At 41.3% G+C, this 45,845-nt stretch carries 49 protein-coding genes and 1 pseudogene (1 of these 50 only partly in view); 17 read left to right on the top strand and 33 right to left on the bottom strand.

The window, feature by feature from the left end:
• Window positions 1-311 carry the 3' portion of a TetR/AcrR family transcriptional regulator gene (locus tag D082_RS16810; protein WP_028946488.1) on the top strand. Its footprint begins 235 nt before the window's first position, so 311 of the gene's 546 nt are visible here — the last part of the coding sequence; its start codon lies beyond the left edge, outside the window; the stop codon is at window positions 309-311.
• Window positions 312-557: 246 nt separating this feature from the next.
• Entirely contained in the window at window positions 558-980 is a 423-nt protein-coding gene (locus tag D082_RS16815) for a hypothetical protein (protein ID WP_028946487.1), read from the top strand.
• A gap of 222 nt (window positions 981-1,202) precedes the next feature.
• On the opposite strand, the gene D082_RS16820 is transcribed toward D082_RS16815, so the two are convergent.
• The 7 genes from D082_RS16820 to D082_RS16850 all read right to left on the bottom strand — a co-directional run bounded on the left by D082_RS16820 (window position 1,203) and on the right by D082_RS16850 (window position 6,889).
• Window positions 1,203-1,718: a GNAT family N-acetyltransferase gene (locus tag D082_RS16820; protein ID WP_028946486.1), complete on the bottom strand. Its 516-nt coding sequence runs from the start codon at window positions 1,716-1,718 to the stop codon at window positions 1,203-1,205.
• Between the two features lie 222 nt (window positions 1,719-1,940).
• The gene (locus D082_RS16825; protein ID WP_040123009.1) at window positions 1,941-2,369 is read right to left on the bottom strand and encodes a salt stress protein, Slr1339 family; all 429 of its coding nucleotides are present in this window, start codon (window positions 2,367-2,369) and stop codon (window positions 1,941-1,943) included.
• A 16-nt stretch (window positions 2,370-2,385) separates the two neighbouring features.
• The gene (locus tag D082_RS16830) at window positions 2,386-2,988 is read right to left on the bottom strand and encodes a VWA domain-containing protein (protein ID WP_028946484.1); all 603 of its coding nucleotides are present in this window, start codon (window positions 2,986-2,988) and stop codon (window positions 2,386-2,388) included.
• Window positions 2,989-3,679: 691 nt separating this feature from the next.
• Complete coding sequence (locus D082_RS19235) at window positions 3,680-3,895, bottom strand: hypothetical protein (RefSeq protein WP_028946483.1); 216 nt, start codon at window positions 3,893-3,895, stop codon at window positions 3,680-3,682.
• 162 nt (window positions 3,896-4,057) lie between these two features.
• Window positions 4,058-5,572: a tetratricopeptide repeat protein gene (locus tag D082_RS16840; protein ID WP_028946482.1), complete on the bottom strand. Its 1,515-nt coding sequence runs from the start codon at window positions 5,570-5,572 to the stop codon at window positions 4,058-4,060.
• Window positions 5,573-5,665: 93 nt separating this feature from the next.
• On the bottom strand, window positions 5,666-6,406 hold the full coding sequence (locus D082_RS16845; protein WP_028946481.1) for a hypothetical protein: 741 nt from the start codon (window positions 6,404-6,406) through the stop codon (window positions 5,666-5,668).
• Window positions 6,407-6,595: 189 nt separating this feature from the next.
• Entirely contained in the window at window positions 6,596-6,889 is a 294-nt protein-coding gene (locus tag D082_RS16850; RefSeq protein ID WP_051738966.1) for a type II toxin-antitoxin system YhaV family toxin, read from the bottom strand.
• 124 nt (window positions 6,890-7,013) lie between these two features.
• Between D082_RS16850 and D082_RS16855 the strand changes: the two genes are divergently transcribed.
• Both D082_RS16855 and D082_RS16860 read left to right on the top strand, forming a co-directional pair.
• Window positions 7,014-8,525 carry a cryptochrome/photolyase family protein gene (locus tag D082_RS16855; protein ID WP_028946479.1) on the top strand — a complete coding sequence of 504 codons (1,512 nt, stop codon included), beginning with the start codon at window positions 7,014-7,016 and terminating at the stop codon, window positions 8,523-8,525.
• Window positions 8,526-8,723: 198 nt separating this feature from the next.
• On the top strand, window positions 8,724-11,549 hold the full coding sequence (locus tag D082_RS16860; RefSeq protein WP_028946478.1) for a cyclic nucleotide-binding domain-containing protein: 2,826 nt from the start codon (window positions 8,724-8,726) through the stop codon (window positions 11,547-11,549).
• A 168-nt stretch (window positions 11,550-11,717) separates the two neighbouring features.
• On the opposite strand, the gene D082_RS16865 is transcribed toward D082_RS16860, so the two are convergent.
• Together D082_RS16865 and D082_RS16870 are read right to left on the bottom strand one after the other, a co-directional pair.
• Window positions 11,718-13,142 (bottom strand): radical SAM protein, encoded by a 1,425-nt coding sequence (locus tag D082_RS16865; RefSeq protein ID WP_051738974.1) that lies wholly within the window; start codon window positions 13,140-13,142, stop codon window positions 11,718-11,720.
• Window positions 13,143-13,251: 109 nt separating this feature from the next.
• Window positions 13,252-13,749, bottom strand: a complete 498-nt coding sequence (locus tag D082_RS16870) for a dihydrofolate reductase family protein (protein WP_051738967.1) — start codon at window positions 13,747-13,749, stop codon at window positions 13,252-13,254.
• A 537-nt stretch (window positions 13,750-14,286) separates the two neighbouring features.
• Here D082_RS16870 and D082_RS16875 point away from each other — a divergent pair.
• The 3 genes from D082_RS16875 to D082_RS16885 all read left to right on the top strand — a co-directional run bounded on the left by D082_RS16875 (window position 14,287) and on the right by D082_RS16885 (window position 16,503).
• Window positions 14,287-15,525, top strand: coding sequence for a membrane protein (locus D082_RS16875; RefSeq protein ID WP_040123010.1), 1,239 nt, complete (start codon window positions 14,287-14,289; stop codon window positions 15,523-15,525).
• Window positions 15,526-15,741: 216 nt separating this feature from the next.
• Window positions 15,742-16,095 (top strand): hypothetical protein, encoded by a 354-nt coding sequence (locus D082_RS16880; protein ID WP_040123011.1) that lies wholly within the window; start codon window positions 15,742-15,744, stop codon window positions 16,093-16,095.
• A 114-nt stretch (window positions 16,096-16,209) separates the two neighbouring features.
• Window positions 16,210-16,503 carry a hypothetical protein gene (locus tag D082_RS16885; protein ID WP_040123012.1) on the top strand — a complete coding sequence of 98 codons (294 nt, stop codon included), beginning with the start codon at window positions 16,210-16,212 and terminating at the stop codon, window positions 16,501-16,503.
• A 337-nt stretch (window positions 16,504-16,840) separates the two neighbouring features.
• Here the strand turns inward: D082_RS16885 and corA are convergent, their stop codons facing one another.
• The 5 genes from corA to D082_RS16905 form a co-directional block, all read right to left on the bottom strand.
• Window positions 16,841-17,983: a magnesium/cobalt transporter CorA gene (gene corA / locus D082_RS16890; RefSeq protein ID WP_040123013.1), complete on the bottom strand. Its 1,143-nt coding sequence runs from the start codon at window positions 17,981-17,983 to the stop codon at window positions 16,841-16,843.
• 106 nt (window positions 17,984-18,089) lie between these two features.
• Entirely contained in the window at window positions 18,090-18,599 is a 510-nt protein-coding gene (locus D082_RS16895; protein ID WP_040123014.1) for a L,D-transpeptidase, read from the bottom strand.
• Between the two features lie 370 nt (window positions 18,600-18,969).
• Window positions 18,970-19,137 carry a hypothetical protein gene (locus tag D082_RS18675; RefSeq protein WP_158506530.1) on the bottom strand — a complete coding sequence of 56 codons (168 nt, stop codon included), beginning with the start codon at window positions 19,135-19,137 and terminating at the stop codon, window positions 18,970-18,972.
• Window positions 19,138-19,229: 92 nt separating this feature from the next.
• The gene (locus D082_RS16900; RefSeq protein ID WP_040123015.1) at window positions 19,230-19,865 is read right to left on the bottom strand and encodes a hypothetical protein; all 636 of its coding nucleotides are present in this window, start codon (window positions 19,863-19,865) and stop codon (window positions 19,230-19,232) included.
• Between the two features lie 177 nt (window positions 19,866-20,042).
• Window positions 20,043-20,549 carry a site-specific integrase gene (locus D082_RS16905; RefSeq protein ID WP_051738968.1) on the bottom strand — a complete coding sequence of 169 codons (507 nt, stop codon included), beginning with the start codon at window positions 20,547-20,549 and terminating at the stop codon, window positions 20,043-20,045.
• A 74-nt stretch (window positions 20,550-20,623) separates the two neighbouring features.
• Here D082_RS16905 and D082_RS16910 point away from each other — a divergent pair, with 74 nt between their 5' ends.
• Together D082_RS16910 and D082_RS16915 are read left to right on the top strand one after the other, a co-directional pair.
• A complete protein-coding gene (locus tag D082_RS16910; RefSeq protein WP_051738969.1) occupies window positions 20,624-20,911 on the top strand; it encodes a type II toxin-antitoxin system Phd/YefM family antitoxin in 288 nt (95 codons plus the stop codon).
• Window positions 20,908-21,339, top strand: coding sequence for a type II toxin-antitoxin system VapC family toxin (locus D082_RS16915; protein ID WP_040123016.1), 432 nt, complete (start codon window positions 20,908-20,910; stop codon window positions 21,337-21,339). The genes D082_RS16910 and D082_RS16915 overlap by 4 nt, the downstream gene beginning before the upstream one ends.
• Before the next feature lie 124 nt (window positions 21,340-21,463).
• Here the strand turns inward: D082_RS16915 and D082_RS16920 are convergent, their stop codons facing one another.
• Window positions 21,464-21,715 carry a hypothetical protein gene (locus tag D082_RS16920; RefSeq protein ID WP_040123017.1) on the bottom strand — a complete coding sequence of 84 codons (252 nt, stop codon included), beginning with the start codon at window positions 21,713-21,715 and terminating at the stop codon, window positions 21,464-21,466.
• A 586-nt stretch (window positions 21,716-22,301) separates the two neighbouring features.
• Here D082_RS16920 and D082_RS16925 point away from each other — a divergent pair.
• Window positions 22,302-22,532, top strand: a complete 231-nt coding sequence (locus D082_RS16925; RefSeq protein WP_028946613.1) for a hypothetical protein — start codon at window positions 22,302-22,304, stop codon at window positions 22,530-22,532.
• Here the strand turns inward: D082_RS16925 and D082_RS16930 are convergent.
• Together D082_RS16930 and D082_RS16935 are read right to left on the bottom strand one after the other, a co-directional pair.
• Window positions 22,483-22,956, bottom strand: a complete 474-nt coding sequence (locus D082_RS16930) for a type II toxin-antitoxin system YhaV family toxin (protein ID WP_369796155.1) — start codon at window positions 22,954-22,956, stop codon at window positions 22,483-22,485. The two genes, D082_RS16925 and D082_RS16930, sit on opposite strands and share 50 nt — an antisense overlap.
• A gap of 26 nt (window positions 22,957-22,982) precedes the next feature.
• Window positions 22,983-23,315 (bottom strand): type II toxin-antitoxin system PrlF family antitoxin, encoded by a 333-nt coding sequence (locus tag D082_RS16935; protein ID WP_028946611.1) that lies wholly within the window; start codon window positions 23,313-23,315, stop codon window positions 22,983-22,985.
• Between the two features lie 679 nt (window positions 23,316-23,994).
• Between D082_RS16935 and D082_RS19240 the strand changes: the two genes are divergently transcribed.
• The 3 genes from D082_RS19240 (at window position 23,995) to D082_RS16950 (ending at window position 25,699) form a co-directional block, all read left to right on the top strand.
• Window positions 23,995-24,552 carry a hypothetical protein gene (locus tag D082_RS19240; protein ID WP_238546922.1) on the top strand — a complete coding sequence of 186 codons (558 nt, stop codon included), beginning with the start codon at window positions 23,995-23,997 and terminating at the stop codon, window positions 24,550-24,552.
• 432 nt (window positions 24,553-24,984) lie between these two features.
• Window positions 24,985-25,257 (top strand): DUF4160 domain-containing protein, encoded by a 273-nt coding sequence (locus tag D082_RS16945; protein WP_028946609.1) that lies wholly within the window; start codon window positions 24,985-24,987, stop codon window positions 25,255-25,257.
• On the top strand, window positions 25,247-25,699 hold the full coding sequence (locus D082_RS16950; protein WP_028946608.1) for a DUF2442 domain-containing protein: 453 nt from the start codon (window positions 25,247-25,249) through the stop codon (window positions 25,697-25,699). Before D082_RS16945 ends, D082_RS16950 begins: the two co-directional genes overlap by 11 nt.
• A gap of 88 nt (window positions 25,700-25,787) precedes the next feature.
• On the opposite strand, the gene D082_RS16955 is transcribed toward D082_RS16950, so the two are convergent.
• The 9 genes from D082_RS16955 to D082_RS16995 form a co-directional block, all read right to left on the bottom strand.
• Entirely contained in the window at window positions 25,788-26,003 is a 216-nt protein-coding gene (locus D082_RS16955; protein ID WP_028946607.1) for a toxin-antitoxin system HicB family antitoxin, read from the bottom strand.
• A 3-nt stretch (window positions 26,004-26,006) separates the two neighbouring features.
• Complete coding sequence (locus D082_RS16960; protein WP_028946606.1) at window positions 26,007-26,429, bottom strand: putative toxin-antitoxin system toxin component, PIN family; 423 nt, start codon at window positions 26,427-26,429, stop codon at window positions 26,007-26,009.
• Between the two features lie 467 nt (window positions 26,430-26,896).
• Window positions 26,897-27,322 carry a beta-lactamase hydrolase domain-containing protein gene (locus D082_RS16965; RefSeq protein ID WP_028946605.1) on the bottom strand — a complete coding sequence of 142 codons (426 nt, stop codon included), beginning with the start codon at window positions 27,320-27,322 and terminating at the stop codon, window positions 26,897-26,899.
• A gap of 974 nt (window positions 27,323-28,296) precedes the next feature.
• Window positions 28,297-28,587 carry an MSMEG_0570 family nitrogen starvation response protein gene (locus D082_RS16970; RefSeq protein WP_028946603.1) on the bottom strand — a complete coding sequence of 97 codons (291 nt, stop codon included), beginning with the start codon at window positions 28,585-28,587 and terminating at the stop codon, window positions 28,297-28,299.
• 3 nt (window positions 28,588-28,590) lie between these two features.
• Window positions 28,591-29,559: a sll0787 family AIR synthase-like protein gene (locus D082_RS16975; RefSeq protein WP_028946602.1), complete on the bottom strand. Its 969-nt coding sequence runs from the start codon at window positions 29,557-29,559 to the stop codon at window positions 28,591-28,593.
• Between the two features lie 9 nt (window positions 29,560-29,568).
• Window positions 29,569-30,087: an MSMEG_0567/Sll0786 family nitrogen starvation N-acetyltransferase gene (locus tag D082_RS16980; protein ID WP_040123019.1), complete on the bottom strand. Its 519-nt coding sequence runs from the start codon at window positions 30,085-30,087 to the stop codon at window positions 29,569-29,571.
• 13 nt (window positions 30,088-30,100) lie between these two features.
• Window positions 30,101-31,189 carry an MSMEG_0568 family radical SAM protein gene (locus tag D082_RS16985; protein WP_028946600.1) on the bottom strand — a complete coding sequence of 363 codons (1,089 nt, stop codon included), beginning with the start codon at window positions 31,187-31,189 and terminating at the stop codon, window positions 30,101-30,103.
• A 30-nt stretch (window positions 31,190-31,219) separates the two neighbouring features.
• Window positions 31,220-32,245, bottom strand: coding sequence for a Nit6803 family nitrilase (locus D082_RS16990; protein WP_028946599.1), 1,026 nt, complete (start codon window positions 32,243-32,245; stop codon window positions 31,220-31,222).
• A 152-nt stretch (window positions 32,246-32,397) separates the two neighbouring features.
• Entirely contained in the window at window positions 32,398-32,880 is a 483-nt protein-coding gene (locus tag D082_RS16995) for an MSMEG_0572/Sll0783 family nitrogen starvation response protein (protein WP_028946598.1), read from the bottom strand.
• Window positions 32,881-33,345: 465 nt separating this feature from the next.
• Between D082_RS16995 and D082_RS17000 the strand changes: the two genes are divergently transcribed.
• On the top strand, window positions 33,346-34,596 hold the full coding sequence (locus D082_RS17000; RefSeq protein WP_028946597.1) for an MSMEG_0569 family flavin-dependent oxidoreductase: 1,251 nt from the start codon (window positions 33,346-33,348) through the stop codon (window positions 34,594-34,596).
• On the opposite strand, the gene D082_RS17005 is transcribed toward D082_RS17000, so the two are convergent.
• The 3 genes from D082_RS17005 to D082_RS17015 form a co-directional block, all read right to left on the bottom strand.
• On the bottom strand, window positions 34,569-35,678 hold the full coding sequence (locus tag D082_RS17005; protein ID WP_028946596.1) for a LuxR C-terminal-related transcriptional regulator: 1,110 nt from the start codon (window positions 35,676-35,678) through the stop codon (window positions 34,569-34,571). The genes D082_RS17000 and D082_RS17005 overlap by 28 nt on opposite strands.
• Before the next feature lie 243 nt (window positions 35,679-35,921).
• Window positions 35,922-36,389, bottom strand: a complete 468-nt coding sequence (locus D082_RS17010) for a DUF1348 family protein (protein ID WP_028946595.1) — start codon at window positions 36,387-36,389, stop codon at window positions 35,922-35,924.
• A 430-nt stretch (window positions 36,390-36,819) separates the two neighbouring features.
• A complete protein-coding gene (locus D082_RS17015) occupies window positions 36,820-37,641 on the bottom strand; it encodes a hypothetical protein (RefSeq protein ID WP_028946594.1) in 822 nt (273 codons plus the stop codon).
• Window positions 37,642-38,334: 693 nt separating this feature from the next.
• Between D082_RS17015 and D082_RS17025 the strand changes: the two genes are divergently transcribed.
• Window positions 38,335-40,095 (top strand): hypothetical protein, encoded by a 1,761-nt coding sequence (locus D082_RS17025; protein WP_028946592.1) that lies wholly within the window; start codon window positions 38,335-38,337, stop codon window positions 40,093-40,095.
• 419 nt (window positions 40,096-40,514) lie between these two features.
• On the opposite strand, the gene D082_RS18450 is transcribed toward D082_RS17025, so the two are convergent.
• On the bottom strand, window positions 40,515-40,805 hold the full coding sequence (locus tag D082_RS18450) for a hypothetical protein (protein ID WP_144428775.1): 291 nt from the start codon (window positions 40,803-40,805) through the stop codon (window positions 40,515-40,517).
• Window positions 40,806-41,272: 467 nt separating this feature from the next.
• Here D082_RS18450 and D082_RS17030 point away from each other — a divergent pair, with 467 nt between their 5' ends.
• Entirely contained in the window at window positions 41,273-41,794 is a 522-nt protein-coding gene (locus tag D082_RS17030) for a CAP domain-containing protein (protein WP_028946591.1), read from the top strand.
• A gap of 28 nt (window positions 41,795-41,822) precedes the next feature.
• Here the strand turns inward: D082_RS17030 and D082_RS19375 are convergent.
• Window positions 41,823-41,975, bottom strand: a pseudogene (locus D082_RS19375) (site-specific integrase); the annotation flags it as partial.
• A 64-nt stretch (window positions 41,976-42,039) separates the two neighbouring features.
• Between D082_RS19375 and D082_RS17035 the strand changes: the two are divergent.
• Window positions 42,040-43,581 carry a glycine betaine ABC transporter substrate-binding protein gene (locus D082_RS17035; RefSeq protein WP_028946590.1) on the top strand — a complete coding sequence of 514 codons (1,542 nt, stop codon included), beginning with the start codon at window positions 42,040-42,042 and terminating at the stop codon, window positions 43,579-43,581.
• A 249-nt stretch (window positions 43,582-43,830) separates the two neighbouring features.
• On the opposite strand, the gene D082_RS17040 is transcribed toward D082_RS17035, so the two are convergent.
• A complete protein-coding gene (locus D082_RS17040) occupies window positions 43,831-45,165 on the bottom strand; it encodes a cytochrome P450 (protein ID WP_028946589.1) in 1,335 nt (444 codons plus the stop codon).
• Window positions 45,166-45,229: 64 nt separating this feature from the next.
• Window positions 45,230-45,796 carry a site-specific integrase gene (locus tag D082_RS17045; protein WP_040123020.1) on the bottom strand — a complete coding sequence of 189 codons (567 nt, stop codon included), beginning with the start codon at window positions 45,794-45,796 and terminating at the stop codon, window positions 45,230-45,232.
• Window positions 45,797-45,845: the final 49 nt, after the last annotated feature.

Genomic DNA, 45,845 nt, shown 5'->3' on the forward strand with positions numbered 1-45,845 from the left:
TGCAACGCATGGGCGATCGCCTGTTGGAACTGTATGAAGGAGGAGAACAACCTTGTTTATTTGCGATTTTGTTGTCGGGTTCTGCCCGCGATACTTTTCATGCTCAGGTCCAACGGTTATTTGAAACTTGGATTGTGGCGATCGCCAAGGTTTTAATGGCAGAAGGAATAGAAGAAAAAGTGGCGAAACAAAAAGCTGAAAAAGCAGTTATTTTGGTGCAAGGTTCCTTGATTTTATCTCAGGGTTTAAATGATATTAAGATTTTTAAACAGACCATTGATAATCTCCCCACAGAACTATTGCTGAGTTAGAATTATCATCAATAATGGATTGATTGTTTAATGTTATCAACTCGGATACCATTCAGGTAAATTTTAAGAACTTTAACCTTTTTATTCTCTGAAAGTTAGCTATTTTGAGCAGATGAAATATGTCTACCCACTCTTTTTTATAGAGCACATACACAAAAGCTTTTTTCTTTTCATTCTTATTTAGCTTGCTAGTTATAGATTGTAATGGAAACTTGTAAACTTTGTAAATGGAAAAGAGGTGAACCTATGTTCAAAAACGGGTATTTACTAATGGGAGTTTTTTTTGCCGGTTTTTTATACATATCCACGAATGTTTCTGCTGGAACTGATTTTAATTCCTTTTGGCAACAATTCAAAATTGCGGTAGTCAACAATGACAAAGCCACCGTTGCCAGGCTGACAAAATTTCCGCTTTCGATGCCATTTGGAGTAGAAAGTATAAAAACAGAAGCTCAATTTGTGAAAGATTACGACGATATTTTGAATATGGAAGCCGATGCAAAAAGATGTTTTCAAATAACCAAACCGGAGCGAGAGGGAAAGGGTTATGCCGTTTACTGCACCTTCAAACAGCTACCTGAATCAAGCCAAAACCGTCCAATTAAATATTATTTTGAAAAGACGAAAACAGGTTGGAAATTTGAGGGTATAGATAATATCAATGAGTAAGATACAGTGGCAGTTCTACCGTAATACAAGTTTCTGACTCCCCTAAAAAGATGACTGATGACATGATCCCAAAGCTAAGATAGGAGATTAATTAGTATATTGGTTTTGACTTGAAGGCGATCGCCGAGTCTCTGAAACTTGGAATTATAGTTGATTTAATTGAAAGTAAGATACTGACCGGAGCTAAAAGTCTCTTTGGTAAAGACCTTAGCTGTCTCAACCTTACTTTGGTTGATTATACTCTGATATATTCACCTCTGCTAACTTCTTTTCCCAAAACAATGCTTTACCCATTTTGGGGTTTAGCTCATAACCACTAAATCCAAATGCTTTGTATGCTGATTGAGCAGCATAATTTCCTTCAAGTACCTCTAGAGTAAGTTTACAGCAACCCAAATTAACGGCAATATTCTCTGCTTTTTGTAACATCAATTTAGATAATCCCCTTCCACGATAAGGTAAAGAGACAATTAGATCATGAATATTTAATAATGGCTTACAAGCAAACGTAGAAAATCCTTCAAAGCAAACAATAAGACCAGCGGGTTGAGCATCAACGAAAGCAAGAATAACATGAGCCGATTTTCTTTTTGCTAGTTCTGCCGGAAGATTTGCTTTAACGTAATCAGGCAAACTTTGACCACTACCCATTGGGTCAAGTGCATACTCGTCCATTAATTTAACTATAGCTTCGGCGTGATTAGATAGACTGGGATCTGCTTTTACAATGTCAATCATTTATTTTGTAGTTGTCTTGATTTTTCTACAGGTTGGAACAATTGCTAACTAAGCAGTTTAAGAAAAAACCATAGAACTTGCCAGTATAGCGCCGGTGAAAAATAATTGCTCAACGCCGAAGGAACTTCCCTAAACTTTGCTTGGGGAGAACTCTAGGGTAATTGTCCCTTGGGGGTCGTCTTGGGCTTATCTGTCATGGCGATCGCCAGTGGTTACAATGGTCTAGATTGACTCATTATTGAGCAGAGCAATGGCTGCCGCTAGAGGGGATGGGTAATGCTTGGCTAAATCTGAAAACCAAAGACCTTCACCTGAAAGGGGATCAAGTTCATTTAACCACTCTTGAGCTTTTTGGGCGATCAGTTTTTGTTTTCGTTTATTTTTATCATCAACTAAACGTTTTAGTTCTGGATTTAAAGATTGTGTCTTTTCTTTTTCTACCGATTTAGCTTGATTAGTTGTAGTGCCAAAATAATCAACCTTTAAACCCTCTTTCAATTCACTTAAGATTTTATCTAGGGCAGGATGTTCCTGGTCTTCCTTACCTAATACAGAATCTCCCACTAATTTTCCTGATATTTGTTTTGATCCTTCAACATACTTTTGACGCATATCAGCTAAGATCGAATCTATGGAGTCAGAGTTACGCATAATGGTGTTTCTATCCTCAATCTTGGATAGCGTTTAATAAAATTTCAGTTAAGGTTAAATCTTCCATATCATCAAATGTCACCGTATCAACAATATCAAATTTAGCTCCCACTTCCATTAACTGGTCATCAAGGGCTTGGAGAAATTTAGTCGCACCAGGATCATCGCCAATTTGTATAAAAGAAATTGCTAGTTCTTCATCTGTATCTATAGATTTACTAGCTTGAATAATTATTTCAAAAACTGATCTACGATCATTAGGTTCTCCATCTGTAATAACTACAATAGTTTCACCAACTTTAGCCTTGCTTAACTTTTTCCGTTGGAGAAAATTGTTGATCGCATCTTGTAAAACGGTAGTCAGATTAGTCCCACCAACAGGTTCATTTTCCTGGAAAATTTGCTCTACTTTAGAAGCATTAACATTATCATAACGACGAAACTTACCAGAAAAAGTGTAGAGTGTGATTCCATCAGAATCTAGTTGATCACATTTTCTTGCTAGGGCTAAAGTTGACTCTTGAACCAATTCCCATCGGGTTTTTTGACTTTTGGGTTCAATGGCAGACATACTACCACTTTTATCGATAATGAGAGTGTAATCGCGTTGGTCTAACATTGTGAGCCTGCACTTCCAATAAAATTGTTACCAATTACAAAAATTTTACTCCTCTTAGTGATGTAGTTAAAGGTTCGGCGTGATTTTTTTGATTTCTATGCGGTCTCTATTAGGTTGATGACAAGGAGGAAAGTATACTCGGCTAAAATCCAGCTTTCTGTAAGGCCTAAATTTGATGGCACCCTGGATTACCACTGTGCATTGGGGATCTAGGCGATCACCAAAACCATTTATTAGCTAAGGTTTCCCTGACAGTTGACAACGACGATAGGGGTTGACGGCGCAGTAAAAAGCGAATCTCTCCAAAATCGCTAAAAGACAGGTCAAGCCATATACTGACCAATGACCATTTCGGCCCTCAATTACTTTGGTTAATTTTGGTTAGCGACAAACCGATTAACCTGTTTAATATCCATATCTAACTCCTCGGCAATTTTGGTAATTGTCAAGCCAATGCCCCTGGGGGTGGGAGTTTTTAATATTTTGGTACTCTTTCCCCTATGACATTGCCCGGGCCGGTCTCATTGGTGAAGCCCACTTTTTACTATATCTAGTTACTGTATCTAGCCCAACAATGGAAAATATTTTGCTCAATGTACCATAATCATTCTGACATTTTAAAGACTCGATTAATTTTTTAGATGCACTAATAAATACACCAAATACACCTTTAATTATAGATACAGAAGAGTCATAAATATCGGCGCAAAAGTTGGTATACAACTGCGATAATCAATCCTATAAAAGCTCCAACTGGGCCAAAGAAAAAGATCGAAGTCATTGCTAACTCCAAAGGTTTATCTTGAACATTAGTAGAAAAATTTTTGACGAAGAAGACCCCAGCTATAATGCCAAGAGCGTAGCCCCCCAATCCAGCAAGTAATGTAATGCCTATAAATTTGAGCATATTTTTAGTTTTATTTGAGAACGATGGAAAATTAGAAAAGCTAGGTCAGAAATAAAGTTTGTTTCATCTCCGTTATATTTTTTGAAAACTTTTAAATGGGGTTGTCAATTTCCCCAATTTTACTTACCCTAATTTATTATTAAAATGCTTTATTTTGGGTGGTTAAGGAAAAAGTAAATCACGTAGTATTTGTGCTTGTTGAAAATATTTTTGTGCCTGATCATTTTGTCCTTGGGTGGTATAGAATTTCACTAAAGCTTCAAGTATGGGAAGCTTTCCCAGTAAACCTTCTGTTTGCTCTTCTGGATAAAATTTGAGGGCTTCTTGATAGGCCATCAATGCCTGCTCTGGTTTGTCTTGGGCTTCATAAATTTCCCCAATTTTGCGTAAGCTACGGACAATATTTTCTGTCTGTCCACCATATGCTTGATTACCTTCTTGGTAAGATTTTAATGCTTGTTGATAAGCAGTTAAAGCTAATTCATGTTTTCCAATGGTTTGATAAATTTCTCCTAGCCCGAAAAACGATGTGGCAGAATTTTCAAATAAGCCCATTTTTAAAACCCTTTCCATATGGCGTTCTTGGTAGGGCAAAGCTGCTTCAATTTGTTCCTGTTTGCGATAGGTTACTAAAATGCTGTTCAACAGATTAAGTTCTGCATAGTCATCTGACATCGGATGAACGATCGCCACCGCTCGATCGAAGTAATCCTTTGCCCGTTCAGGTTGTCCATCTACTAGATAAAACTCGCCAATATCCTCCAGAAAGTCTGCCCCCCGCTTTAGGCTGGCATCCCCATATTGATCCACCGATGCTTGGGCGATCGCCGTTTTTGCCTGTTGTTCGTAGGTCTTGGCTTGGTCTATCTGTCCCTGGGATTGATAAAGATTGCTGAGATTTTCTAAAGTTAGGACGAGATCAACAATTTGATACTCTTTCGGTTGATCGGTCACTGCCACTAATCCCTGCTGATAGGCATTAAGGGCTAACTCAAATTGCCCTTGGGCTTGATAAAGCATACCAATTTTGTTAAAAATTTTTGCTTTAAAGTAATTGTCATCGGTCTCTTCAGCAAGGAAAAGTCCTTGTTGATAGCTTGCCAATGCTTGTTCAAGATTTCCAGCCAGTCTATGGGCAGTGCCAATATTACTTAGGGTTCCTATCCCTTGCCATTGCAACCCAAATTTTTGGTCGATCTCCACAGCTCGTTCATAGGCGATTAAAGCTTGTTCATTTTGTCCCAAGACAAGATAAATAGAACCAATGACATTGGCGATTTCATTAATATCAAAGGACTGATTTTCAGGATTTAAGGGTATGTCTTCCGATAGATCTAAAGCTCTTTCATAGTAAGTTAAAGCCCGTTCTAGGTCACCTCGTAATTGGAAACTAGAGGCAATGGCATGCAAAAATTTAGCTTCTTCTTGACGATCGCCGGTTTCTCTAATCCCTTTTAATAATTGTTCATATAGCGCCATACCTTCCTCGATGAAGCCCAAAGAAATCAATGAATCTGCCTGTAAATAAAGCTGTGCTGTCGGGCTAGTTATATCAGGAAAAACTTGGGCGATCGCCGGGGCAATGCCAAAAATAGAAAGGTGATCACAATTCAATACTGGTAAGCCCGTTGTCAAAGGAATGGCGAGGACAACAGAGAGAAGTTCAGAAAAATTCATTGGTTTTTCTTGGAAAGAAAAGAATTTAGATAGGTCGACCATGGAACTAGCATTCTCCCTGCCGCTCCATAAACTACCTTAAATTACCTGACTTTAAATTTGATTATAATAGCTCCGAGGAATTCCCCTGGGGCAAATTTCTGGGCGACGGAATTCAAATTCCCCACACCAACCAATTTCAGATATAAGGGTTGGTAAAGATGGCTCATCGACCAAGGGGGTTAGATGTACGATATAGGTTAAAAGTTCATCACTTAGCTCCCCAATGTAGCCTGTAGATTTAAAAGTTTCTAACCATTGAGGTAAAGTTTCTCCCGGTCGAGTTTGATAAAACCATTCTGTTAAGGATTCATTTTCTTCAAAATAAAAGTCAACGCTCATACTCGAAACGTAGGCTAATACTTCCACCAAGTAATCCCCCGGCGGTATTTCTAAGATATGAAAATAGTCGGTATAGCCATTGATACCATTCCCGGAGATTGCCCCTTCAAAATCCTCTGGAGAGCCACCTCCACAAACAAATAATAATTTCCCACAGGGAATTGTTAACTTACTTTGAATTCGTCCAATCCATTCTTGCTCTTCAAGGGTAGTTAAATCTCCCACTATAAAAACTGCTCCATCAAAAGCACAGTCACCAGGAAAAAATAATGGTAAACAAATTCCTTTGCTTAAAAGCTGACTAATGGCTTCTCCATCAGCATTTCGAAGTAATTGTGATAAAGTGTCTGGGGTTAATGAACTACCCCCAAAACTAGAAGAAGTTAGGACGTAGGACGCCCCATCACAGAAAAAATCCCTTGGTAAAGAGAAATGATAGCGGTTGGAAGTCATGGGAAATTATTCACAACTAAAGGGAGTATCAAAATAAGTAATTGGAGATCGGCAATTTTAAAATCACTGACCGAAAGCCCCGATGTAGGAGTAAAAGACCATAGAGATAACCCTAAATAAATTACTAGGGGTTTACTGCCACACTGCGGAGTGATTTTTACGAGATCGCCGATGTGATGGGGGAAGAAATTAAAGCCCAGTTTCAGCGACTTTTTGTGAACGCTTAACTACGTTTTTAGCCCCTATTAACAAATCATCCCATTTATCAGCAGGATGACCGCTTTCCAACGTTTTCCTGAAGATTTTATAGGTATTTGTATTACTTTTACAAGCTCGTTTAGAGTTTTTATCATTAACGGAAGCCAGGAAAATGATGTTATTTTCTCGATAAAAGCGAAAAAATAGTCGGTACCGCTGAAAAAAATTAGCCCTAAACCAATGCCCATAACCATCTCCTAGGCATACTAATTTATTGATACTCATTGCGAGTTGGATGCTTGGGAATAAGATCAAAAGCTAATTTGGCGATCGCCTAACTGAGGGAAGAGTTCATTAAAATTAAGTTCACCGTCGCTGTTTTGTCCTTAACACAAACACAACAATCTATATGGCCATTGGCATTTGGATATTAGGAGATCAACTCTGGTCAGGGCAAACGGCATTAAAAAGCCATGCAGCCAATCCCTCGGAAGTGCCAGTTATTCTGATTGAATCTGTGGAATTTGCACGGCAACGTCCTTACCATCGCCAAAAATTAGTGTTGGTTTGGTCGGCAATGCGACACTTTGCCCAAGAACTGACTGAAAAGGGTTGGTCAGTTACCTATGAAACCACTGAAGACTTTCTCACTCCCCTCCAGCATTGGATTAAAACCCAAGGCATTACCCATCTCCAGGTAATGACCCCCGGCGATCGCCCCTTTGAAAACTGGTTACGCTCTCTGACATTGCCCTGTAAATTGACCCTCTTACCCAACAATCATTTTCTCTGGTCTAAGGATGATTTTTCCACCTGGGCCAATGGTCGTAAGCGTTTACTGCTCGAAGATTTTTACCGCCAAGGCCGTAAACGGTGGCAAATCTTAATGGCCGACAATCAACCACTCGGGGGTCAATGGAATTTTGACCAAGATAATCGCAAACCACCGAAAAAGCTTCTAAATCCTCCCGCTCCCATACTTTTTTATCCCGATGCCATTACCCAACAGGTTATCGAACGGGTTGAGCAGTTAAATTTACCCGGTTATGGACAACTATCTGGATTTCAATGGGGAGTAACTCGCCAAGCCGCTCTGCAGGTACTTGATCAGTTCATTAGCAGGGGTCTAGAGCAATTTGGCACCTATCAAGATGCCATGCTAATCCAAGAAAATACCCTCTGGCATAGCCTCATTTCTCCCTATTTAAATTTGGGATTATTGACACCATGGGAAGTTATCACAGCCGCAACTAAAGCATTTGCCACTGAAAGTATTTCTTTAAACAATGTTGAGGGATTTATTCGCCAGGTTTTAGGTTGGCGGGAATATACGCAGGGCCTTTACCAATGGGTGGATGATGACTACGGCCAGAGTAACTGGTTTAACCATGATTTTTCCCTACCTGCATTTTACTGGGATTCTCAACAGACCAAAATGAACTGTTTAGGCACCGTGTTAAGACAAGTTGAGCAGACAGGCTATGCCCACCATATTCAGCGATTAATGATCCTCAGCAATTTTGCCTTGATTGTGGGTGTTAACCCTCAACAGTTGCTGACATGGTTCCACGCTGTTTTTATTGATGCCTATGATTGGGTAATGCAAACTAATGTTTTGGGAATGGGACAGTTTGCTGACGGCGGAATATTAGCATCAAAACCCTATGCCTCCTCCGCTAATTACATCAACAAAATGAGTGACTATTGCCAACAATGCCCCTATAACCCTAGACTGCGGACTGGAGATAATGCTTGCCCTTTCAATTATTTCTACTGGGATTTTCTGAGCCGACATCAAGAAAAACTACAAAAAACTGGCCGTATGGGGCTTATTTTAGCTAATTTGAAACGGATTGAGCCTACAGAAATATCCGAAATGCAGTTATTGGCTGAAACATGGCGCACAACCCATTGTCTCTAAAATACGCCTAGCCCCTGTAATTGTGGCAGTAAATCCCTGTTCTGGGGAGCCTTGTTCTGCTGCAGTATCTAACGGTGCCGCAACAATATCTGGGCTACCAACACCATTTTGATTTTTAACCCAGACTAAAATCAATGGCAAAACGAGTTAGCATTGAGTGAATAATGGATAAAAGCCCAAGCAAAAAAGGATTTGTCTATGTTCGCACAACTGTCAGAGCGGCGGATGCACTGGATTCGGTGGATATTGACTGGGGGTTGGCTGTTGATCATTGCCTCCCTCTTTTCTGATCCGTGGACGGCGTATCTCACCACTAAGGACCATCCCTGGAGTCCCCTGCGGTTGTCAGAGCAATGCATAGAAGTTCAAGGGAAATGTTTAGTAGAGCAAGCCTATCCTTTAGGCACAACCCTTTTTTGGGGAGCTATTGTACCGGCAGCTATTTTTATTTTGTTGGTCTTTGGCCATGAACTCTGGCGAAGAATTTGTCCCCTTTCTTTTTTGTCCCAGATTCCTCGGGCGTTGGGTTGGCAACGACAATTCAAACGGGAAAATAAAAAAACTGGCAAAGTACGCTACGAACTGGCCAGAGTGGACCGCAATTCCTGGCTCGGCCGTAACTATGCCTATGTTCAATTTGGCTGGTTATTTGCCGGCCTATGTGGGCGCATCCTCTTTTTTAACGGCGATCGCCTGGTACTGGCGGGCTGGCTCTTGTTCACCGTGGCAATGGCCATCAGCGTTGGTTACTGGTATGGCGGCAAATCCTGGTGTCAATATTTTTGTCCCATGGCTCCAGTGCAGAGTATTTATAGTGAACCGGGGGGATTATTGAGTAGCAAAGCCCACACCAGCGAACAGCTTGTTACCCAATCCATGTGCCGCACAGTCATGCCCGATGGCAAAGAGCAGAGTGCCTGTGTAGCCTGTCAAAATCCCTGCATTGATATTGACGCTGAGCGGACCTATTGGAACAGTTTAAATCAACCAGAAACGTCATTTCTACGCTATGGTTACGTCGGTTTAGTAATTGGTTATTTTTCCTATTACTACCTTTATGCTGGCAACTGGAACTATTATTTTTCTGGAGCATGGTTAAGGCAAACGGATCAGCTTGCTTCCCTATTGGATCCTGGACTTTATCTATTCGGACAAGCCATTAACATTCCCAAATTAGTGGCCGTACCATTGGTGCTAGGGGGATGTACTGCCATTGCCTATGGGGCTGGGCGATGGTTGGAAAAAAGAATTAAAGCCCACAATCGGCGACAAAAAAATAACCTAAATATAGATATTATTCGCCATCGCATTTTTATTATTTGTACGTTTGCTATCTTCAATTTTTTCTTTATCTTTGGAGGTAGACCATTAATACAATTGCTGCCCTTGGCAGTGCAATATCTCTATGACTTAGGCTTAGTGGCCCTAAGCACCCTTTGGTTATACAAAACTTGGCGGCGTAGTCCTGATTTGTATTCCCGAGAAAACCTAGCCAATCGCTTCCGTAAACAGTTAGAAAAATTACAGGTTAATGTCTCAGAATTTTTAGAGGGACGGACGTTAAGCGACCTCAATACCCATGAAGTTTATGTGTTGGCAAAGGTTTTACCCGGCTTTACCAAAGAAAAACGCCATCAAGCCTATAAAGGTGTAGTCCGTGAAGCTCTAGAAGAAGGTTACGTTAATTACTCCAGTAGTCTAGAAGTTCTACAACAAATGCGCCAGGAATTAGGTATTACGGGTGACGAACACCGTTTAGTGCTGGAAGAATTAGGCATTGAAGATCCAGAGTTGCTCAATCCTGATCGCCAACGGAGTTTGGAGAATCAAATTCGCTTGAGTGGCTATCGTAAATCCCTGGAGCGGTTATTGTTGCTACAACGGAAACAGCCGGATCTGGTTTCCTTAGAACAGGTATCATTGCAGGATTCCGCCGCCATTCGTTCCCTACGCCGTCAATATTCCATTACCCCCCAAGAAGAAGAATGGATTTTAAACGGTTTTTCCAATAAAGCTAGCAGTGTTAAAAAAGCAGAATTTTTACTGGCTCAATTACCGGAATTAATTGACTATTACCGTGCCCTCAATCAACCCACAATCCAGAAACATAAAGCCGTATTAACCCTATTGCGGGAAAACATTAGCCACAAAAAAGAGTTAATTGTCCGCTCTGTTTTACAAACCCTAGAACAACTGCAATCAGCCCCCCCATCCTTACCCCTAGCCCAATCTTTACAAGAGGCTTCCCCCGCAGTTTTAAGTGAACTTTTAGAGCAGGAACACTGGGGCGATCGTCTACCAGATGAAATACGGAAATGTTTGACTGAACCGGGAGAAATTCCTGTGTCCTGTTCATTGGAATTTTCCCCAGAAACTACTTTGGCCTATTTAGAAGCCCTGCTCCAGGATAACAATCCCATGATTCAGGCTGCCGCCCTTTATATGCTGGCCCAATTGGCTCCAGAACGGTGTCAAACCATTGGCATTAATTATGGTCATCAGTTTAATTCCCATTTAGTGAAAGACACCCTTAATCACTGCCTTGCTTGGCAAGAAACATCGACGGAAAATCCTCCTTTAACCGAATTCCCTAACCTAGAAAGAGTGGTGTATCTATTTAATAGTGATTTTTTCCACCGTATGCAAAGTGAAACCCTCATTGCCCTAGCGGATCGGGCCGAAGTGAGAACCTATAACAAAGGGGATGTGATCACCGAAGCGGGGGATACCTGTCGAGAATTATTGCTCTTAATTGAGGGTGATGCGAATGTTCACTATCAAACAGAAACTGAAGTTCGAGTTGAGCAATTGCACCCAGGACAAACATTGGATGAACTAGAGGTTTTAGCCCACAGCAACTCGGAAAATACCATCATTGCCGATAGCAAAAGTACCCGTATCTTAGCTATTTCTGTGGATGAATTTGATGATTTACTCGACCATGATCCTGATTTTGCTCGGCGGGTTTTAGAACTAGAAAGCCGTCAGTTACAAAAGTTTGTCCGCTCCGTTCAACCAATTTAATCCCTACAATAAATCAAGATTTAAATCAGTTAGCTATAAATTAAATTCCTCGCGGCATTCAACCCGGAAGTCTTGTCTGCCCAGACGTTCACCCCATTGCAGAGCTCTATTTCCGTATGCCCTAGGGTATACAGCGAGGCTTTAGACCTCAGTTCTCTGATAAATTTCTCACATAGACTCAACCTTCTGGGGACTATGCGGAATTGAATCGATGGTTTCGCGAATTGATTGATATTTATCCGTTCCCTCGAAGCTAATCGGTTCATTATTTGTAAGAGCTTTTAGGCCGTAGAAGAGATTCATAATGCCACACATCATCATTGCCCCCCCGCGCAAAGTAAATAAAGATCTGCCAATTCGACGAAAAATTGCTTGCAGGCTGAAGGCTGATCTCCACAAATCTCGGTGGGCTTTTAAAAGCTCTGCAGGGGTCATTTTACTGGGCATGAATGTGACATTATAGCCATTGTAAAACTCCCACCCTAAATCCGAACGCAACCGATCCGCATCCATCATCTTCGAGTATGAACGTGTACCTTTGAAGGGAGTAAGAATGCTCAAAAATGGCACATCAACACCAATTTCCTCCAATTGGTTAGCCATGTCTCGGATGCTTTCTGGGGTATCTCCATCTAAACCGGAAATAAAACCAGCCATTACGCCAATGCCGCGATCGTGCAATTTTTTGATTTTACTCTGATATTCTGCTACTTTGTTTTGGCGTTTTCCCGCATCCTCTAAGGATTCCTGGCCAAATGACTCAATCCCGAAAAAAATTCCGATGCAACCAGAGTCGCGCATTAAATCTAACAGCTCGTCATCCTTGGTGATGTCCATGCTTGCTTGGGTCAACCACCATTTTCGCAGGGGTATCATCTGGCGCAGAAGTTCCTTGATATAAGGTCTATTTGCTGTCAGATTATCATCCCAGAACCAGACAGTTTTTCGTTGCCACCACCATTTGAATTTGTTGTATCGGATGTCGTTCAGCACCGCTTCGATAGGACGAGTACGCAAGCCAGGATTGAGGACGGGTACAGTGCAGAATGAGCAGGTAAATGGACATCCCCTAGTGGCTTGGACAACCCGTCGAATGAAGTACTGTGGAGGTAGAAGATCGTACCGGGGTGTGGGGACATCTGTGAGGGGAATTGCTTCGCCAACATATCGTTGCTGAAGAGTGTTTTGTTCGATATCTTGGAAAATCTGGTCCCAGACTGATTCCCCTTCACCAATGACGATACTATCCACAAATCTTAGGGCTTCCTCTGGTGCAAAGGTCACATGGGGACCGCCCGCGATTGTTATCTTGCCGCGTTTTCGGTACTCCGCTGCTAAGCGATATGCTTCCGGTGCAAAACCACTAAAGAAGGAGAGAACGATTACATCTGCTTCGCTGTCCAGATTTACCGTCTCAACCTGCTGATGAATAACTCGAACAGTATGTTTTGCTGGGGTCAGTGCAGCAAGATGGATACCAGTCAGCGGAGGGACAAAATGAACCTCATGTCCCTTTCGATATCGCTGAATGTAGACAATGATGATATCGATTTTCATGGCTTGTTTCACAAACTCGTTTGGCTTGTGCTCCATGGTAGATGGTATTTCAATGTTTGCACCCCAACCCTCTTCCATGGCGACAGTATCAAGCTGGTTATGCGGCATCCTCAATCACGTGGTATTGGCTTTGCACCAAACCGTTTTAAAACTGTCGTGTCTGCAGATGATGTAATCTGACATCGTGAGGAAGCGAACCAAAAAGTGGAATTCCTTCACCTATGAGGATTGGCACTTTAGTGATAATTAATTGCTGAATCAAGCCTTCACTGAGAAACCATTGAATTGTCTTTCCGCCATCAATGTATAAATGCTGGAATCCACGCTCTGATAGACGATAAACTACTTCGCTTGGAGGCGCGCACATATACTCGACTGTTTTGGCAATTTCGTCAGGAATGTCAATTTTCCGACTACTTAGAACAAATACTGGCTTTTCACCATAGGGCCATGAATCGAATGACAGTGCCAACTCATAAGTATTTCGCCCCATGACAAGGGCATCCACTGAATCAATGAATTCTTGATACCCGTAGTCTTCTCCGCCATCGGTGTCTCCTCCACTAGGCAGCCAATCAATACCACCATTGTTCCGTGCGATGAAGCCATCAACACTTGTTGCAATATATACAGTAGTTTTCATACCCTTCCCAATTATGTTGTTGCCCCAGAATTATTGATTATACGGAAACTTTCTGTGTAATATTTTCCATAACAATTATATATATAAACCTTGAACATATAACTCCTAAAAGATTATTGAGTGTACTAATGTATTGATAAACAATATTAGTGTAAGTCTAATTTTAGTTTTTCCTCCCTGGTTAATCCGTAACTAATCTTAACGAAACTTTAACTCCATCCGATTAAATCCAGCGTCAGGCAATCCTAGTTAATGGGATTATGGCGATCGCCGGGGGAATTCTCGGAGCTAGTTTAAGAAAAACAAGGGTTTCAGAAAAATGGTTAATCCATCTGGCAGAATAGCAAAAGATAACAAATTGGATGGCACAATTAACAAAACAATTAGTTTTGGCAATGGAAACGGAGTAAGAGTTGAGAGCCCTATCCTTACCTTGACCAGTAATAACCCTACGGAACTTCTGGTTTTGATTCGTGATACTGGGTCACAGCTTCCGGTGCTTAATTTAAAAACTTAACGTAAAAACTTATTATCCCAATGTTTAGTTCTATTCGTCGGCTATTTGGACAATTTTGGAATAAATCCAGAACAGTTAAAAATGAACCTCTAAACAAGGTCAGCTTAATCGTAATTATTCTTATTGATATCTTTATTCTTGTTAATGTTTTTACCGGAATAGAAGATATTGGGCAATGGTATCTTGCACCCAACTTAGTCTATCCTTGCCATGCCCCTTGGCAAAATTATCAAAGCCAAACCACTGCTGGCAAAAACCTTCAAATTATTCGAGAAGCTATTGCCACTGACCCTATTGATCAATACAATTTGGAGCAGAGTTTCAGAGATTCAGAAAAGGGGCATCTTGGTCAAGTTAGTCAAGTTTGTTTAAGCTATGCCCAGTATTACGATAAAATTCAAACCACCGACAATCAAACTCTTATTATCAAGATTAACCAAACTGTAGCTCAAATTAATGAGCTTGAGGAATCTAATAATACCATTCGCTCCCAGTATGACTCAACATTATTAGAAAAAATTGCTGGTCAAGGGAAAGAAAACTCAATTAATCAAACTCCTCCAGAAAAAGCCAAGCAACAATTAAATCAAAATATTGCTAAAATTGCCAACCTTAAACAGGAAATTACCCGTCTAGAACAACAACTTTTGGCAAAGCCAGAAAGCGTTAATTTTCTTAATTTTATTAACCAAAAAGATGTTTGGGAGGAATTAAATCAGAGTTATACCAATGCAGTATTTTGGTATCCTACCATTCGGTTTTTTTTCCAGGCTCTCTTTTTAATTCCCTTAATTGTAATTGCTCTTTGGATTCATAGCATTGCAGTGAAAAAAGGCTATGGATTAGTGGCTTTGATTAGCTGGCATCTGCTAGTTATTTTTCTTATTCCGCTAATTTTAAAAGTCTTTGAATTTTTACAATTTGGCCTTATTTTTGATCTCGTCTTAAATTTTGTTCAAGCTGTTTTTGGTGGACTAATTTTTGCCATTAGTTACCTATATATTTTGCTTATTCCCCTAGTGGGATTTGGCATTATTAAATTTTTTCAAAGGGTTGTTTTTAATCCCAAAGGTCAAGCAGCTAAACGGTTTCAAAAATCCAGTTGTGTAAAGTGTGCAAAGCGAATTCGTCCCCAGGATTCCTATTGTCCCCACTGTGGTTATTATCAATATGTTGAATGCCCAAGCTGTCATGCCCTTACCTATCAACATTTGCCCCATTGTAAAGAATGTGGTGCAACCCAAGGGCCTAATGAGTAATCCTCAGTTATAGTTTATGAAAAATGACTATGGTAGAAGCAATGACATCTCAAGATTGATGAAAGTTTCCATAGCAATGCTTGATTACCTGTCTGCTAATTAAGCTGTTGTCGATGTTTTCCCCGATGCCATGGCAACTCTGGTTAGAGTTAGGGAGTCTAAATCTAGTCTGGTTAAATATTCTTTATTTCTGTTTAATAGCCATGATAGAAAACAATGATTAAGCAAGCTATTCAATTAGCCCAACTATTTGGTAATCTCCTAACCCAGACAGATTACACTTCGGCCTATGCTTTGTTATCGCCGGAACTACAACAGCAATATTCGCCCCAAACGCTGAGGAAAACAGTGGAAGCAATGATTGACTATGGATCTGGGCCAATCCGTAGCGCGATCGTTATGGTGGACTGCCTCTTAACAGAGTGGCAATATCCTGCCATGGAAGCCAATGACGTGGTCTGGTTATATGTTTCCCTGGAGGGCGAGGACTTTATTGAAGCTGTATCGCTGATTGTTCAACACTGGGAAGGAAAATTAGTAATTCGTTGGCTTGAGTGGGGCAGACCTTGAATTCTTTACTTGTAAACTTGTAGCTCTTCAATTTCTTCAATCTGCTCTAAAAGCTGATCAATGGATATCAGAGAGAGAATAGTTAATATCTATTGACTAACAGTCACAACCAGTATGGATCAAAACGAGTGGGTCATCTTTGCAGAATTAAGACGTTCAAATTTTGAGTTAATTATCTCAATCTTATCCAGCCACTTCCCCCGCCTGGAATGGGGATCACAGTGTGATGATTGGCTCTGGATTTATGGCCAGGATTACAAGTTAGAGATTGACTCTTTTTCGTCGATGGAACTGGAGGTGAAGGGGCCAAGGAAAGCCTATGATTTGGCCCATGAAGTTTTGTATCTGCTGCCGTCTTCGGTATTCGTTCAGGTTTTTGAAAGACCCAAGTTGGATCTGACTCGCTGAAGCCCCGATTAATAACTTTTTGGTTAACTATGGCAATTTATTAAGACTTTACAACGATTGATTTAGTTCTGGGCTAGTATTCTTTTTTACTTTTCGTCAATAGAATTTTAGCGGCGATCGCCTGACAGTATGGCGTCCCATTAATTATCTATGACCAAAAAATCTTGAAATATCCCTACTTCAAAACTATTTAGTAAATTCTACCATTGAAATTCCTTTACGGAGCATTATTCTTTGGCTTTTAATCTTTATGTTGAGTCCCATCAATTTAAAGAATAACGCATTTAACTTAATGAAAGATTTGGGGAAAAATATTTACAAAATTGATAGAGAAACATCATCTATTTACTTTTTCAAGATTATTAAGATCTTTAAACCAACCCTTACGCCAAAAAAATAAAAGCATTATTACTCCCACTGTTAACATTATTATCAAAATTACAGGGTAACCCCAATACCAATTTAACTCTGGCATATTCCAAGGAGATTTATCAGGATTAAAATTCATACCATAAATTCCAGCAATAAAAGTTAGTGGGATAAAAATACTAGAAATAACCGTTAGTGTTTTCATGATTTCATTCATTCGATTACTAACAGAGGAAAGATAAATATCTGTTAAATTAGATGCTAAATCTCGATAGGTTTCTATCATATCTAGGATTTGAATTGTGTGGTCATAACAATCCCGTAAAAATACCCGCACCTCGTCAGAAATTAAATCACTACCATCCCGAAGTAAAGAGTTGATTGCATCCCGTTGAGGCCAGATGGCACGTCTCATAATTAATAGATCCTGTTGTAATTGATGAATCTTGGCCAATGATCTATTCGTTGGCTGAGAAATCACCTCACTTTGTAAAGACTGAACCAATTCACCATAGACTTTCATTACGGGAAAAAAGCCATCAATAATGGCATCAATTAAAGCATAAAATAAATAATCAACATTTTTTTGTCGAATTATTCCTTTTTTACTACGAATTCTATTTCTAACAGAAGATAAACAATCATATTTTGGTTCTTCTTGAATGGTCAACAAATAATGTTTACCTAAAATAAAGCTAATTTGTTCACTAATAAAACTTTGGGATAATTTATCTAGAGTTATCATCCGGGAAATGAAAATTAAATGCTCTTCGTATTCAACTACTTTTGGGCGTTGGGGAACATTAACAATATCTTCTAGAGCAACGGGATGAAGTTGAAAAACTTCACTTAACTGTTGCCAAGTTGCTTTATTGCCCAAACCGTCAATGTTAATCCAGGATACGGATTCAGTATCAACATAAGCCCCACAATTCAAGGGATTTTTTAGTTCTATCTTTGTGGCTTGATTTTGATTATAATCAATTAAAGTTATTTTCGGTGGAGGAGCGTTAGGGGAAAGATTTAACGTTCCAGGAATACTTTCTGGTAAATTAAAATAATTGAAATGGGAGACAAGATTAGATTGGCAAAATTGAGGCTTATTGGACATATTATTAGAATAGTTTTATAAACTTGATATTTTAAGCAATTATAGCAATTATCAATGGGTAAATTTTATTAAATAATCATGCAAGATTACGCAATAGTTTTTATCATTAATAATGAATAACTAAAGGAGTTTTTATTTCAGACCATTTGAATAGCCACTCCGCATGATCAACCGCCAGATTAATGCAACCATGGCTAACTGGTATGCCAAAGCTTTTATGCCAATAGGCTCCATGAATGGCATAGCCGCCACTATAATACTGGGCATAGGGAACATCATCGATATCGTAATCCGCCCCTCTCATCCTATCAATACGCCTTTTGCTTTGAATGGCAAATATGCCCGGAATTGTTGGGGTATTTTTCTTTCCCGTAGAAATAATAACGGCATAAACAGGCTTCTTTCCCTCCCAGGCAACTAAACGTTGTGTGGAGAGATTAACTTCAATCCAACGCTGATTAGATTTTTTGAGGATAGCCATTTTTTGATTGAGGGTATTCTGATATACCTGGGCAGAAACAGTGGGTATGAATAAATTAATTCCAACCAGTTCCGTAAGACATATTCCCGCAATAATTAACCCACTTCCCCAATATCGAACAAGGGGTAATAACATAAGTAATAATCCTACTACTAATGCGCTTTACTTCTATTTTAAGTCAATTTTTATAGCTCTGTCTGAAAAATAGAAATAAATAAACTAACTTTATAATGCGTCATTAACTCCCTAGTAAAGTTTCTGACTTCTGCCAATGATTAATTACTTCCCAGACCTTTACTTGATCCCAGAAGACTAAGGTCTAATGTCGAAGAGGCATTATCAACCCTGTGGCCACCCTGCTGTCAAAGTGCTTGAACTCGAAGGCGATCGCCGTAATAGAGTTTTCACCAGTGAGCAACACCGTGGCCGTCCTCTTGGTCACCATAAACAAGGTGAAGATGGGCATTCATTTCCAGATAAATTCTGGACGGGTGCGGGAGTATAACTAGTCCCCCGCCTTTTTTCTGAAATCCTTGGCTTTGTCAGGGGTGAGGGCAGAAAGAACATCAATTAGTTGGGAGGTCTTTACTTCCAATACATAGGGGAGCTTGGCCCCAATTGGCACTAGGGGAATGCCTTCAACCTGTCGCTCAGTTCCTGGAATGTCGGTCATTCAGTTAGGATAAACCAGGCGTTGTAACTTGTTCAGGATTTATAACCGTAACTTTTAGTTAAAATATATCTGCTAGTCCTGAAAAATAAAAATTATGATTCTTCCCAAAGATAATCCCACAATTTTTCAAAATTTTCTCTCAATTGGTTTTCATTGGGATCTTTAAGAGCCAAAATGTATTTTTCAAAGTCGCTAATAATACATTCAAGAAATAATTTTGGATGTATGTTAGTTACCTCTTCTTTAATTTGAATAGCTTTGTCTTGCTCGTATGAAAGATATATTTTTTTTCTTGTAAATCCTGAATGAAATAATCCACATCTTATTTGTTTGTATATCTTGCAATATACACTGGTTTCTTTCGCTTCATCTGGATAGCCAGGAAATATTCTTCTCAAGCTATTTTTACATAATTTATCAGATTTAGGAAAGCTGTTGGGATTTTTAATCAAATCCTTTACAACTTTATTGCCTCTTCTAAACTGCTCAACACCTTCAACATAAGATAATGCAATCATGAGTGCTACATAATCACCTGTATTGCTATCATTTGGGGTTAATTGACGCGCAATGTCGAAAAACCAATCAACAACTCTAGCTTCATAGATGTTAATCTTTCCTGAAATATTGCCGTAAATTTCTCTGCGTCCTCCTTCATTGATGTAAATAATTTCCTCCTTGTCATCATCATATTTATGTCGTTCTGAAACTAAATATTGATTAGGCATTTTTGGGCTAAATTTAATGATTTTGTATTAGTTATGTCTAAATTTTACCAAAAATTACGGTCACTGCAAAAAATAGTTGTGAAATTGTTCGCTTACATGGGATCACGACAGAAAAGGAAAAACAGACGCTAAGCTTAAATACCTAATTGCTAGTTAATCCCTAGTAAAATCCATTGATTAATCTGATGGGCGTAGGCCGGAATAGAAACTAATCTTTTGAATAACCCGGAGATTAATGCCCTTCCTGCACATCATAGTTAACGCAGTGCGGCGGAAAGAATGGGTAGAAACTCCCCTCACTCCAATCCTATCCGTTGCCGCTTTCAAAATCTTGTGGGCCATGGAAGGATGAAGGTGTGACCCCACCTGTTTGCCCCGAAACACATAGGACGATGAAAACCTAAAGCATTGTTGTTGCCGATATTCATCAAATAAAGCTTGCAAGGCCGGGGAAATGGCCACAGTCCGACTGGATTTAGTCTTGGTTTTTTCAATGCGGAAAGTCATGGCATCAGTAGTTACATCAGCCCAGGCCAAAGAACAGGCCTCTCCAATGCGGCAACCAGTGTAAAGACAAATGCCAAACAACAGGCGATCTCTGGGAGTCAATAACCCAATAGTGAACAGGTCATGTAATTCCTGCTCTGTTAATACTTTTGCCTGCCCCTGGCGGTTAATTTTCATTCAATAAAGTGGAAATAAATACGAACGTGGAGAATTTTAGGCTAGAATCTGACTAGGTATAGTCAGGTAAGGAAATGACTAATTCAGCAACCCAAGGTTTGGACACTTTTCAAACTTGGAAATTAGAAGATGCCAAAGCTCGTTTTAGCGAATTGGTACGCTTAGCCCAGGCAGAGAATCCCCAGCTTGTCACAGTGCGGGGTAAAGATGCTGTGGTGGTTCTTTCTGCTGATCAATTTGCTAAACTTTTGCCCTTGATGGCCCAACCCAATATCCACGAATTTCTTTCCCAGTCGCCCCTGAATCGCCTGGATTTTGAGCAGTCCAGCGTCATAAGTCCCGTCAGAGCAGTGGAGCTATGAAGGGTTGGCTATTGGATACCAACGTAATTTCAGAACTTTGCAAGAAGAATTGCAATCCAGCAGTAAAAGCCTGGGCCGATCGCCAATCTCCCACCTCCTTTTATATCAGCACCATCACCATGGCGGAAATCCGTTTTGGCATAGAAAGGACTGAAGACAAGGTATTTCGCCAGGAATTAAACCAATGGCTAGATCAAGTTTTGCGTCCCTGGTTTGGCGATCGCCTTTTGGGGGTGAATGAAGATGTAATTTTGCAGTGGCGATGGTTAGTGGAAAAAGGACGAAAGCAGAACTATACTTTCAGTCAACCGGATTTATTTATTGCGGCGATTGCCGTTGTCCATGATCTGTGCGTCGTAACCCGAAATGTAGGGGACTTTGAAAAATCAGGGGTTCCCGTCTTTAATCCATTCCTTTTTTCTCAATAAAATTTTTCTTGATGGTGATTGCCTAATCTCCTTTGCATTGGCAGAGGGGGCATAAATTATCAACCCAAATAAAAACCCCGACTTGAGCCAGGGTTGTAATAATCTAATACCGATCAGGGGAATCTTAGGGGTTGGGGGTTGTTCGGTTAAGGATCTCCGTCAGTTTGTCCTCAATTCTTTGTAGATGATCTAGGTAATCCGATTGGGATTCATAAAAATCGGCTTGGGCGGCCGCTAATCGTGCCATCCATTCAAAGACGTGGGCCCGGTCTTTGCGATAAAGGGAACTATCCTGATTAGCTTTGATTGTTAATGCTTCAATGCTCTTGGCGTTGGATTCAATCAGGGCCTCAATGCGATCTAGTCGGTCTGACATACGTTAAACTTCCTATTAGATTTGTGTAATGGATTGGGAGAGTTCGCGGCTCTCCCTTTCTGTTTTTAGGGTAGCGGATCAGAGTCAAAGAAAGACAGTTGGAATTTGTTCAAGGCATGTTTTGAGATCGCCAACTTTGAAACCCCTAGTAAAAATTATTGGGATCAACTCCTATGGCTAAATTTGTTTGCTTTCATTGGTAAATATTCCTATATTTAAGAATTTATTTGAACAGCATTTCCAACAATCAACTCAGCAGTTAACTAGGATTGTCAGAGCGTTAGTGGACAAATTAAGGAAACTTTAAAGAAAGTTAAATTTTCTAATCTTTGTGGTTATTTTTCTTTAGCTATTGGACAATATAAACTATTAATTTTAAGGAGTTCATTATGGAATTTAACTCCCACGACTGGCCTACCCACAAACAAAGTGAAGTTGTCCGTCAACTAATACTGGATGCGTTGGACAGTCCAAAGACCAAGGAAGAATTGTCCAGTTTGTGCAATAAGAGCGTTAGACAAATCACTAGACATTTGCAACGTTTGTCCAGCGAAAACAAGATTTTGTCGTCCAAACCACTAACCCCGTGCCCGTTCTCATTGGGGCGATCGCCAAGCGGGATAAGCAACGCCTCGAAATTGCTAGGGTCTCCTACCGCTTTGGGGAGGGGGATAGTGAAAGATATTTAGCCCAACTAAGCAGCTACGACCGCCAAAAAGCCGCAACTTTTCGGGAATGGTCACGGCTCAGCAGTCAGGTTATTAAGGTTAAAATTCAACTTCAACAATCTTTTGTAAACGATCGCCAACACTTTTAGCTTCTATTAATAAATCATTCCAATCATTGGGAGAATGACCGTTTTCAAGCATTTTTCTAAAGACTTTATAAGCATCGGTACTGCTTTCATAGGCTCGTTTAGAATTTTCATCATTAACCCAAGCCAGGAGAATTATTTTGCTTTCTTGGTGATAGCGAAAAAATAATCGATGCTGCTGAAAAAACTTAGCCCTAAACCAATGTTTATAACTATTCCCAAGCGTACTCCCTTGTTGATATTCATTACGGGTTGGATCTTGGGGAATAATATCAAAGGCTAATTTGGCGATCGCCGCCAGTCGCTTAGTAGCTTTTTTCTTTTTATATTCTTTTGGATTCTTTTGTCGCAAATGTTCAACCTGAGCCACAAGTTCTTCAACTTGCTCAAGAAATAAGGGATGGGCAAATATTTTCCATCCATTAATTACTAAAGACTCATCTATTGACAAACCTATTCGTCCTCATCCAACAGGGGAGCATCGAGATCCACATCAACGCCCGATACTAGGGACTGCACACGACCAACAAGCTCAGAACTAATTGCCTGGATATGTTGGGGGTTTTTGTCCATATCTTGTGCCAGAAAATCCAGAAATTTTCCCAGCACTGGATCATTTTCTTCCTGGTCAACCCTGGAAATCCACACTTTGCCGTCGGGTTCGATGGTGTAGCAAATTTTATCTCGCTTATTTAACCCCAAGGCTTTGCGAACCGGATCGGGCACTGTGGTCTGATAGCGATCCGTAAGGGTGGATTCTGGGCATGGGGCCAATATTCCAGCCATAGCAACCTCTTAACCTGTAAAATCATATGCTTATGGTAATGCGATTGCATTGTCTTGTCAATGCTAGGCTCATTCACCTAGTTATTGGCTCGCCAGTAAAGCCGGAGTTTGGTCTAATGGCAATGCAGAACTCCCTTAGGATTAGAGAAAGAGGGATAAATGAAGTTTGTTTTTTCCCCGGAACAGTTGGAAGCGGCCCATCAGTGATTGATGGATTGTACATGGCGGAATGTTAACCCTGACAATATTGAAACCATGCCAAACTTAACCATCATTACGGCAACTAATCAACACTTTTACGGGGGTATTCAGGGGGTTTTATTCTCTTATTATTGAAAGATCTTCATCAAAAAACGGAATTTTACTAGGGGTTTAAATGATGATCTTGGTCAAAATGGAAAGTAGGTGGAATATTTATTACAGGTTGATCTGAGACAAAAAATTAGAGCTAAATTTATAGCATGATTATTCGTTAACACGAAAAGACGATTACTATCAATACTTTTTTCAGTGTCCTAATCTGCCTAACACGCTTTTGAAAGTCATATACCGAACTTTTCTTACGACATCGCCTAAATGGAGTGATATGCTGAAGGTTTACACATATCATTACTGTGGAGACTATTGTACGGAAATTTGCCATATAATCAATAGTTAGGCATCGTAAGGAAGCCAAATCATGTTCTCGAATTTGATGTCGCTATTCAGACGAATCACCGGATTCTCGACGCCCGTCTGCGGATTGCAATGGCAGCCACCAGCTGAATCGCTGTCAATTCCGAAGTTTGAAGGAGTAGTTGCTATCACCGGCGATGAAAACACCGCGGTTATTGAGTTTTTAGAAGCGAACGTCGGGAACATCGTCTTCATAGACTGCGTAATTGATGCTTGCCTTGCTACATCAAGGCACTACGAAGTAGTAGAACAAGAAAACGTCGACCTACATGCAATAACACGAGGCGAGCTGTCCGGAAGGCGCTTTCCCTTACTCAATTCAAGTAAGTTGCTTCGGTTTTTAGAAGTAGCACTTCTGCCCACCCATCCAGTGAATGTGTCATTTGGAGGCACCGGTGTAATTCAAACCTCACTTCAGGGGTTCTTTGATGTGTCAGCTACAGCACACGGTGGCCCAACGATTGTCTTCTATCTTGCCGAGCGTGCTGCGTCGGTCGAATTGATGCTAAAGGTTAGACCCAATAAGCCCAGAAGCACACCCGATGACTCACGCAGGCGTTAGCTATCCATTGCCTACAAATCTTGCTAATTTTTTTGTTCTTCTGAGGCTCTGCATGAATTAAGATACAACGGTTACGCCTTCCATCTGGCACACCAAAGTCTTTGTCAAACAGTGATTACAGGCATTTTAGATATACCTAACTGATACATTATCCGCTGTAGTAAACAATATATTTGATAAAATTTAGGAAAAAGATGTCGAAGCTTTTAACTGACAGGGGTTTTGGGAAATCTTGAGTGTGTCTAAGAAGCTCAGATGAAGAGGCATTAAAGTGAGCTACCCGTAAGAGCTTGACATAATAAGGGATTTAAGGACTTAGATATCCGTCAGACGGGTGATTACTAAAAATATGGATACTCTAACCAGCGGTAATGAGAGAGATTGAATAAACCTAACTGCTTAGGTTATTCTGGGTTTATCCATCGATTGATTATGCCTAAAATCTTTGAAGACCCTAGGAATGGGCTGACGGTTTTCATCTATACCAACGACCATGTCCCTGCCCATGTTCATATCTTTCAGGGTCGTAAAAGTTCCCGCAATCAACCGGGGATTAAGATCAATCTCGGTTCAGAGGATCAACCGCCCTCGTTAGTGACCGTTGACCCCAGTATCAGTAATCGGGATGCTATCAAAGCATTAAAGCTAGTGGCTGAACACCAAGAATTATTTTTGCAGGAGTGGAACCGTATTCATGGCACGTAATTGGACGATAGATTTTAGCGAGGAAGCCCTTGCCGACCAAATAGCCCAGGCAAAAGAAACGGCGATCGCCGACGAAAATGCTGGCCCCTGTGCCCGCCAGGTTGAATATGACCATCAACGGAATTTAATTGTCTTTTATTTCGCCAATGGTTCACAGTTTGCCGTACCGCCAGATTTGATTCAGGGCTTGCAAGGGGCAACAGTGGAGCAATTAAATGATGTTTGGTTGGATCGGGCGGGGTTAAGTGTGCACTGGCCAAGTCTAGATGCAGATTTTAGTATTCTCAGCTTAGTTCAAGGAGTTTTTGGCACAAAGGCTTGGATGGCAGAGATTGGTCGTCAAGGAGGAAAACAGACTTCTGAAGCTAAACGGCGATCATCTCGTGAAAATGGCAAAAAGGGAGGGCGGCCAAAAGGCCCTGTAAAGGCAGTCAAAATTTAGGTTTGTTTTGCTCTAAGGACAAAAAACTAACGTAGTGCTTCAGGATCAAAATGACATTCCCCAACTGTCACCAGACTTTACTAGGGTTTTAACTTAATCCATCTAACTTATCCAAAAGCTTTAAACCCTCTATGACGTTACCCCGGGCCGCCATTAACCGAAAACGATTATAAGCATCAAATTCAGTCAGAGCAATGGTTGAAAGCTCCTCAACTAGCTTATTCACACTAATTCCCCTAGACTCCGCAAGCTGTTTAAGTCTGGAGTGTTTATCATCCGGCATCCGTATCGTTAAAGTACCCATGGTTTAGCCTCTTAGTAAATGCTCTGGTTTCAAAATTGACAAGCGAGGGAAAATTAACTCTGTTCCTTGAAAATCTTTGACATTGTTGGTTGCAATATAGTGGGCATTACCAGAGATTGCTAACTCAATCAAATGATTATCTCCCTCATCCCTTAAATTGGGTCGCCACAGATAGTAAATATTAACCCACTCACAAACCGACATCAAAGCCTCTAGTAAACTAACAACCTCAGTCTGGCTCAAAACACATTGGTCAATAATCTCCTTACGTCCCATTACAGCTTCATACTCGGCAAATAAAGCATTTCCTATCAGTGGTTGATACTGCCCCAACAAACAATACCTAATCAGTTTCCGACTCGGCCCATCAGCACCAATCAGGGCACTCACAAAAACGCTGGTGTCAATGACAATTCGATTATTCACAAAGCCAATGATAGCATATACACTGTCATTGTTGAATTTTTTTATCCAGCCATTGGGAGGCGATCGCCGTTGTTCATGATCTGTGTGTTGCGACGCGCAATGGAGGAGACTTTGAAAAATCAGGGGTTCCCGTCTTTAATCCATTCCTTTTTAGTAACCGCTGAAATCCTGAAAAATCCCCAACATTGATGGGTGGATCTCCAAGCCTAGGTGGAGCAGTTCAAGGTGGCTGTCTCCCCAAAGCCCCAGAAATATAGCCAATTCAAATAAGATTGAGATGACTAAAGTCTTTACCAAAGATGCTTTTAGCTTTAGTCGGTGTCTTACTTTCAATTAAATCAACTATAGTTAGTGATAGTTTCCTAGTGGTTCAGCGTTAATCAGGCGGTGTTGATTTTCGTTGAGGTTGAGAACCTGCTGTTGGAGACATGGACAATTTCTCCAAAATATATTTTTCTGAAACACGATTATTGGAAGCTTTCTAAAAATTGCTTGAGTTGAGGTTGCTCTTGGTTAATACCTAATTGTTCAGCTTTTGCCAAAACAGCTTCCCGACTTAACTTCTGTTGGGTAGCAAATGCGATCAAAGCTGAGGCACTGGCTCGTCCTCCTGCGCCACAATGGAAATAGATGGGAGTTGGCAATTTCTCTACTTCAGAAAGAACGGTTGCAGTTAATTCAGCTTTGGCTTCTGTAGATTGGAGTGGCACATTTACATAGTGTAGTCCTTCTCCCTCTGCAAGTTGCTGTTCATCTGCTAATACTCCAGCTTCATCTGGTAATCGTAGATTCACCACTGACTTAAACCCTTCAGCGGCAAGCTGCTTCAAATCTTCCGGGGTGGGCTGTCCACCTGCCAAAAATTCATCACTTACCTTTTTGATATCAACCATACAATTCTCCTTAAGAGTGACTGGTTTGCCAAGCCTACTGTCCAACAGAATAGCAACAAAAATTTTCTTTCAAATATAAATCTTCTTTATCGAAATCTACAGGCGATCGCCGGGTTCAGCCTGATGTCGGCTAGACATATCAAATGTAGCCTAACAAGTCAGCGCAATAAAGCGGCTGATCCTGCCCACTGGCCTTAGAACATGTTTGGAAAGCTTAGCTTTTCAGAAGTAAAATAATTTTTATATAATCAGAGTATTGACCTCAAATTAGGAAGTTTGTTGACATGATCACTGACCCCCCAAAAAACTGCTTATGATCTCTAACAACACCGATTCTAACCAGCACTCACCTACTAAAAATATCTATCCCTTTTTTGGCGGTGCTCTACTTGGTGTAATTATACTTATTATCCCTGCTACATATGGACAATTTAATGACTTTGGACTAGTTCAATTAGGTTTTGGATTCGTGTTAGTTATATCTTGTGGTTTACTGTCAATTCTTTGGGGAGAAAAGTTTATTGATGCAGTAACGCGAATTCTGAATAGCACTGGTCTATAAGCAAGTATAGTAATTTCAAATAATTTCGAGACTGCTTAAGTCTTTATTAACAAGCTTTTCGGTGAATTTGACTGCCTCAGTCTTACTAGAAACGACTATAAACCATATTTTTATCGTAAGGCAAATCCTCTCTCAATAAACTCTTGTCCCTTACAAAAGTCGCATAAAACATAATACAAGCTAATATTCAGATGTGGCAAATTGACCAAAGTCACTTGGATTGGATGCAAAAAACATGGCGACCGCTGACCCCAACCGTTATGGCTGATCTGAATAAAATTTAGACAGTAGCAATTTCTACAAAGTTTGTATTAAATTTATTCAAAAAGAGCACTATGAATTTTAACACCGGTGACTAGCCTACCCACTTTTACTTCCTCTAATTTTCGACTCTTTGGACGTGTCCACTTTTTCAGTCATAGTCAATATTTTGGATAGTGACTTTGGGATCGGGATTGCGACTAAAACACTCTGCCTTTGTTTCAATTTTTTTGAGTTGGGCGATCGCCATCGAGCAGGGTCTGCCATAGACTTGCCGCACCCGTTCACTGGCAAGGGTTAGAGATTTCTGCGATCGCCGCACAAAATCTGCCAATTCGTAGGTTTGACCGGACTGAAAATATTGATTGACCACTGTGGAGGGCGAATAAAACTGATCCTCTGAACCATCGGGCCAAACGATATCAAATATAACTTCGGGCATTGTTTATGAATCTCCTGTAAAGCCAGTGAGGGGGTTTTGCTGCAAATCCCAAAATAGTTGGGACTCTGAACCTAGTTTAAGGGTGAGATTATGACCTGGTTGTATCGTGGCGATCGCCTCTGCCACTAAACCTTCAGCCTGAAAACAAGCCCTGACCGTTTCGACTAGCTGAGGACGCACGCTCAGCAGAAAACCATAACTCGGAAAACTAAGTAGCCATTGCCTAAAATCTAGACCTGCCGGATGGGGAATGGCATCAAGGTCGAGGATTGCGCCACATTTTGATGTTTCCAAAAGCATTAATGCTGTACCAATAATGCCGCCCATACTGACATCTTTCCCCGCCTTACATAGCCCATTTTCAGAAAGATAGGGCAACAGATCCCAGTGTTTTTGCAAAGTTTCTGTCTCTGCCATCGTTGCCGCATCCCAGCAATAGGGAGCATTGGGTCGCGGTTTGCCTTGAAAATTGCTTACAAGAATCAGGCGATCGCCCACCTGAGCATCAAAGCTCGTGATTAAAGACTTTGCCCGACCTAAAATCGCCACCCCCAACGCATCATAATCACTGTGGGTATTGGTATGACCGCCAACAATGGGCACATTAAATCGAGCCGAAGCGGCTTGCATCCCTGCCCAAATTTGCTGAGCTTGGTGGGAAGACTTACTCCATAGGGCATCCACCACGGCGATCGGTCTGCCCCCCATGGCATAAATATCACTGACATTTACCAAAACACTGCACCACCCAGCAAACCAAGGATCTTGGGTAATTAAACTGGGAGCCATCCCCTCAGCGGCAAGGAGTAGATAGCCATTCTCATCTGGAATTGCAGCACAATCATCGCCCAATCGAATCGCCTCACCATCCCCGAGCAATCGCAGTTGACCTTGACGGGATGCCAATTGAATATCCTGCTTGTGCAAAATGCCGAGGGTTTGCCGCAGTTCAATAATTAAGTCAGTTAACATAACCAAAATCTAAGAAACCTGCAATAAAGCAAGATCGAGCTTCGGTCGGGCATAGACCACGGGGGGATAAAAATCTAAATCCGCTTCCATTAAATGGTGGGGGCGATCGCAGATCTCAATTTCCTCAAGCGAATGCCAATGTTGCCGCTGAAAAAAACGCACATTTTGCAATTGCACCGTTGCCAAAAACTTAGTACAACCCCAACCATGGGCCGCAGTAACAGCCTTATAAATCAAACCCTTGCCAATGCGACCCACTCGCCGATAATTTTGATGTACCCCTAGCCGACCGCCGTACCAGACATTTGGTTCATTTTCATAAATCCGCACCACACCTGCCACCGTAGGTTTCCCAGGAGTCTCCGTATCGAGGGCAACAATTGGATAGGCAAATTGATCAATTTCATCAAAATCATGTCCCGAAAAAATACCCTGTTCCTCACAAAAAATTGCCCTGCGTAGGGCAAAATACCCTTGAATTTTCGCCGCAGATTCTGCCAATTCAAACTGAAAACGATTGTTTGACATCGTAAAAAGCTCTCTATTTTTCAAATGTTGATAATGCTGAACAAGCACCACATTTCGCACAGCCTGCCTTCATATCTGCTGAAGAAATCTGTGATTGCTTAATGATTGTGCCGACCCTCTGATACAGGGCAAACATAAAATCACTGTCCGGCGCGGGGTGATTGGCTAAAGGTGTTTCGGAAATGGGTACGAAGGGAACAACAAAAGGGTAAACACCCATATTGACCAGCTTTTCCGAGGCTTCTACTAAGGTTTCAAAGCTATCTCCTAGTCCTGCTAAGAGATAGGTGCTGACCTGTCCCCAACCGAAAACTTTAACGGCGGCTTCATAAGCTTCGTAATAATAGGAAACTGGAACCTCGGCTTTTCCGGGCATAATTTTGGCACGAACATCTGGATCAACCGCTTCGAGATGCATTCCCAAACTATCGACACCAGCGGCTTTCATGCGCTCGAACCAAATAAAATCATCGGGGGGTTCACACTGGGCCTGAATGGGAATATTGACCCGCGCTTTAATGGCTGCTGCACATTTTGTCAGGTAGGCTGCACCACGATCGCCGGAATTGGGCGTCCCCGTTGTCATGATCACCTGTTCGATACCGTCTAACCGGACTGCGGCTTCTGTGACCTCGGCTAACTGTTCCGGTAATTTACGGGTGATCGTGCGACCTGCATCAAGGGATTTTTCTATGGCGCAAAATTGACAAACCGTGGACTCGTCGCGATAACGTATACAGGTTTGCTGAACCGTCGTCGCTAAAACGTTGTTGCTGTGCAGTAGCGCAATGTGCGAATAGGGAATACCATCTGCCGTCTTCAAATCATAGAATTTGGGTTGATGGGGCAGGGCGATCGCCGCAATTTCTTTGTCCCCTTTGCTCAAAACCGTCTTTGGGGGCATGGATGCAAGGTTGATACTGTAGGGTGATGCCGCAGCGGTGGAAGTATAGATTGGCACCATCACCGTCGTCCCATCCACCGTCACTGCCCGATGATCTGAAGGCCCTGCACCGCCTTTACGCCCAAGATCTTTGGCGTTTGGATCGACCAGTCGCAACCCTTTGGATTGCAGTTCTGTGATGAGACGTTGCTTATTCATGTCGCTGGGATAATCCTTAAATTTTTGTACTTAATGGCTAAAAATCGGATTGTGGGGCAATGCCTCGATGGTTTCCGGTAGCTCTGGATCCCTTACTGCCGCAATAGCATTTGGCGTAACCGGGTTGGCTTCTAGGGTTGACCAAGGCTGATTGTTGAGGGTTAGTTGTAATAGATCAGGTCGGGCATAATGTCCCACCGAATCCATCATGCGTTTGCGTTTAGTGATGAGCGAAAAATCTAAATCGGCGATCGCCAACCCTTCTCCCTCAGCAATTGGTTCACAGAGATGTTTCCCTTCGGGGCTAATAATTGCCGTATAACAACCACCACTTAAGGCTTGATGCATTTTTTCGTCGGTGGTAATTTGTAACTTTTGCTCCGCTGTCAACCAACCCGTTGCATTAATCACAAAACAACCGGATTCCAAAGCATGATGCCGCATGGTCACTTCCATTTGATCCGCGAAAATCTGACCCACCATCGAGCCGGGGAATTGCCCACAGTGGATTTGTTCATGTTGCGCCATGAGCGCATAACGGGCTAGGGGATTGTAATGTTCCCAACATGCCAAGGCTCCCAAGCGTCCAACCGTAGTATCTACCGTTCTCAGACCTGCACCATCCCCTTGCCCCCAAACCATCCGTTCATGGTAGGTCGGCGTGATTTTGCGACGTTTTAGCACCAGCGCACCATCTGCATCAAAAATTAGTTGTGTGTTGTACAGCGAGCCTTCTTCGCGCTCATTAACCCCTAACACCACGACCATTCCATGGGTTTTAGCGGCTTGGGCGATCGCCTGGGTGACTTTCCCCGGCACAGTAACAGCTTCTTGATAAAGCTTTAGATGACTTTTCCCCATTAAAACCGGCGGTTCGATAAAGGAAAAATAAGGGTAATAGGGCACAAAAGTTTCAGGAAAAATAATTAGTTCTACCCCTTCTTTTGCGGCATTAGCCATCGCATCCAGAACTTTTTCCATAGTTCCTTGTTGACTAAAAAGAACAGGACTAATCTGTGCCGCTGCCGCCCGAATATTTTTTGTATAATTCAGCATGATTTTTCCCAGCACAACGACTGGAATAGTTTCAGAAATAAAAAATGATTTGAAAACAAGTGATTGATATGTCAGACCTAAAAAATCAAAAACAAAATTTTCAAATCATCCCTCCCATCAATAATTGACCAAACATTTAATCAAGTAGGTTTTTACATTGTCCAAGTATCAAGAATAAACGCACCATCCTTACGGTGCATCAAGATTAAATCCATCACGTCTAGGGGATTGATCGGACGAATACCGGGGATTAGAGAAGGCTCGCCATGGCCATAAAGTGCTTGCAGTGCAAAGCGACAAGCATAAACCTTACCACCTGTTTCCATGATTTTTACAATACGTTCATTCATCGTCAGGTGACCCGGAAAACCTTCATCCCCAAGCTTAGGAAAACCCCTTTGTACACCGAGGGTAACACCGGGACCATAGAGCAAAACAGACGTTTCAAAGCCTTTTTTGATTAAGCGGCTAGCTTGCATTAAATTTACTAAGCCAATGGAGCCTTCAAACGCCACTGTATGAAAAGTAATGAGTGCTTTTTCACCGGGTTCAGCTTGGACATCAGGAAAAACTTTTTCCTCGTAATCTACTAAGAAATCACCTGTTTGGTGAGCTGGCTTAGTTACCTCTGGCATGGTTGTAGTTCCTTAAATTCAAATTCTGATTTGACTTGAGATTAGTCACGTATCAATGTAGAAGCGAAGTTTCCTTATTCTTGTATCATTTGTCACAAAAGATTAGTTTTAATTGAAAGTCATAGGTTTAACCATTCTTGATTTTTTATATGAAGATGATCTTTTTCTAATAATCCTAGCCAGAAAAAATGCTTCTTATCTAGATACAGTAAGAGTTTTAAGACTTAGAATCTTCCTGGAAATGGGTTTGTGTTCAGTATGTCTGCCCAAGATTTAGATGATTAGACACCTATCTAAATCAACAGGTCTGTCTCTGTAAAGCCTATAAATGCAAGACTATTTCGATGTTTCCTGTTAATAGAATTAGAAATCATTAGTTTGTAGCCAAATATACAAGTGGTAAAAATTTCCAGGCTTACAGTTGATGATTATCAAGAAAGATAGAGTTCAATGCAGGTAGATAATATGAAAAAAAATCACTATTCCGTCATTATTGTTGGTGGAGGACAGGCGGGCTTAGCGATTAGTTATCTCCTAAAACAAGAAAGTATTGACCACATTATTTTCGAGAAAAATCAAATTGGCTATGCTTGGCGTAATCAACGTTGGGATTCTTTTTGTTTAGTTACGCCCAATTGGCAATGTCGGTTACCCGGTTTTCCCTATGCAGGGGGTGATGATCAGGGTTTTATGGTGAAGGACGAAATTGTCCAATATCTTGAGGATTATGCGGCATCTTTCCGAGCTCCTATCCTTGAGGGGGTAGGGGTTTCTAAGCTTAGTCAACGGGCTGATGCTTTTGAGGTGATTACCAGCCAAGGAACTTACACCGCCGATCAAGTGGTGGTTGCCACTGGGGGCTACCATACACCAAAAATTGCGGCGATCGCCAAAAAACTACCTCCCCATATTGTCCAGTTACATTCGGTAGACTACAAAAATCCAGAAACCTTGCCAGATAACGTTTTATTAATTGGCACAGGTCAATCGGGCTGTCAAATTGCTGAAGACTTACACTTAGCGGGCAAAACCGTCCACCTTGCCACCGGCAGCGCACCCCGTTCACCCCGCCGCTACCGAGGGAGAGATGTGGTCGAGTGGTTAGAGTTGATGGGCTATTATGATCTACCCATTGATGAGCATCCCCAAAAGGAAATGGTACGCCACAAAACAAACCACTATTTAACAGGTCGTGATGGTGGCAGAGAAATTGATCTGCGTCAATTCGCCCTTGAGGGTATGCATCTCTACGGACGGCTCAAGGATATTGATGTAAATCAAATTCTATTTGCCGATAATCTCAAGGAAAATCTCGATCAAGCAGACGCAACAGCCGCCAGAATTAAACAAAATATTGATGAATATATTGCCAAAAATCAGCTTGATGCTCCCATCGAAGCACCCTATCAGCCCGTTTGGGAACCAACTTCCACACCCCTTGCCCTAAATATCGATGAAATTGAGGCGGTTGTTTGGTCCACTGGTTTTAATTTTAATTATGCTTGGGTCGATGTTCCCGTATTTAATTCGATGGGGGAACCGCTACATGATCGGGGCGTGACTAATGTGGCAGGGCTATATTTCTTGGGTTTACCTTGGTTATATACCTGGGGTTCTGGGCGATTCTCAGGGGTTGCCCGTGATGCGGAATATTTAGCGGAGAAAATTAGAGAAACACTGCCCGCCGGTCAAATAAATCCTTGTACGGTGGCTTGATAAATGGCTTGGTAGCGATTTTTGGCGTTGAGTTTATGGAGGGTGCCATTAAGATGAAACTTAACGGTACTCTCGCTGATGTGAAGTTCCTCGGCGATATCGCGATCGCGTAAACCTTGGGCTAATAAGCTGATGATTTCCTTTTCCCGTTCCGAGAGGAGATGTTTGTTAAGCTCGATGTTTTGGAACCCGTCATAGGGGAGTTGCAGCGAAATTTGCAGGATAGATTTATTTGCACTACTTTGACTCCTAAATTCACCGCCAATATGGTGGGCTAAAAATTCTATTTCTTTAAAAGGCGATCGCCCATCTGTGTTGAATACTTCTGGTAAGGATGTTTCGACAATGGCTTCGATGGTGACCGAAATCTCGGCATAGATAAGACGGCAATAATTACAGGAGAGTTGATTAAAAATTTCTGTGGTTCTGATCAATAGATATGCAAGGGTGGGAGAGAGTTTTTTTTCTGTGCCGATCAGGGTGAGCTTTGTCCGAGATAACAGCCTGGCCAAAACGTCCGGTAAAGGAATTTGATCGCCTAAAAATTGGGTTGTATTAATCGTATTTGTTTCGTTCTGGAGTTGTCGGACGGCATCAATGGCGATCGCCACTGCCATACAGAGAACTTGTAAAACTTCCAGAAATTCTGCGACAAAGGGAGCATCACTAAAGACAGCCAAGACACCAATCACACGGTCATGGCCTACCAATGGATAACCGGCGAAACCACGAATATTATTGGCGATCGCCCAGTCACGATCCTTTACCCAAGTTTCATTGGCGAGATGATTGCTTAAAAAAGGAATACAGCTTTGGGCAATTTTGCCGACCTTATAGGCCCCCATTGGCACACGGGCAAAACTACCATTCGTACTGGTATGTAACCCTGATGAAGCAACCAGTTTTAAACTCGCACCATCAGGCTCTGTTAACCAAATGCGTGCAAACACGCAATGAAAATCATGGATTAATGCTTCGGTGATTTCTTTGGTGATCGCCGTTGTGTCAAGGCAACCAGAAATGCGCTTGCTAGTTGTATTTACCTTTTGGAGATCAAAAATTAGCTGGGCAGAATCTAACACGAGCAGCTCAGAACACTATCAAATCCACGCTATCAAAGGACGCTATCTTGAAAAGTGCTGCAAGCAACATTATGGACACCGAACCATGGGATGAATTTTTGCCATGATCCCCGGGTTTATTGATAGTTCAAAACCGCTGCGACTCAAAATTTGAAGTCATTATATGGACGAGGCGCAGACATTTTATCCCTATCTCAAGAATCATGGCCTTAGATTACATAGACTACATTTTGGGCTGTGGCATTATTCTGGAGTATTGATCAAACCAGGGTGATCTAATGGGCGATCGCCGGGGGCATCCCAGAAGAAACGACGCTCGGATTCAGCAATGGGTTTGTCGTTAATACTCGCTTCCCGACGACGCATTAAACCCGCTTCATCAAATTCCCAATTTTCATTGCCATAGGCGCGATACCATTGACCCCCATCATCCTGCCATTCGTACTGAAAACGTACTGCGATCCGATTTTCGCCAAACGCCCACAGCTCTTTCACCAGACGATAATTTAACTCTTTATCCCACTTGCGACGCAAAAACTCACGGATTTTTTCCCGACCTTGGAATACTTCCGCCCGATTACGCCAAAAACTATCCTCGGTATAAGCCATACAGACTTTATCCGGGTTGCGACCATTCCATGCATTTTCTGCCATCCGTACTTTGGCGATCGCAATTTCCTTAGTGAAGGGAGGAACTAAAGATGTTGTCATGATTAAAATTTCCCAATAATTTCAGAAGAGACGGCGGCTTACGAATTTGTTCACTCTCATTGTTGATGCAGGCAAAACCTACGAATTCACCTATGGTCGTTGACCCAATAGTGACAGAAGAAGTGTCCGAAAGACCACTAATGGCGAGAACTCCGCATTTGGTGACAGTGACATCTTTAACAGAGGAAACCCTCGCATAATCAGACAATACCTTTTGACTAGGGCTTAGTTTTAGCGGTGGAAAATTTTTGGTCGCTCATCTAAACTGTCTCATTTACGATTTTTGGCTTTACGAGTCTGTCTAACGAGAAATTAAAAAGTCCCACCGATCGCCAGAAATATTTATTGATTACTGATGGCGACGCTACACTGCTCCAAGCTTAGTGTTTAGAAAGAAAAAATGTTCAGGTTATTTTTTCTAGACTCCAAATTAACGTGCATTCACACGGCGCAAGTCCCAAGACACATTGAGAACCACTGAACCGTGATTCACTGTCATCTTATCCTTCAAGTGATTAATGTTCGTGAACTTTCTTAGATGAGAATAATCAGCTTTGTAAGCTGGATTCAATTTCCTTTCTGACTCAGGATTCAGGGTGGGAGCTTTATCCTCATCGGGCAGAATGCCCTGTCGCCGTAACCGTTCTACCCTTGCTAAAATCTCCTCTGCACTGGGCTGCCTCCCCGTCCGTCTAAACGTTGCTTCGTCCTGGGCAATCATTTTTTCGAGTTCCTGTTGCAGTCTCGGATCATCTACCATTGCTTGTCCTGCCTGGGTTACTCGATCTAACTCTGCTTGCTCCGTAGGTGAAAGTCTCGCTGAACGATTGACTGCGCCTCCCACTTGAGCTAGTTGATCAGAGCTATTAAATCGAACCTGCATCGTTTCATATTCTCGTTGAATCGAGCGACCATTGGCGTCAACACAACGAGGTAGGCGAACAAACTGTGCAATGACGAATTCATAACTGTTTTTGGGCATCTGTTCATCATTGGTGTAGATCGACATCAGCGAATCAGCAATACCTACTGGAACCGGACTAGCAGCTGTACAGGTGGCAAAGACCTTACCGGACTGGGAAATCACATAAGGTGTTGTCACTGTGATCGAACCTCGCATCTCATATTGAAATGCAGTCAGATTTGGATCGTAGATATTGGTGGGTTTCTGCTGCAATTCTACGTCTGCGATCGCCGTGTAAGTTTGAGCTCCAGAACTCCAAATCTGGATTGTGCCGACGTAATCTGGCACCCAATATGCAGAACTACCGCGATATTTTCCGGGTTGGGGTTGCGCAAGCGCTCGTTATTCCAATCGTCAGTGCAGCAGCTAAACTCCCTGTACGACCCAGCACTTTCCAAAGCACTTTCATAATCGCTAAACAGAAGAAATTTTTGGCTTTCAGTATAGTGACTATATTGTCTTCACCGCCAATATCAAAGATTTTGAACAAATTGCTAGGGCAACAGAAATTCACCCAGGTATTATCTTTATCTGTGATGGGGAGTTACAATCGCAGTCAAACATAGGCGATCGCCAAGAAAACTGGGGTTTGGGCTAATGGCAATGCAGAACGCACTTGGGATTGGCGGAGACGGAATAAATAAGGGTTGGTGGGCAATCAGCTAACACAACGCTAAATTCACTCGGATGGAGTTACACTTTCATGAATGATAGTTACGGGTTGATCCTGGAGGGAAAAGTAAAGGTAAATTGATGGCAACATCGTCTGTCAAGACTGAAAGACAATTGTTATTAGTTCTTTTTGAAGTACCTTAACCTGCCTAATGCGCTTTTAGGAGTGATATGCCGAAAATTTTCATATATCATTACCCTAGAGATTATTATGCAGAGTGTTTGTGTATGTTCAATAATTAGCTCAGGGATTACTTGCACGGCTATACATTAAAATTACTTAAAAGCTGCTATGACCCATGAAGTAGAATGACAGACCAATCTTTAAATATTCAGATCAAGGAAAGACCTAAAATTTGTGCGATCGATTTAGAAGAGGAGATTATTGAAGCCTTACAAAACAAAGGTTTATACTGCTACTCTGGTACCTTGGGGCCTCAAGTCAAAGTGCCAAATTCAGGCAGACACGATAGACATCAATGCCTGCTAAACTTGGATTTTCCGCCCAATCTACACGAGTACGACATTGTAATCGTAGATCTCCAAAAGCAAAAGCCGATTGAATATCTAGAATCTGAGCACACTCAGACTTTCGTCAAAGGAAGTGTACAACCTGTCTTATTAAGTAGCTATCCTGAAACAGTTTTTGATCCACGCCCACTATCTTCAAGTATTTTGAGAAGAAATTTAGAAGAATTCTTCTCTCGTCAAACTCTTGTTATTGTCTTTTGTTCCGCACAAGAAGTAACTGAGTACCATTTTGCAAGGGTAACTCGTAATGGTGTTTGTGAAGATAAGCTAGTGGAACATCGCTTATACGAGTTTATTCCACAGTTGCAATCAACATATAATAAGATAGGAAGAAATGTAACAGTTTCGGATTTTGAAGAGAGCATAAAAAGTTTTCTTCAAAAGCATAGTAAAAATTTTATTTATGAAATTGTATTTCAACATCCCAGAAAGTGGCTACAGGATGAGCGGAGGTATGTTGAGAGCAGTGAATTTATTCCTTTATTGCTGAATTCAAATAATGAAATTATAGGATTCGTTGACTTTCGTTTAAGGACATCAGCAATCTTTGCTTTCCCTCAATTGAAATATGATGTAAAGAAAAGTTTTTTGCTTGAGCTTATTGATGAAATATTGCCCGGATTATTTCCTGAAATCTTTCCTTATTCTGAGCGGTTTTCTTGGCTAAAATCAAGGGAATATTTCCTTCCAAATCAAGCAAATCTTTTGACAAAAAAAGCAAAGCTAGAAGATGAATACAGATTGGCTGTGACAGAAATCGAAAGCGAAATTAAAAAAAATCAGTCTAAGTATAAATTTTTACATAATTTACTCACTGAAACAGGAAATCCACTGGTTAAATCTGTTGAATATTTTCTTGCCTGGATTGGCTTCGAGAATATTGTCAATATGGATGAAACTAATCCAGAAATCAAGGAAGAAGACCTCCAGATTCCTTTGGAGAAGGGTTTATTGGTTGTGGAAGTTAAAGGCATTGGTGGTACTTCCAAAGATAGTGAATGCTCACAAATAAGTAAGATTAAGTATCGAAGAGCGAAAGAGCGAAAGAGTTGTGATGTTTTTGCTCTATATATAGTCAATCATCAAAGATATCTTCCTCCCCTGAGAAGAAGAAATCCTCCCTTTAGTGAACAACAAATCAATGATGCTCAATCTGATGAAAGAGGCCTGCTGACTACATACGAACTGTTCAAACTATACAACAATATTGAACAAGGTTTTATAACAAAGGAAGATGCTAAAATCTCCTTATTAGGATTTGGAGTTGTGCAGTTCAAACCATCGAATTCTTACTGGCTTGGACATCCTTTAGAAATTCATCATAAGGGACATGTTGTAATTCTTAGTATCTCTAATATAACTATTAATAAGGGAGATTCAATTATTGTTTGTAATGAACAATCCTGGTTTAAAACCAAAATTCTAGATATTCAGTTAAATAACGAAGCAATTATAACTGTGTCTGAAGGCGAAATAGGCATAAAACTCAGCCATAGCGTTCTTAAGACCTCTGAATTATGGTTGGAAAATAATTGTTGATGCCAATCTAATAATCTTGTTGAAGCACATAAATATAGTCAATCAAATTAAGATTGAGACGGCTAAGGCCTTTATCAAACAGCTTTTTAGCTCCGGTCAGTATCTTAGTTTCAATTAAATCAACTATAACAAGTATTGCTATGTCGCCAAGGCTATCCGTAGTTAATCATTATCAAAAAAATCAGCAGGGCCGTCCAAACTTACCTAAACTACATAAAAAGCTCCACTTTCTGTGGGGTCTGTATTTGATGGCACCGTGGATTACCACCATATATTGAGGATGTAGGCGATCGCCAAATTCTACTAGGAGTTTAACGGCGATCGAGATTTTAACAGCTGAATTGAGCGGCAGAAACTATCTTTTACCCACTATCAAAATGTCATAATTCTGCCCATTCTAATGATGTGTTATGCCGCAATTAGGCGGGTTCAAGTCGAAGATAATGTTTTTCGGGGCTAGTCACTGAGATTGCATTTTCTTCAGTTACAATTCCACACGCTTCAATAAAATCACCTAATCTAACATCTGCAAAATAAGGCTGCGGTCTTCTTCCTCCAACTAAATGAAGAATTATTTCACTATGGTTTGTAGTTAATACAGTTACTTTTCCATCTCCGCACCAACTCATAGGTTCAAGGTTTAGACATACAATGGTTCCTCTAATGACAACATCTTCGTTTTTAATAAGCAGATTTGATGTATTTTTCATAAGACCCTAATAATATCTCTAAAATGATGAAACTCTCTTACGGTCATTAGATTTTTTTAATCCATTTAACAAATCTGCTCTTTTAGGGCACTTACATGATTTCAAATATTTTTTTCATAATCTCTAAACATTTCCTATGGTCAGTTTAGGCATAACTATTGATTATAAGGAAAGTTTCTGTATATCACCACCAAATAGAGTGATCGCCGACTAATCAGTTTTTAGAATACTACCAACTGTCAAACATTAAGGAACAAAAATATGAAACTTTTTATAAAAGCCTCAAGTCGCAGGCGATCGCCTGACGGTATGACATCCCGCTGATTACTTGTGACCAAAAAATCTTGAATTATTCCCATGTCAAAACCATTTGGTAAAATTAGGCACTTAGTCGGTGAAAACTAATGGGACGTTATCGATCGCCAAAGTCCAAACAGCTAACCACAGGGATTTTTGTAGTAGTAGCCATGATTTTGTTTCAGGGCAAGGATTCACTCTACTATCACAATGGCAATGGTGGCGATAACTGGAAAATTGGCTCGCCCCAGACCCATATATTCAATGCCCATCAGACTCGTTCCTTGGCCGACCTTCAAACCCAAGCCCTTACTCTGGTCAACCGAGATCGCCAGTTAAACAATCTTTCGCCTCTGGTGGCAGACCCCTTGATTACCAAAACAGCTCAGGGTCACGCGGAGGATATGGCCAAACGGAATTTTTATGGTCACGATACCCCTGAAGGGAAGTCCCCCACCGACCGTTATCAAGCTCTGGGTGGAAAGGGTGGAGTCGGTGAAAATATTGTGGTCTTACCCCGCTCTCCCTATTTCTCTCTCAACTACGGACTGGTAGAACGGTTTCAGAAAAGTTGGATGTATTCGGAAGGACATCGCAAAAACCTATTGACTCCCAACTACACTAAGTTTGGCTATGGCATTGCCACTAATCCTAAAACGGCTAAAGTCTATGCTGTTCAAAATTTTCAATGACTGGTGTGGGCCAAAAACTAATCTAACTTTAAAACGAGATTGTAGATAAAGCCTGCTCCTTCTCCTGTTCAGAAACCTCCAGATGGTGGAACAACTCATTCAAATTCTTGTGGCCGCTAATCTTTTGAATCACCCGGAGATTAATGCCCTTGCGGCACATCATTGTTAACGCACTGCGAGGTAATGAATGGGTAGATTAGGGGCTTGTCGTTCAGTTAGACTAAGTTTCCCCGTCTTCTAAACCAATGACCTCATTAGCCAATCTTTGGCCCCAACTGTTAACCCACACCCAAGAACATATTCAACTAGTGGCGATCGCCATGACGGTGGCGGTTTTAATCGGTATTCCGTTGGGGGTGGTGATTAGTCGAGTACCCCGTCTAGCCCAGCCGATTTTGATTTTTGCCAATGCGGCCCAGACTATCCCTTGTTTGGCCATGTTTGGTTTTTTGATTACGGTGCCATTTTTGGGAGGCATTGGCCCTACCCCGGCGATCGTGGCGTTGATGCTCTATGCCCTGTTGCCCTTGATTCGCAACACATACACGGGGCTAAAATCCGTTGATCCCGAATTAAAAGAAGCGGCCCTCGCTTTAGGCATGACCCCTCAACAGGTCTTGATTTATATCGAATTACCCTTAGCATTAACAATCATTTTGGCCGGTGTGCGGGTGGCGACGGTAACTTGTGTGGGTATTGCCACCATTGCGGCGGCGATCGGTGGAGGGGGGTTGGGAGTGTTTATTTTTCAGGGTATTTCCTTGGTCAATGACCAACTGATCCTAGCCGGAGCCATTCCAGCCGCGTTGATTGCTTTAATCGCTGATTGGGGCATTGGCTTAATCGAAAAACAACTGTCCCGCCATGGCCCCCGGTTATCCCGTTGGCAACGCAATTTGCGCTGGGGAACGGTCGGTTTAGGGGGATTTCTGGGATTATCATTTTTGATTCATGCTCTCTGGTTTGGCAACCCGGCAAATATTACCATTGGCGCAAAAAATTTTACTGAGCAATACGTGTTGGGAGAACTGCTTGCCCAACAAATTGAAAATAAAACTAATTTGACAGTCAATCGCCGTTTTAATTTGGGGGGTACCAATATTGCCCATGAAGCGGTCAAATCCGGGGCGATCGCTGGTTATGTGGAATATACAGGCACTGCTTACACAGTTATTTTGAAACAACAACCTATTTCTAATGCAGAAGAAGTTTACGAGACAGTTAAAAGAGATTATGCCAGAAAATTTCAGTTAACCGTTTTTCCCTCTTTGGGGTTTGAAAACACTTTTGCGCTCGTTGTGCGTCCCACCGATGCCCAACGCTATGGTCTTAAAAAGATTAGTGATTTAGTGCCTTTAGAAAATGAATGGCAGGCAGGGTTTGGTTATGAATTTCTTAACCGTCCTGATGGTTACCCCGGTCTGAGTCGTACCTATAGTTTGAAATTTACTAAACCTCCGATTGCCATGGATTTAGGTTTAATTTATACAGCATTAATAACAAACCAAGTTGATTTGGTGGCAGGTAATTCCACCGATGGGCAAATTTTTAAAAATAAACTGATTGTCTTGGAAGATAATAAACGCTATTTTCCACCCTATTACGCCGTACCTATTTTCAATGATAAAATCTTAAAAACCTATCCTCAAATCCGACCAGCGATCAATGAATTAGCCGAGATCTTGACCGCCACAGAAATTCAACAACTCAACTTGCAAATGGATGAGGGCAATACTGATGTGAAAAAGTTGGTACAAGCCTTTTTGCAGACCAAGGGGTTAATTTAAGTGACCCAGAATGTCGATCGCCCTTGCATCTGCTTAATAGACAGTGGATTCTCTATGACTTTTACTGCCTATTAATCACTCTACCCCTAGCGCTTCAAGCCATAACTTTTTGTTTGAATGTAACTGCTAGTTCTAGTAATAAACTGAATTTGCTGTAGCTGAAGAATTGTAGCCAATATGGCTCAAAATGAGCGAGTTATTTTTGAAGAACTACAACGATCAAATTTTAATTTGATTGTTTGCCTAGAATTATTTTAGTGAATGTAGCTTTACTTGTAAATTATCCTTAGGTCGAGGACTAGGAGTAACAACCAGCTCTAAATTTTGTCCAGGTAATAATGTCCAATCAAATTGCTGGATTAATCGGGTGGCAAATAATTTCATTTCCAGCCTAGCAAATTCCTTACCTAAACATTCCCGTAGTCCACCACCAAAGGGAACATGGGCAAAGGGGGGATTGTGAGTTGCACTACCATTAGAGGCAAACCGTTCTGGATCAAACTTTTCGGGATTGGGATATAAATCAGGATCGGCGTGGGTTTGGCTAATTTGATAAGAAACTAACCAACCCTTGGGAAAATGAAAACCCTGAAATTGACAGCCTTGGATTAATTCCCGAAAACCACCACCCACAGGAGGGATTAACCGTAATACTTCCTGCAACACTTGATCTAAATAGGGCATTTTTTTAAGAGTTTCTGCTGTCAGTTTTTGCCCTAATTGTAATTTATTTTGTTCCTGTCTTACCTTTTCTCGAATGTCGGAATGCTGTCCTAACAATAGACAAAAAGAAGATAATGCCGAAGTTAAAGTTTCATGCCCCGCAAACAAAAGTAACAAAATTTGATCCTTCAGCTCTGACAAAGATAACGGTTGATTATTATCATCTCGGGCGGTTAATAATATGCCCAACGCATCTTCTTCCTTGGGAGGCTGTTGTTGTCGAGTTTTGATGATTTGTTCAAGCTCGGCCAATAACAAAGCCCTTGCTCGTTGGGATTTACCAAATAAGGTATTAGGCAAAGGAATTGGTAGACTAAATAATCCTTGAATATAAATTTCAAACCAAGAAAATAAATGAGGATTTTGGCCTGCTCCTTCTCCCATAAATAACGTTGCCGCCACATCGAAAGTCATTCGTCTTAATTGAGGATACCAAATCACCTCATCAGCTTTTTCCCATTGCTCCAAATATCCCTGAATAATGCCATCCATTTTCGGTAAATAACCGTCCAATGCCCTGGGCAAAAAGGCTTGGTATAGAATTTTACGGCGTGAGCGATGTATTTCCCCCATTTGAGTTGCTAACGCATTAGGCCCTAGCAAAATTCTGGTGCTGAGGGGCCAAGTTGCTTGAAAAGTTTCCTGTTCCTTAGTGAATAAAAAGCGATTTGCTAATGCCCCAGAAACAAAAATGACATTTTTACCAAATAAACGGGTTTTAAAAATTGGCCCAAATTGTTGTTGCCGCTTTTTGCTGAAGTCTCCATCATTAAGAAAATTCAGGGTTTCTCCTAACCACGGTAAACCAAAGTTACCAGGGGGAATGGGTAAAGAATCTAAATTTGCAGGAGAAGTTGTCATGGAAAAAAATAGGGTAGTTCGTTCAAGATTAATATTTACAAAGTCACCGTTCTATCAATCAATTTTAAAACGAAATTGTAGATAAAGCTTGCTCCTTCTCCTGCTCAGAAACCTCCAAATAGTGGGACAACACATTCAAATTCTTATGACCACTAATCTTTTGAATAACCCGCAAGTTAATGCCCTTGCGACACATCATGGTTAACGCAGTCCTGCGGAAAGAATGGGTAGAAACTCCCTTCACTCCAATCCTATCCGTTGCCGCCTTCAAAATCTTGTGGGCCATGGAAGGATGAAGGTGTGACCCCACCCGTTTGCCCCGAAACACATAGGCAGAGGGAAATCTAACAAATTGTTGGCCTTGCCGGTACTGATCAAAAAGAGCTTGCAATGCTGGGGTAATGGCCACAGTGCGACTGGATTTAGTCTTCGTCTTTTCAATGCGGAAAGTCATGGCATCAGCGGTGACATCATCCCAAGCCAGAGAACAGGCTTCCCCAATACGGCAACCAGTGTAAAGACAAATGCCAAACAGAAGGCGATCGCGGGGAGTGAGCAACCCAATAGTGAACAGGTTATGTAATTCCTGCTCAGTTAATACTTTTGCTTGCCCCTGACGGTTAATTTTCATTCAATAATTTGTGGAAAATATTGAATAGCTTCCACAAACCTAATTCTAT

The organism is Synechocystis sp. PCC 6714, assembly GCF_000478825.2.
GTDB lineage: Bacteria > Cyanobacteriota > Cyanobacteriia > Cyanobacteriales > Microcystaceae > Synechocystis.

Excerpts from the sequence above, each read along its gene's own strand:
- D082_RS16815 (WP_028946487.1), top strand. The coding sequence starts at position 558 with ATGTTCAAAAACGGGTATTTACTAATGGGAGTTTTTTTTGCCGGTTTT.
- D082_RS16820 (WP_028946486.1), bottom strand. The coding sequence starts at position 1,718 with ATGATTGACATTGTAAAAGCAGATCCCAGTCTATCTAATCACGCCGAA.
- D082_RS16825 (WP_040123009.1), bottom strand. The coding sequence starts at position 2,369 with ATGCGTAACTCTGACTCCATAGATTCGATCTTAGCTGATATGCGTCAA.
- D082_RS16830 (WP_028946484.1), bottom strand. The coding sequence starts at position 2,988 with ATGTTAGACCAACGCGATTACACTCTCATTATCGATAAAAGTGGTAGT.
- D082_RS19235 (WP_028946483.1), bottom strand. The coding sequence starts at position 3,895 with ATGCTCAAATTTATAGGCATTACATTACTTGCTGGATTGGGGGGCTAC.
- D082_RS16840 (WP_028946482.1), bottom strand. The coding sequence starts at position 5,572 with ATGAATTTTTCTGAACTTCTCTCTGTTGTCCTCGCCATTCCTTTGACA.
- D082_RS16845 (WP_028946481.1), bottom strand. The coding sequence starts at position 6,406 with ATGACTTCCAACCGCTATCATTTCTCTTTACCAAGGGATTTTTTCTGT.
- D082_RS16850 (WP_051738966.1), bottom strand. The coding sequence starts at position 6,889 with ATGAGTATCAATAAATTAGTATGCCTAGGAGATGGTTATGGGCATTGG.
- D082_RS16855 (WP_028946479.1), top strand. The coding sequence starts at position 7,014 with ATGGCCATTGGCATTTGGATATTAGGAGATCAACTCTGGTCAGGGCAA.
- D082_RS16860 (WP_028946478.1), top strand. The coding sequence starts at position 8,724 with ATGTTCGCACAACTGTCAGAGCGGCGGATGCACTGGATTCGGTGGATA.
- D082_RS16865 (WP_051738974.1), bottom strand. The coding sequence starts at position 13,142 with ATGGAGCACAAGCCAAACGAGTTTGTGAAACAAGCCATGAAAATCGAT.
- D082_RS16870 (WP_051738967.1), bottom strand. The coding sequence starts at position 13,749 with ATGAAAACTACTGTATATATTGCAACAAGTGTTGATGGCTTCATCGCA.
- D082_RS16875 (WP_040123010.1), top strand. The coding sequence starts at position 14,287 with ATGTTTAGTTCTATTCGTCGGCTATTTGGACAATTTTGGAATAAATCC.
- D082_RS16880 (WP_040123011.1), top strand. The coding sequence starts at position 15,742 with ATGATTAAGCAAGCTATTCAATTAGCCCAACTATTTGGTAATCTCCTA.
- D082_RS16885 (WP_040123012.1), top strand. The coding sequence starts at position 16,210 with ATGGATCAAAACGAGTGGGTCATCTTTGCAGAATTAAGACGTTCAAAT.
- corA (WP_040123013.1), bottom strand. The coding sequence starts at position 17,983 with ATGTCCAATAAGCCTCAATTTTGCCAATCTAATCTTGTCTCCCATTTC.
- D082_RS16895 (WP_040123014.1), bottom strand. The coding sequence starts at position 18,599 with ATGTTATTACCCCTTGTTCGATATTGGGGAAGTGGGTTAATTATTGCG.
- D082_RS18675 (WP_158506530.1), bottom strand. The coding sequence starts at position 19,137 with ATGACCGACATTCCAGGAACTGAGCGACAGGTTGAAGGCATTCCCCTA.
- D082_RS16900 (WP_040123015.1), bottom strand. The coding sequence starts at position 19,865 with ATGCCTAATCAATATTTAGTTTCAGAACGACATAAATATGATGATGAC.
- D082_RS16905 (WP_051738968.1), bottom strand. The coding sequence starts at position 20,549 with ATGAAAATTAACCGCCAGGGGCAGGCAAAAGTATTAACAGAGCAGGAA.
- D082_RS16910 (WP_051738969.1), top strand. The coding sequence starts at position 20,624 with ATGACTAATTCAGCAACCCAAGGTTTGGACACTTTTCAAACTTGGAAA.
- D082_RS16915 (WP_040123016.1), top strand. The coding sequence starts at position 20,908 with ATGAAGGGTTGGCTATTGGATACCAACGTAATTTCAGAACTTTGCAAG.
- D082_RS16920 (WP_040123017.1), bottom strand. The coding sequence starts at position 21,715 with ATGTCAGACCGACTAGATCGCATTGAGGCCCTGATTGAATCCAACGCC.
- D082_RS16935 (WP_028946611.1), bottom strand. The coding sequence starts at position 23,315 with ATGGCTGGAATATTGGCCCCATGCCCAGAATCCACCCTTACGGATCGC.
- D082_RS19240 (WP_238546922.1), top strand. The coding sequence starts at position 23,995 with ATGTTCTCGAATTTGATGTCGCTATTCAGACGAATCACCGGATTCTCG.
- D082_RS16945 (WP_028946609.1), top strand. The coding sequence starts at position 24,985 with ATGCCTAAAATCTTTGAAGACCCTAGGAATGGGCTGACGGTTTTCATC.
- D082_RS16950 (WP_028946608.1), top strand. The coding sequence starts at position 25,247 with ATGGCACGTAATTGGACGATAGATTTTAGCGAGGAAGCCCTTGCCGAC.
- D082_RS16955 (WP_028946607.1), bottom strand. The coding sequence starts at position 26,003 with ATGGGTACTTTAACGATACGGATGCCGGATGATAAACACTCCAGACTT.
- D082_RS16965 (WP_028946605.1), bottom strand. The coding sequence starts at position 27,322 with ATGGTTGATATCAAAAAGGTAAGTGATGAATTTTTGGCAGGTGGACAG.
- D082_RS16970 (WP_028946603.1), bottom strand. The coding sequence starts at position 28,587 with ATGCCCGAAGTTATATTTGATATCGTTTGGCCCGATGGTTCAGAGGAT.
- D082_RS16975 (WP_028946602.1), bottom strand. The coding sequence starts at position 29,559 with ATGTTAACTGACTTAATTATTGAACTGCGGCAAACCCTCGGCATTTTG.
- D082_RS16980 (WP_040123019.1), bottom strand. The coding sequence starts at position 30,087 with ATGTCAAACAATCGTTTTCAGTTTGAATTGGCAGAATCTGCGGCGAAA.
- D082_RS16985 (WP_028946600.1), bottom strand. The coding sequence starts at position 31,189 with ATGAATAAGCAACGTCTCATCACAGAACTGCAATCCAAAGGGTTGCGA.
- D082_RS16990 (WP_028946599.1), bottom strand. The coding sequence starts at position 32,245 with ATGCTGAATTATACAAAAAATATTCGGGCGGCAGCGGCACAGATTAGT.
- D082_RS16995 (WP_028946598.1), bottom strand. The coding sequence starts at position 32,880 with ATGCCAGAGGTAACTAAGCCAGCTCACCAAACAGGTGATTTCTTAGTA.
- D082_RS17000 (WP_028946597.1), top strand. The coding sequence starts at position 33,346 with ATGAAAAAAAATCACTATTCCGTCATTATTGTTGGTGGAGGACAGGCG.
- D082_RS17010 (WP_028946595.1), bottom strand. The coding sequence starts at position 36,389 with ATGACAACATCTTTAGTTCCTCCCTTCACTAAGGAAATTGCGATCGCC.
- D082_RS17025 (WP_028946592.1), top strand. The coding sequence starts at position 38,335 with ATGACAGACCAATCTTTAAATATTCAGATCAAGGAAAGACCTAAAATT.
- D082_RS18450 (WP_144428775.1), bottom strand. The coding sequence starts at position 40,805 with ATGAAAAATACATCAAATCTGCTTATTAAAAACGAAGATGTTGTCATT.
- D082_RS17030 (WP_028946591.1), top strand. The coding sequence starts at position 41,273 with ATGATTTTGTTTCAGGGCAAGGATTCACTCTACTATCACAATGGCAAT.
- D082_RS17035 (WP_028946590.1), top strand. The coding sequence starts at position 42,040 with ATGACCTCATTAGCCAATCTTTGGCCCCAACTGTTAACCCACACCCAA.
- D082_RS17040 (WP_028946589.1), bottom strand. The coding sequence starts at position 45,165 with ATGACAACTTCTCCTGCAAATTTAGATTCTTTACCCATTCCCCCTGGT.
- D082_RS17045 (WP_040123020.1), bottom strand. The coding sequence starts at position 45,796 with ATGAAAATTAACCGTCAGGGGCAAGCAAAAGTATTAACTGAGCAGGAA.